The 56,760-nt window shown below is 64.3% G+C and carries 53 protein-coding genes and 1 tRNA gene (1 of these 54 only partly in view); 9 read left to right on the top strand and 45 right to left on the bottom strand.

Translation table 11 applies throughout. The features are described from left to right. On the top strand, positions 1-789 hold the 3' portion of the coding sequence (gene yjjJ / locus HW932_RS00265; protein WP_176974502.1) for a type II toxin-antitoxin system HipA family toxin YjjJ. 555 nt of this gene lie to the left of the window's left edge; the window shows 789 of its 1,344 coding nt (coding positions 556-1,344); the start codon falls outside the window, past its left edge; its stop codon occupies positions 787-789. Between the two features lie 665 nt (positions 790-1,454). Here yjjJ and HW932_RS00260 read toward each other — a convergent pair. The 21 genes from HW932_RS00260 to HW932_RS00160 form a co-directional block, all read right to left on the bottom strand. Beyond that, the gene (locus HW932_RS00260) at positions 1,455-1,715 is read right to left on the bottom strand and encodes a hypothetical protein (protein ID WP_176974501.1); all 261 of its coding nucleotides are present in this window, start codon (positions 1,713-1,715) and stop codon (positions 1,455-1,457) included. A gap of 66 nt (positions 1,716-1,781) precedes the next feature. Continuing rightward, the gene (locus HW932_RS00255; protein ID WP_176974500.1) at positions 1,782-1,982 is read right to left on the bottom strand and encodes a hypothetical protein; all 201 of its coding nucleotides are present in this window, start codon (positions 1,980-1,982) and stop codon (positions 1,782-1,784) included. Continuing rightward, a complete protein-coding gene (locus HW932_RS00250; protein ID WP_176974499.1) occupies positions 1,983-2,546 on the bottom strand; it encodes a recombinase family protein in 564 nt (187 codons plus the stop codon). Between the two features lie 206 nt (positions 2,547-2,752). Continuing rightward, positions 2,753-3,388, bottom strand: a complete 636-nt coding sequence (locus tag HW932_RS00245; RefSeq protein WP_176974498.1) for a hypothetical protein — start codon at positions 3,386-3,388, stop codon at positions 2,753-2,755. Continuing rightward, on the bottom strand, positions 3,388-3,585 hold the full coding sequence (locus HW932_RS00240) for a hypothetical protein (RefSeq protein WP_176974497.1): 198 nt from the start codon (positions 3,583-3,585) through the stop codon (positions 3,388-3,390). Before HW932_RS00240 ends, HW932_RS00245 begins: the two co-directional genes overlap by 1 nt. 2 nt (positions 3,586-3,587) lie before the next feature. Next, on the bottom strand, positions 3,588-4,088 hold the full coding sequence (locus HW932_RS00235; RefSeq protein ID WP_176974496.1) for a DUF5681 domain-containing protein: 501 nt from the start codon (positions 4,086-4,088) through the stop codon (positions 3,588-3,590). A gap of 606 nt (positions 4,089-4,694) precedes the next feature. Then, positions 4,695-5,093, bottom strand: coding sequence for a single-stranded DNA-binding protein (locus HW932_RS00230; protein ID WP_176974495.1), 399 nt, complete (start codon positions 5,091-5,093; stop codon positions 4,695-4,697). After that, complete coding sequence (locus HW932_RS00225) at positions 5,090-5,899, bottom strand: hypothetical protein (RefSeq protein ID WP_176974494.1); 810 nt, start codon at positions 5,897-5,899, stop codon at positions 5,090-5,092. The genes HW932_RS00230 and HW932_RS00225 overlap by 4 nt, the downstream gene beginning before the upstream one ends. A 106-nt stretch (positions 5,900-6,005) precedes the next feature. Next, entirely contained in the window at positions 6,006-9,203 is a 3,198-nt protein-coding gene (locus tag HW932_RS00220; protein WP_176974493.1) for a DUF3987 domain-containing protein, read from the bottom strand. Further along, positions 9,203-9,424, bottom strand: a complete 222-nt coding sequence (locus HW932_RS00215; protein WP_176974492.1) for a hypothetical protein — start codon at positions 9,422-9,424, stop codon at positions 9,203-9,205. Before HW932_RS00215 ends, HW932_RS00220 begins: the two co-directional genes overlap by 1 nt. Further along, the gene (locus HW932_RS00210; RefSeq protein WP_176974491.1) at positions 9,421-9,723 is read right to left on the bottom strand and encodes a Rossmann-fold NAD(P)-binding domain-containing protein; all 303 of its coding nucleotides are present in this window, start codon (positions 9,721-9,723) and stop codon (positions 9,421-9,423) included. Before HW932_RS00210 ends, HW932_RS00215 begins: the two co-directional genes overlap by 4 nt. After that, on the bottom strand, positions 9,720-9,914 hold the full coding sequence (locus HW932_RS00205) for a hypothetical protein (RefSeq protein ID WP_222932171.1): 195 nt from the start codon (positions 9,912-9,914) through the stop codon (positions 9,720-9,722). The genes HW932_RS00210 and HW932_RS00205 overlap by 4 nt, the downstream gene beginning before the upstream one ends. Beyond that, positions 9,911-10,492, bottom strand: a complete 582-nt coding sequence (locus HW932_RS00200; protein ID WP_176974490.1) for a DUF3077 domain-containing protein — start codon at positions 10,490-10,492, stop codon at positions 9,911-9,913. The genes HW932_RS00205 and HW932_RS00200 overlap by 4 nt, the downstream gene beginning before the upstream one ends. Then, a complete protein-coding gene (locus HW932_RS00195) occupies positions 10,489-10,770 on the bottom strand; it encodes a hypothetical protein (RefSeq protein WP_176974489.1) in 282 nt (93 codons plus the stop codon). Before HW932_RS00195 ends, HW932_RS00200 begins: the two co-directional genes overlap by 4 nt. A gap of 321 nt (positions 10,771-11,091) precedes the next feature. Beyond that, entirely contained in the window at positions 11,092-11,355 is a 264-nt protein-coding gene (locus HW932_RS00190; RefSeq protein WP_176974488.1) for a hypothetical protein, read from the bottom strand. 81 nt (positions 11,356-11,436) lie between these two features. Next, positions 11,437-12,033 (bottom strand): hypothetical protein, encoded by a 597-nt coding sequence (locus tag HW932_RS00185; RefSeq protein ID WP_176974487.1) that lies wholly within the window; start codon positions 12,031-12,033, stop codon positions 11,437-11,439. Next, on the bottom strand, positions 12,030-13,115 hold the full coding sequence (locus HW932_RS00180; RefSeq protein ID WP_176974486.1) for a tyrosine-type recombinase/integrase: 1,086 nt from the start codon (positions 13,113-13,115) through the stop codon (positions 12,030-12,032). Before HW932_RS00180 ends, HW932_RS00185 begins: the two co-directional genes overlap by 4 nt. Positions 13,116-13,251: 136 nt before the next feature. Then, positions 13,252-13,339 (bottom strand) — tRNA-Ser (locus HW932_RS00175). 355 nt (positions 13,340-13,694) lie between these two features. Next, complete coding sequence (mtaB, locus tag HW932_RS00170; protein WP_176974485.1) at positions 13,695-15,104, bottom strand: tRNA (N(6)-L-threonylcarbamoyladenosine(37)-C(2))-methylthiotransferase MtaB; 1,410 nt, start codon at positions 15,102-15,104, stop codon at positions 13,695-13,697. A gap of 11 nt (positions 15,105-15,115) precedes the next feature. After that, a complete protein-coding gene (locus HW932_RS00165) occupies positions 15,116-15,550 on the bottom strand; it encodes a YybH family protein (RefSeq protein ID WP_176974484.1) in 435 nt (144 codons plus the stop codon). Between the two features lie 8 nt (positions 15,551-15,558). Then, a complete protein-coding gene (locus HW932_RS00160; RefSeq protein WP_176974483.1) occupies positions 15,559-16,206 on the bottom strand; it encodes an Hsp20/alpha crystallin family protein in 648 nt (215 codons plus the stop codon). 125 nt (positions 16,207-16,331) lie between these two features. Between HW932_RS00160 and HW932_RS00155 the strand changes: the two genes are divergently transcribed. Further along, positions 16,332-17,795: a Mur ligase family protein gene (locus HW932_RS00155; protein ID WP_176974482.1), complete on the top strand. Its 1,464-nt coding sequence runs from the start codon at positions 16,332-16,334 to the stop codon at positions 17,793-17,795. Between the two features lie 23 nt (positions 17,796-17,818). After that, the gene (locus HW932_RS00150; protein ID WP_176974481.1) at positions 17,819-19,006 is read left to right on the top strand and encodes a dicarboxylate/amino acid:cation symporter; all 1,188 of its coding nucleotides are present in this window, start codon (positions 17,819-17,821) and stop codon (positions 19,004-19,006) included. Here the strand turns inward: HW932_RS00150 and HW932_RS00145 are convergent. Both HW932_RS00145 and HW932_RS00140 read right to left on the bottom strand, forming a co-directional pair. After that, positions 18,969-23,147 (bottom strand): EAL domain-containing protein, encoded by a 4,179-nt coding sequence (locus HW932_RS00145; RefSeq protein WP_176974480.1) that lies wholly within the window; start codon positions 23,145-23,147, stop codon positions 18,969-18,971. The genes HW932_RS00150 and HW932_RS00145 overlap by 38 nt on opposite strands. Positions 23,148-23,150: 3 nt before the next feature. Beyond that, on the bottom strand, positions 23,151-25,475 hold the full coding sequence (locus HW932_RS00140) for an ATP-binding protein (RefSeq protein ID WP_176974479.1): 2,325 nt from the start codon (positions 25,473-25,475) through the stop codon (positions 23,151-23,153). A 111-nt stretch (positions 25,476-25,586) separates the two neighbouring features. Here HW932_RS00140 and HW932_RS00135 point away from each other — a divergent pair, with 111 nt between their 5' ends. The 3 genes from HW932_RS00135 to HW932_RS00125 all read left to right on the top strand — a co-directional run bounded on the left by HW932_RS00135 (position 25,587) and on the right by HW932_RS00125 (position 28,863). Next, on the top strand, positions 25,587-27,368 hold the full coding sequence (locus HW932_RS00135) for a hypothetical protein (RefSeq protein WP_176974478.1): 1,782 nt from the start codon (positions 25,587-25,589) through the stop codon (positions 27,366-27,368). Positions 27,369-27,378: 10 nt separating this feature from the next. After that, entirely contained in the window at positions 27,379-28,212 is an 834-nt protein-coding gene (locus tag HW932_RS00130) for a DUF2272 domain-containing protein (RefSeq protein WP_176974477.1), read from the top strand. A gap of 84 nt (positions 28,213-28,296) precedes the next feature. Next, on the top strand, positions 28,297-28,863 hold the full coding sequence (locus HW932_RS00125; protein ID WP_176974476.1) for a hypothetical protein: 567 nt from the start codon (positions 28,297-28,299) through the stop codon (positions 28,861-28,863). On the opposite strand, the gene HW932_RS00120 is transcribed toward HW932_RS00125, so the two are convergent. Next, positions 28,860-30,134: a hypothetical protein gene (locus HW932_RS00120; RefSeq protein WP_176974475.1), complete on the bottom strand. Its 1,275-nt coding sequence runs from the start codon at positions 30,132-30,134 to the stop codon at positions 28,860-28,862. The two genes, HW932_RS00125 and HW932_RS00120, sit on opposite strands and share 4 nt — an antisense overlap. Before the next feature lie 401 nt (positions 30,135-30,535). On the opposite strand from HW932_RS00120, the gene gltB reads away from it, so the two are divergent. Further along, positions 30,536-35,191, top strand: a complete 4,656-nt coding sequence (gene gltB / locus HW932_RS00115) for a glutamate synthase large subunit (protein ID WP_176974474.1) — start codon at positions 30,536-30,538, stop codon at positions 35,189-35,191. Then, positions 35,184-36,650: a glutamate synthase subunit beta gene (locus tag HW932_RS00110; RefSeq protein WP_176974473.1), complete on the top strand. Its 1,467-nt coding sequence runs from the start codon at positions 35,184-35,186 to the stop codon at positions 36,648-36,650. Before gltB ends, HW932_RS00110 begins: the two co-directional genes overlap by 8 nt. A gap of 73 nt (positions 36,651-36,723) precedes the next feature. On the opposite strand, the gene gspD is transcribed toward HW932_RS00110, so the two are convergent. The 12 genes from gspD to HW932_RS00050 all read right to left on the bottom strand — a co-directional run bounded on the left by gspD (position 36,724) and on the right by HW932_RS00050 (position 47,192). Further along, positions 36,724-38,928 carry a type II secretion system secretin GspD gene (gene gspD / locus HW932_RS00105; RefSeq protein ID WP_176974472.1) on the bottom strand — a complete coding sequence of 735 codons (2,205 nt, stop codon included), beginning with the start codon at positions 38,926-38,928 and terminating at the stop codon, positions 36,724-36,726. 46 nt (positions 38,929-38,974) lie between these two features. Then, positions 38,975-39,562, bottom strand: coding sequence for a hypothetical protein (locus HW932_RS00100; protein ID WP_246296585.1), 588 nt, complete (start codon positions 39,560-39,562; stop codon positions 38,975-38,977). Continuing rightward, positions 39,562-40,173: a type II secretion system protein GspM gene (gspM, locus tag HW932_RS00095; protein WP_176974470.1), complete on the bottom strand. Its 612-nt coding sequence runs from the start codon at positions 40,171-40,173 to the stop codon at positions 39,562-39,564. The genes HW932_RS00100 and gspM overlap by 1 nt, the downstream gene beginning before the upstream one ends. Beyond that, on the bottom strand, positions 40,170-41,270 hold the full coding sequence (locus HW932_RS00090) for a PilN domain-containing protein (RefSeq protein WP_176974469.1): 1,101 nt from the start codon (positions 41,268-41,270) through the stop codon (positions 40,170-40,172). Before HW932_RS00090 ends, gspM begins: the two co-directional genes overlap by 4 nt. Before the next feature lie 246 nt (positions 41,271-41,516). Beyond that, positions 41,517-42,452 carry a type II secretion system minor pseudopilin gene (locus HW932_RS00085; protein ID WP_246296584.1) on the bottom strand — a complete coding sequence of 312 codons (936 nt, stop codon included), beginning with the start codon at positions 42,450-42,452 and terminating at the stop codon, positions 41,517-41,519. After that, positions 42,452-43,147 carry a prepilin-type N-terminal cleavage/methylation domain-containing protein gene (locus tag HW932_RS00080; protein ID WP_176974468.1) on the bottom strand — a complete coding sequence of 232 codons (696 nt, stop codon included), beginning with the start codon at positions 43,145-43,147 and terminating at the stop codon, positions 42,452-42,454. Before HW932_RS00080 ends, HW932_RS00085 begins: the two co-directional genes overlap by 1 nt. Next, a complete protein-coding gene (locus HW932_RS00075; RefSeq protein ID WP_176974467.1) occupies positions 43,144-43,557 on the bottom strand; it encodes a type IV pilus modification PilV family protein in 414 nt (137 codons plus the stop codon). The genes HW932_RS00080 and HW932_RS00075 overlap by 4 nt, the downstream gene beginning before the upstream one ends. After that, positions 43,557-44,006, bottom strand: coding sequence for a GspH/FimT family pseudopilin (locus HW932_RS00070; protein WP_176974466.1), 450 nt, complete (start codon positions 44,004-44,006; stop codon positions 43,557-43,559). Before HW932_RS00070 ends, HW932_RS00075 begins: the two co-directional genes overlap by 1 nt. Positions 44,007-44,020: 14 nt before the next feature. Beyond that, positions 44,021-44,449, bottom strand: a complete 429-nt coding sequence (gspG, locus tag HW932_RS00065; protein WP_176974465.1) for a type II secretion system major pseudopilin GspG — start codon at positions 44,447-44,449, stop codon at positions 44,021-44,023. Between the two features lie 78 nt (positions 44,450-44,527). Continuing rightward, the gene (locus tag HW932_RS00060; protein ID WP_176974464.1) at positions 44,528-45,736 is read right to left on the bottom strand and encodes a type II secretion system F family protein; all 1,209 of its coding nucleotides are present in this window, start codon (positions 45,734-45,736) and stop codon (positions 44,528-44,530) included. A gap of 60 nt (positions 45,737-45,796) precedes the next feature. Further along, entirely contained in the window at positions 45,797-46,735 is a 939-nt protein-coding gene (locus tag HW932_RS00055) for an Rpn family recombination-promoting nuclease/putative transposase (protein WP_176974463.1), read from the bottom strand. Between the two features lie 16 nt (positions 46,736-46,751). Continuing rightward, the gene (locus tag HW932_RS00050; protein ID WP_176974462.1) at positions 46,752-47,192 is read right to left on the bottom strand and encodes a helix-turn-helix domain-containing protein; all 441 of its coding nucleotides are present in this window, start codon (positions 47,190-47,192) and stop codon (positions 46,752-46,754) included. A gap of 425 nt (positions 47,193-47,617) precedes the next feature. On the opposite strand from HW932_RS00050, the gene HW932_RS00045 reads away from it, so the two are divergent. Next, a complete protein-coding gene (locus HW932_RS00045) occupies positions 47,618-48,631 on the top strand; it encodes a glycosyltransferase family 2 protein (protein WP_176974461.1) in 1,014 nt (337 codons plus the stop codon). Here the strand turns inward: HW932_RS00045 and HW932_RS00040 are convergent. From HW932_RS00040 to HW932_RS21610, 9 genes are all read right to left on the bottom strand, one after another. Further along, entirely contained in the window at positions 48,551-48,889 is a 339-nt protein-coding gene (locus HW932_RS00040; RefSeq protein WP_176974460.1) for a GtrA family protein, read from the bottom strand. The genes HW932_RS00045 and HW932_RS00040 overlap by 81 nt on opposite strands. A 34-nt stretch (positions 48,890-48,923) precedes the next feature. After that, entirely contained in the window at positions 48,924-51,530 is a 2,607-nt protein-coding gene (locus tag HW932_RS00035; protein WP_176974459.1) for a 6-pyruvoyl-tetrahydropterin synthase-related protein, read from the bottom strand. Beyond that, entirely contained in the window at positions 51,523-52,251 is a 729-nt protein-coding gene (locus HW932_RS00030) for a hypothetical protein (protein WP_176974458.1), read from the bottom strand. Before HW932_RS00030 ends, HW932_RS00035 begins: the two co-directional genes overlap by 8 nt. A 6-nt stretch (positions 52,252-52,257) precedes the next feature. Next, positions 52,258-53,145, bottom strand: coding sequence for a prepilin-type N-terminal cleavage/methylation domain-containing protein (locus HW932_RS00025; protein ID WP_176974457.1), 888 nt, complete (start codon positions 53,143-53,145; stop codon positions 52,258-52,260). Between the two features lie 10 nt (positions 53,146-53,155). After that, positions 53,156-54,562 (bottom strand): hypothetical protein, encoded by a 1,407-nt coding sequence (locus HW932_RS00020; protein WP_176974456.1) that lies wholly within the window; start codon positions 54,560-54,562, stop codon positions 53,156-53,158. Further along, the gene (locus HW932_RS00015) at positions 54,559-55,326 is read right to left on the bottom strand and encodes a PilW family protein (protein ID WP_176974455.1); all 768 of its coding nucleotides are present in this window, start codon (positions 55,324-55,326) and stop codon (positions 54,559-54,561) included. The genes HW932_RS00020 and HW932_RS00015 overlap by 4 nt, the downstream gene beginning before the upstream one ends. Continuing rightward, complete coding sequence (locus tag HW932_RS22140) at positions 55,320-55,859, bottom strand: GspH/FimT family pseudopilin (RefSeq protein WP_425485084.1); 540 nt, start codon at positions 55,857-55,859, stop codon at positions 55,320-55,322. The genes HW932_RS00015 and HW932_RS22140 overlap by 7 nt, the downstream gene beginning before the upstream one ends. Before the next feature lie 26 nt (positions 55,860-55,885). Then, positions 55,886-56,302 (bottom strand): type IV pilin protein, encoded by a 417-nt coding sequence (locus HW932_RS00005; RefSeq protein WP_176974453.1) that lies wholly within the window; start codon positions 56,300-56,302, stop codon positions 55,886-55,888. Positions 56,303-56,441: 139 nt separating this feature from the next. Then, the coding region (locus tag HW932_RS21610; protein WP_222932170.1) for a hypothetical protein at positions 56,442-56,760 on the bottom strand (319 nt) is incomplete at its 5' end.

Here is a 56,760-nt window from a genome sequence, read left to right as displayed (position 1 = left end):
GCGGGCCATTACGTGCAACTAGCCGCAGAAGCTGCCCGCGGCGACACGCCCGGTTCGTCCGCAGGTGGTGAGCAACCGAAGTTCACTACGTTCGCCGAAACACCGGACGGGCCGCGCCATGTCATTGTGAAGTTCACGGAACCTGTCAACGGGCTAGTGAGCGAGCGATGGAGCGATCTTCTGCTTGCAGAACACCTTGCACTGGAAACGTTGCGAGAGGCTGGGGTGGCCGCTGCCAGAACGCGCGTCATCGATCACGGACAGCAGCGCTTTCTCGAAGTTGAGCGTTTCGATCGGGTTGGAGCCGCCGGACGACGAGCAATCATCTCGTTAGGCGCTTTTGACGCAGAATTCGTCGGGTCTGGAAGGGATCGCTGGCCTATTGTTGTGCGGCGCCTGTCCGCGTCCGGCGAAATCCGCCCGGAGGCTGCCGATGAAGCGGATCTCCTTTGGGCTTTCGGCGCGCTGATTGGAAACACTGACATGCACCTCTACAACCTGTCCTTTGTTTCGGATCACGGCCGCCCCTACGGCATCGCCCCAGCGTATGACATGTCACCCATGTGTTTTGCCCCCCGCAGCGGCGGCGGCATGGCCGACACGATTCAGAAAGCAACCATCCATTCGGACGTGTCGAACGAAACATGGCGCCGGGCTGGGCAACTGGCACGCGATTTCCTGGCTCGCATCCAGCGTCAGAGTGTGTTTAGTCGTCGATTCGATCCTTGCCTCCATTCGCTGACACAGCACATCGAAGCCGCAAGCGTGCAGATCGCCAAACTAGGATAGCCGCAGCCCCTCTTGCTCGCGCTGAGAGGAGCCGCGATCAGATTAGAGACTGGCTCAGGCGATATCGGACGGCAAACCAGCTTCACCAGCTGGTCGAGTTCTCCGCCAAGGATCTTGGCCCAGCGGTCGAAATCGGCCTCCACCTTGGCGGCGAAGACGTCGGCGTCCTTCTTGGTGCGGAAGTATTCGGTGATCTCCCGTCCCTTGCGACGGATGCGCACTCGCCAGGGTTTTTCGCGCCCCTTGAGCTTGTCGATCGCGGCCATGCTCGCCCCGTGTTGCGTGTTGACGTGGGCGTTAGTGTAGCGGTGTTTTTGAGTAGTGGGATCAGATTGGGATCAAACCGGGGATCTTGGCTCAGGCTTGGCGGGGCGATGCTCTTGCAAGTGCCTGATTTGGTTGGCGGAGAGGGAGGGATTCGAACCCCCGGACCCTTTCGAGTCAACGGTTTTCAAGTCCCTATTGATCGCTACACGCCACCACTGGACGCACTATAGCACGCTGTAGAATCAGTGACTTGAGCGTTTTATGTGGTGTCATGTAGCGTAGAAAAATGCCATATCGCGGCTAGAAGTGCGCTCAAATTGCGCTCAAATCAGGCATGGAAGCGCCCATAAAAAACCCGCCAATCGGCGGGTCTGAGATCATGGCCTTTTGGGTCTCGCCTAGACCAACCCGCCCATCTTCATCAGCGCGCCGATGATGAGCGTGGTCTGAAGGAATCCAGCGCCAACAACCCAGCGGATCAGTTCGGACTTGGCCTCTGCGATGTCGCGCTTAGTCTCTAGGCGCAGGGCTTCGATATCGCGCCGTAGATTGTTCTCGTGGGCCTCGACCTCGGCCTTGGTCGCGGCTTGCTGTTCGTTGAATCCCCCGGCCTTGAGCGTTTCGGCATAGGCCAGGGTGTCGAGCACGAAGGTGGTCATGGGGCATCCCTCTCGGGGTGTCGGTGTTTCGAATGTGAGTGTGGCTCATCCGTGGGCCAATAGCGATCAGGCGGCTTTCTTCTCGGCGTGCAGTCGCGCAAGCTCGCCCTCTGCGCCGCCGATCGGTCGAATCACCACGCCACCGGGGACGGCGTACAGATCCGCGCGACCTGTCTCGCTCAGGACATCCTTGATGCATCGCCCACGCGCGACGATGGTCTTGATCCCCTGATCGGGGAACAGGCGGTTGAACTCAGCAGCAGTCATTTACGCGACCTCCTTCAGGTAGGCATACATCGACGCGCGACTGACGCCAAAGGCCGCAGCCAACTGCGTCGCTGGCTCGCCCTGGGCGCGACGTGCGCGCGCTTCTTCAATCTGTTGGTCGGTCAGTGCAGCCGGACGGCCAAGATGCTTCCCAGCCCGTTTCGCGGCCTCGATTCCTTCCCTCTGGCGTTCGCGGATCATCGCGCGCTCGAACTCGGCAAAGGCACCGAGCATCTGGAGCATGAGCGTCTGCATGGGATCGTTCTCGCCCGAGAAGGTCATGCCCTCCTTGTGGAACCGAACCACCACGCCGCGCGCGACCAGATCGCCGACGAGCTTCTGAAGCTCCAGGAGGTTACGCGCCAGCCGGTCTATCGAGTGGACGTGCAGCACGTCGCCATCGCGCAGATATTGGAGGCACTCTTGCAGCGCCTTACGGTTCTCAGACTTGGCGCCCGATGCCTTGTCCTCGAACACGCGATCCAGATCCACGCCGTCGAGCTGGCGTTCGGTGTTCTGATCGACGCTCGACACCCTGACGTATCCGATTTGCTTGCCGCTCATGGTCGTTGCCCTCTCCGCTCGTTATCGTGTCTGAATAGATTATAGACGTTTCTGGATTTCCGTCTAGAAAATGTTTTCAGACCTTTTCAGACGCGCGTTTGCTGGGCTTCGCCGATGGTGCGCAGTCGTCTAGCAAGGTGTACCTTATTGGATGCATGAAACCATGCCATCGCGGCGGGCCTCGACCCGCCACTGATCGATGGTGGCTACGGTCCCATCACGGCCAGATTCGGCCCCCGCGCCGTCCGCATCAGCTCGTAAAGCTCCCTGTGCGCCCGTGCCCGATCGGCAAAGTCAGCAGGCAAGATCGATGCGTCTGCGGTCCGGGTGAACTGACTCAGCATCGCGCTCTCGGCATCCAGCTCGGCAATCTGCGCCCGCACTTCATTGTGATCCAGCAAGGGCTTGATCCGGTCGAGTTCGCGCTCGGGCACTCCTGCTGAGCGCATCTTCTCGCGGGCCTTCAAGACTGACTCACTGGCTCCGCGCTCCAAGAGCCGCTCCAGCTTCTTCCGCTCGCCGATCAGCTCAATGATACGGTGGCTCGCGTAAGCCACATGATCCTTCAGGCGTGCGGCTTCCTCCTTGCACACCCGGTTTGTCTCGGCAATCTCGTTCGAGATGTCTTGCTCCAGCCGCCTCAGGCGCTCCGTCGCAGCGCAATAGGCGTCGGGCAAGCTCTCGGCCTCGGGCGCCAGGATTTGGGCCAGGGCGGCGACGGCCTCTGGATCGTCCCGGAGTCGCGACCAAAGGTTGCTCAGGGCGCTGAATAATTTCCGGTGGTGCTCCGCGCCGCCGTGGCGCAGGTCGTCATGGAATGCCATCCGTTGTTGCAGATTCATCATGGCTTGGCTCCGGTGGTGGTGATATGGGATTCGATGGCTGAGAGGCGCTGCTCGACGCGCTCTACGTGACCCTCAAGCCGCTCAAGCATGTCGACCAGGGTGATGAGCGCGTGAAACAGGCTCTCGTGCTGGCGACTCGTCAGTTCAATCAGGCGCATCCCCACGTGCGCGACCACTTCATTCGTTGCTGTCATGTTCAACCTCTCAGTCCGGCCAGTCGTTCGGCCTCAATGCGCGCGGCCTCAGCGTCGGATGCTTGCATCGCCTTGTTGTAGAGTTCGTCGAGCTTGTCGAAGTCGATCGGCGTGATCGACGTGTCCGGTGGCCGGGCACTGCCCACCAGGGCCAACAGCTCGGATGCCGTCTCGGTGCTGAGTTCGCCAGCACTCACGGCCTGCAACAGCCGATCAGCGACGGCTTGCCGGTCTCCGGTGACATCGATGCTGACTGGCTCGCTCATGGGCCTCAAACGCGCTACGCAGCGATCCAGCAGGGCCACGGCGGCGACGGTATCGCCTTGCTTGGCCTGCTTGATGAGCGCCCGGACAAGTTCGTCGCCGTGTTGGGCGATCAGGCGCCGAAGTCGGACGCCTGGGGAAGAACCTGAGCCGGGCTTTCGGCCTTTCGGATTGCCGGACGCGCCGGGGACGAACTTCCCGTTGGCGTCGCGTTGGTGGTTGGTGGGTGGTTCGGGCATGGGATGCTCCCTGTTGCTACCTGCAAGATCAGGCTGAGAGCATCATCCAGTGTCGAGAAGGGGTGATCTGGCGCTTTTTTCCTGATTTGGGCGTGTTCCGACCCTGATCGGTATCGAGGATCAGGTGAAATCGGGCGGGGGTTTCTTCAGTCCATAAAAAAGGGCGCTACCCGAGTTTCTGGCCACCGAAAAAAGGGCGTCTCCAGGGCGATTTGAGATCGTGATGGGTCGCGTTTGAAACGGCACCCTGGGCGGCGACCACTGCCGCCCTTTCCGGTAGTGCTGGGGTGGTGAAATGCCACCTCACAGCAATGGCAGGGATCAGGGTCAGGCGGATACCTGGGGCGGTGCTACTCCGGTAGCACTGCCGTCAACCTGCCCTTCCTGGCGCGCGATCGTTGCATTGGCATCCAGCCCACTCCCCGCGCGCGGACTACCCGGTACATCCTTAATTTGATGAGGTACGAAAAACAAAAGCGGCGCTCGACTGCTCGGGCACCGCTTCTGCATCCAAACATTCGCCCGACAACGATTCGGGGGATCTGGACGACTTCAACCTAGACGGCTTCGGCGCCAGCGTCAAGGTGGGGCGGGAAAGGGCCGGATTCAGAAGTCGATCGCATCATCAAAGTCGCGTGCTGGCGCTCGCCGATCGGGCGGCGGATCTTGGCGCTTACGGGCACCAGGGCGCGCGCTCTTGGCGGTGATGACCGACTCAGCCAGCAAGGTCCATGACTCGCGTTCGGTGCCGTCCTTGCCGGTGTAGTGGCTCCGGGTCAGCTTGCCGATCGCGGCGACCATCTGCCCCTTCTCGGCTCTCAGCAGCGCCTCGCACTGGTGCCAGAAGGCCATCAGTGAGACCCACAGCGTTTCCGAGTCGCCATCCTCGGCACGCTGGCCAGTGACATCGACGGCGAGGTTGGCCAGCGCCATCGGCTTGCTGGTCTTCGTGGTCTTCTCGGTCGGATCGGCGGCCAGACGGCCATAGACGTTCGCCAGCATCATGAGTTGGTCTCCTGAAAACGGGTGCAGTGAATCTCGGCATCGGGCCACGGCCACAGCGAGCCGGGGCGCTTGGAGGCAGGCGCGGCGATGGTGCAGCGACCGAGACCACCAGAGGGATTGATGCGGTCAGGCGTCCAGTGGGCGCAGCGGGCACAGACAGCCTTGCCGGTGTCCGGCTGCGTCTCGGCGGTCGGCCAGTCGAACCGCTCGCGACCAGGGCGCTTGTCCGGGTCGTCCGGTCCAGGCAGGTAGCCCACACAGCGGTGAGGCGCGTCGATACCGGGCGGGTAGGTGTAGAACCGGCTGGTGTTCGGTATCTGCCCTCGCCGGGCCGCCCGACAGCCGCCATCGGCGTCCAAGTTCGCGCACTGGCGACAGGTGCGGCGCCCCGAGTCGGGATACTGGAAGTCAGGGTCAAAGCCATAGCTGACCAGGATCTCGCGTCGGGTCTGCGCGTCGGTCTCGCCGGTCGAGTCCATCCAGGCCACCAGCTCGCCATAGCTGGCTGTGGCCAACGGTGCCGGGGCGGCGGCGGGCGTCTCGTTCGCGGGCGTCTCGCTCGAAAAATGCGATTTTGAATGCCCGTTTGGGGAACTGACTAAACTGACTAAAGTCCCGTTTTGGGGTTTAGTCAGTTTTGTCAGTTCGGTATCCGGGCCTTGCTGTGCATTTTTCTCGACCGCGCAATCCGACGCGCAAGCGGGCGTAATCGGGACTTTAGTCAGTTTAGTCAGTTCCCTATTCGGGCTTTCAAAACTGCTTTTTTCCTTCAGCCGGTCGAGATACCGGGAGGCTAGAGCGGTCACGGCGACACCTCCACGGACAGCGGCGGCGACGGGAAAAAACTCAAAATTGCGCTTAGCCCGCAGGGTGCCGGAACTGACACATCGCGCAGTGGGGGGCGGGGTGCGGTCATGAGGCCACCTCCACAGCCGGTGAGACGGCGTAGAGCTTCGCTGGTGGGCGTCCGGTTCCCTTCCATTCGGGACTGACATCAATCAGCCAGTCGTACTCCTGAAGCAGGTCACAGGCACGGAGCACGGCATCCGAGTCGGCCAGCCCATGCCAGCCCTTGCGGTAGATGTCGCGCGCGGTGAACTTCTCGGGCAGCTCGCCCCGCCGAACCCGCGCCAGCAACAGGGACGCGGCGCCGGTCTCCGGGTGCTCGACGGCGTGATAGATGCGCCGCGCGTGCGGGGTCAGATAATCCAGCCATGCCAACGCCTTCAAGAGCGTGGTCTCGGAGACCGCGCGCGCGTCTGGATCGTCGGCAATGTGCAGGATCAGGGCCAGCTTGCCGACCAGTCCAGGGTACTTGCCGAAGTGCGCGCAGATCGGATCGCTTTCGGCGCCCTCGGCTTCGACTTGGCGCCGGTGGCGCATGAAGTCGGTGTACCACTCGACGAACAGCCCTTGAGCCTCGGGAGACAGCCGAACATAGGGCGGATCTTCGCCGAACTGATCGCGGTAGCCGATGGCCTCGGCGTCCAGGTTATCCGCACGCTCGAACAGCAGCCGGGCGCGTTCGCGGGCCGCTTGCGACGGGTGACGGTCCACATACTCGAAGCGCGCCGGGTCGGGCCAGACGGCCAATTGGAACCGCTGCAACAGACCATCGGCACGTTCGCCGGATGAGGCGCCCCGCACGTAGCGCGCCAGCGGGCCGGGCTGGATACCGCCGAAGACCGACAGCGCGAACTTGGGGATGTAGGTCGTGCCGCGCATGATGCGGTCGAACCGATACCCTTCGCGCCCCGACCAGCCCGACAGATACAGCCCGCGCGCGGTGGCGTTGCGCTCGTCTTCCAGCTCCACCAGCAGGGATGACAGCTCGTCGCGCTCCAGGAACAGCCCCACGGGGTTCTCGGCGAGCTTGACGCCAAGGGCTTCAGCGGTGGCGTTGCTGGTCCAGTAGGTGCGCTCGGGCGGCTTCTCGGGTGGCGGCGTGGTGTCGCGCGCGACGTTGGCGGCGGGGTCTTTCGCCAATTCCTTCGCGGCCTTCTTCTTGGCGATGTTCTTCCGCAGCTCGAAGTCTTCCATGTCCTGCTTGTAGCCCTGCATCGCGGCTTGGTGGCGCTCGTCGGCGGCGACCTGGAGCCACTTGAAGGGCTTCAGGGCTTGCTGAATCGCCGGGGACTTGAGCGCGGACGGCGGGCCGATGACGCAGCCCCAGACGTTGGCGTATTCGGTCCAGTCGTCTTTCTGCTTCAGCCGGATTCCGACTTGCCGACCGATCACGCTCCCGAGTGCAGACATGGCGGCTACGGCCGCGAAGTCCGGACGGAAGCGCGCGCGCTCGGCGGCATCCTCGACCCAGCCGCGCAGGTCATTGGGCAGGATCTCCAGCGGCAGATCAGGAACCGGGGGCAGCTTCGGGAGTGGTGTCGGGGCCGGGTATTCCTTGGCCTTCGCCTCGGCGCCAGCCGTTGCCCCGCTTGGGGGTTCGCCCTTTTCGCCCCGTTCGCCCGTGGTCTGGCGCGTGTGGCGTTCGCCCTCCTGCTCGTCCGGGCGGCGGGTCTTCTCGGCAGACCATGCGACGAACCGCGCACGTTCGGCGAACTGCTCAGGCGTCCAGCCGTCTGCAACGAGGTCGGCAGCATCCGCACCTTGAGGCAGATCCACGCCCAAGCTCGACAGGTCCAGCACCTCGACCGACTGCGCGCCAGCCTCCAGGATCAGCCGGGCGGCAGTCTGCGCGAAGTCGGCGCCGGGTTGGTCGGCATCCGGCCAGATCAGCACGCGCCGACCTTGGAGCGGCGACCAGTCCGACCGCTTCGGCGATTTGGCGCCGTTCATTGAGGCGATGTGAACGCAGTCCGGCCGCAGCAGGGCGGTGGCATCGCCGGCCTTCTCACCTTCGCAGAGGATGACGGGCGCTTCGGGCCGCGCGGCGAGCCGATCCAGCCCGTAGAGCGGACGCGGTTCGTCGGGCGCCTTCCAGATCCAGCCGTCCGGCGTCTGAGTGATCGGCCGAAACTCCTTCCCGGTCTCAGTCTCGAAGCGCATCACCACGCACAGGACATGCCCCTCTGCATCCAGGTAGTCCCATTGGGCCGATGGTGCCCCGAGCTTGGGGTGAGCGGTCGGGCGGGTTTTCATCGGTCTTGGTGCGGCCTTGGCGGGCTTGGGCGCGGTCTCGACCACCGGCACGGCTCCGAGCCATTCGGCCAGCGTCCGCGCGGCTTCGATTTGGCTGTCGTCGCCATCCAGATAGGCCACCAGGGCGACCAGATCCCCGCCCTTATCATCCGTGGCGAAGTCCGCCCACTTGCCGGTGCTGAGATTGACGGAGAAGGAGCCGGGCGTCTGGTCGGTGCGGGTCGGATTGACCGACACCCATTCGTGCCCTTGGCGCTTGCCCTCGGGCAGCCAGCGCCGACAGACCGCCTCGGACGCGGCCAGGGCGCGCGTGGCGGTGTCCTTGATGTCGATGCGCGGTTTGACCACGGGCGCTGGCTCTTCGCCAAGTCGATCCCGAATCGACTCGGACGCCTGGACCTCGACGAGGGGTGCATCGGCGGTTTTCCCCTCGTCGGGGGAGAAGCACGCCAACTCGACCGGCTCGTGCTGGTGCTCATATTCGGCCAGCCGTTCGAGATCGGTCTGAAGATCCGAATCAGCCTCCAGCTCGGCAGCCCGCGCGCTGATCTCGGCGCCCTGGGTGATGGCCTCGGCGAGGTCGAACGGGGCCGGGTCGGTGACGGAGTTATCCATAGACGCCTCGAACATATCCGCCGTCTCCCTGCAACGGCGCGGATCGGTGACGGTCTCACGCTCCGACTGTGGATAACTTTCACCCTCAGCGAGATCCTGGAGCGCGCGCCATTGCTCGGCGCTGAGCGTCTTCCCCCGGTATCCGGTCTTGGCGTGCGAGAAGTTTTGCTTCTTCATGCCGATGGCGTCTGCAATCGCAGCCTCAGACAGGGCGTCGCGGGCCTTGATGGTCTCGACCTGGGCACGGATGGCCTCGGGTGTGGGCGGTGCGATCGGCTCAGGCGGCTCCAGGTCGAACGCGGGCGCCTGGGCCTGGATCGAAGCACGGACCTCGGCTGGCAGCCGATCAGGATCGACAACGGGAGCCGCGGCCCCCTTGGGAATTGGGGCGTTCATCAACGGACCTCCCGGACGAACTCAAGATGGATGCGGTAGACAGCCGCCCGACCATTGTCGAACCGGACGCGGAACTCGCCAGAGCGCGTGCGGCCTGGAATGGTCCCGGTCTGGACGTGGGTCTTGCGGACGGCTTGAGCGGCAGCAGACGCCAGCCGGGTGGCGAGATCATCAGGGGCGGCGGGAACCGCCCCCGCTGTAGAGCGGGGACGTTGGCTCATGACTCGCGCCCTCCCTGCTCGATCGCGGCCTTCAGGTCGGTCTCAAGGCGCCCGTCCTCGAAGACGGTGGCCACGTGCGCATCCCAGTTGGGCGGATCGCACAGGCGCACCTCGACCGCACGGGGGAACAGGTGCGCGTGTGCTTCGTCCAGGGACTCGACACGAATCCACAGCGCTTTGAGCGTGGCGTCGATCACGGCCGAAACCGCGCGGTCGAGCCGTTCCTGTGCGGCGTCCCGCGCCGACTTGGCGGCGAGGTATTCGGCCATCAGGGCCGGATTGATCGTGGGGGCGCTCATCGTGCGGCCTCCTGCTTCTCAGCCTGCTTCAACCGGCGTTCCAAGATCGGACGAACGGCACGCTCGACGGCGGCGCGGAGTTCGTCGTCCAGCTCCAGATCGCCATAGCTCGACGCGAGCGAATGGGCCGATGACAGTTGCTTGCAGATCGCGTAGCTCCAACGGAAGCTTTCGGGCAGTTGGTCGCTCATGGCCGGGCCTCCTGCTCAGCGCCAGCGCGGTCCAGCTTGGCCAGCTCATCAGCCGCCATCTTGGCCATATCGCGCCAGACTTGGCGCATGGTCTCGGGATCTTCAGGCTTGGCTTCGGGCGCTGGTGCCGGTGCGGCTTGCTTCTCCAGACGCTCGATCGTGTTGCACGCGATCTGATCGGCCTCGCTCCAGGTGTTGGCGGTGCCGTACTTGACGACGAAATCATTGGCGTGGTTCACCACAAACCATTGGAAGGGGCCGGGCGCTGTGTGGTCGGACGGGGCGATGTAGTAGCCGAATCCGTCAGCAGGAGCGGACGGCTCCAGATCCTCAAGCGCGGCCTGGATCGATCCGAGCAGCCCGTGAGCCATGTCCAGCGAATAGACCGCGCTCAAGAGCAGGTGCGCGCCATCATCAATGCTGATCGAACAGGCGACACGACGGATAGTCCCGAGCGCCGCGTCCACGATGCAACCGGCCTCTTCAGCAGCGGTCGCCAACGGGATTCCAGCGCGGACGGCGAACAGATCGGCGTCGATGCTGGGGATGTAGGAGAAGCGGGTCTCGGGAGTTTTCATTGGTCGCCCTCCACGACATAGCGCAGGGTGCCATGCAGGTGCATCTGCGCCATGCGGACGGTCTCCAGCACGGCGTACAGCGTGCCGGTGTTGGCAAGGGCGCTGTCTTCGTCAGCTTCGATCTCGGTGACGAGGTGCTGAGCCAGCCCGACCGTGCGTGCCAAGTTGAAGGCAGCAAAGCGCAGCTCTTCGCGATGGAAGTTGGCGCGACGGCCAATGGCGGCATGGTCGATGGGGTTGGCGATTTGTTCGCCGGGGGTGTGGTCTTGCGGTTTCATGGTTTGGTTCTCGTTTCAGAGTTGAGAACCGACCATCACGGGCGGGATGGCACGCACAAGCGGACAGGTGCAGGCGCACCTTGCCACAGGTATACTTGTGCTTGCCGTCGTCCGGTTAGGTCGGACTTATCGCGGCTCCCTAACCGCCAAGAAAGGGAGCCGCGAACGGCAACACTCTAAGCTGATTTCAGATCCCTTTGCAACGCCCGAGCGACTGGTCCCCGCTCGGGCGTTGTCGTTTCTGGCCCACTTCCGGGCCTGCTTCTCGCGCCGTTGGGCGCGGATCTTTCGCGAACGTGTGGACATCGTGACGGCCCCCAATCAAGCGGCAGCCGTATGGCTATTGGTCAGCCACTCGATAAAGCGAGGGCGGACAATGAGCAGCATAGGGCGCTTACTGCTCGGGTTGATCTTCTTCTCGACCACGGCGCCGGACGCGAGCAATCCGTTCTCGCGACGATACCGCAGCCACCATTGCAGTTGCGCTTTGGTGGCTATTTTGTTGCGTTCGCACTCACGGGCGAAGTCGGGAAAGTGCGCGAAGTCCGTGAGACCCAGCGAAGAAGTGGTGGGGTTGATTGTCATGGCGCTATAGCCTCCTGTGTGTTGGAGGGTATAGCGTCACATTAAGCGCGGCAGGCAATCACGAAATGACTTCTGGTAAAGTCATTTCTTGACAAGCCAATTTTCTATGGTCCGTTCGGTAGTGTTGAACGCATACGCCAGCACTTGCTTGACCTTCGCTGGGGGATAACCCGAAAAAAAAAGGCGTGCCATCTGAGCGGCGCGTTCCTCTTTTACGTGCTGCTCTATAGGATCGCATCGGCCCTTTTTCAGTCGCATTGCTCGCAGCGATTCATTGTCGTCCCCGCTACGCGCCACACCACCGAGCGAAGCGGCCAGGAAACGCCTCAATCCATCAGGCATCTCTGCCCCATGCTCCAGACACAAGGAAGCCAGCGCATACAGCTCGCGCGCCGCAGTCGGAGAGGTATGTTTAGAGTTTCCTTGAGGGATCGTCGCCAGTTTCAGCCATTGCTCAATCAACCCGAAGTAGTCAAGCAACTGGATCAGCTCGGGGATGTGCTCGGGTTCGATGGGGATGAGTTTTGGCATGATGAGCTGATAGTTTTCCGCCCCGAATTGAGGTTTTGGAGCTTCCCGCAATGCCTTTTTGAACGCTTGAACCATACGCTTGTCTGCGTGTTTGGCGCGCTCTTGCAACTCATCGGCCAGTGGGATCAAAGCTGGATTGATTGTCACAGCTGCTTCCCCATCAACACACCAGACAGGGCGGTCTCCAGCAGGTCACGCGAATCCTCGGCGACCAGATGCACATAGCGTGCAGTCAGTCCGGGGCCGGATCGGTGCCCGAGAATGGCGGCGATTTGGAACGCAGATGCACCGGCCTTGGCCAGATAGGAGCCGCACGAATGGCGAAGATCATGGATGCGCAGGTTCTCGACCTGGGCGATCTCCTTGGCCGCGTTCCAGGCTTTGTCGATCGGCGGGCTGGTGTCGCGCTTGGCCGATGGAAAGACACGCGGATCATCCAGGCGCCGGACCTTGGCGCGCTCGATCAGCAGGGCGCGGACCTCACCGAGCAGAGGGACACGCCGGTCATCCCCGTTCTTGGTCTCGCGCAGCAGGATCGATCCGCCTTTCAGATCCACGTCGCGCCATTCCAGTCCCAGCAACTCGCCGCGACGGGCGCCCGTGGCCAGCGCCAGCCGGACGAACAGTCCGAGATCGCGCCAGACGGTCGATTGGTCGCACGCCTCCAGCAGACGCGCGCGCTCGTCATCCTCCAGGACGCGACCGAACCGGCTGTTGTTCTCCTTGCGCTGACGGATACCCGCTGCCGGATTGATCTTGATCCCATACCAGCCCGCATCGATCGCGGCCTTGTAGAGCGTCCCGATCGCCGTCTTGTAGCGGTTCAGCGTGGCCGGTGAACGCTTGCGGTCGGTCTCCGTGACCTTGCAACCTCCCTGCTTGGCCGTGCCCTCGGCCAGATGCGCCAGACCATCGCGCAGCGTGTCGTCGTTGAACTCAGACAGCAGCCGGTCGCCATACTGATCGCGCCACCACGCCATGCGGGCCGGCAAGGTCGTGTCCTTGCCCTGATAGCTGTCCATGTAGCGGTCGATCAGGTCGGCCAGAGTGTGGCGGCGCAGTTCCCCGCCAAGGATCTTGGCCCAGCGGTCGAAATCAGCCTCCACCTTGGCGGCGAAGGCGTCGGCGTCTTTCTTGGTGCGGAAGTATTCGACGAATCGCTGACCCTTGCGCCGGATGCTGACTTGCCAGGGTTTGGCGCGATTGTCGAACTTGCGAATCGATGCCATAGCGCGCCCCGTTTGGTGTGTTGCGTTGGGCGCTAGTGTAGCGTCGTTTTTTGAGTAGTGCGCTCAAATTGCGCTCAAATCGGGGATCTTGGCTCAGGCTTGGCGGGGCGATGCTCTTGCAAGTGCCTGATTCTATTGGCGGAGAGGGAGGGATTCGAACCCCCGGACCCTTTCGAGTCAACGGTTTTCAAGACCGCCGCTTTCGACCGCTCAGCCACCTCTCCGAAGGATGGAGCGCTCGACGAGCGCCCCAGCGATGCGGGACGGCAATCATAGCGCATGACTCGCGACGACCCAAGCACTTCATGCGCCGGCGCAGTCAATGCATCAGGCTGCACACCATCATCCTCGAAAGCGCTTATGCTTGAAGCAGGGATTCCAGCCAACCTACTGCACTGAGAGGTGTGTCATGGAAATCGGCTCAGTCCACATTCAACCGATGAAACCCAGCCAGCCGGCCGCGCCCACCCCGCCGCCCGGAGGCAACATCGAGAACCGGCAGCCGCCGCCAGAACCTTCGCCGCCGACGCCGCCTTCGCGACCGAGCGCGGAGAGTACGAGTCAATCCGGCATCGATGTCTACGCCTGAGCCGGCTCGATGCACTCAGGCGCCATCGGCTCGACGCCGGTCGGCTCGGCGATCAGCAGGCCGGCCGCCGCGTCGAGTCCCGTGATCCGCACCTGTATCAAACTCCCCTCCCCGATCGGCGCCGTTGAATGCACATGCGCCGGCAGATAGTTGGGCGTGTAGCCCGATCTTGGCCGTCCCTCGAACGCATCGGGCAGACGCTCATGCAGCAGCATCACCGTCTTGCCGATCTGATCGCGCAGGATCTGGAGCCGCGAGCGGTGCGCCAGCGACTCCAGTTCACCGACACGTCTCCGGCGCGTGCGCGCGTCCACCGGATTCGCAAAGCCGGCCGCCGGCGTACCCGGACGCGGCGAATAGCCGAAGACATGGATGTGCCCGAAACGCAGCGACTCGGCCAGTTCGAATGTCTGACGCCAGTCGTCGTCGTCCTCGCCGGGGAAGCCGACGATGATATCGGTGGTGAGATTGAGATCCGGGATCGCCGCCCGCGCCCCCTCGACCAAGCGGATGTATTCATCGCGCTTGCAGCGGCGCGCCATGCGTCTGAGCACCCGATCCGAACCGCTCTGGAGCGGCAGATGCAGATGCGGCATCAGCCGCCGGTCGGCGAACAGCGACCAGAAGCGCTCGGGCAGATCCCAGGGTTCCAGCGAGCCGAGACGCAGACGCGGAATCGCCGTCTCGTTCAACAGGCGCTCGATCAGGTGCGTCAGATCCGTCCCGAGATCGGCGCCATAGCCGCCGAGATGCACGCCGGTCAGCACGACTTCCCGGATACCTGCATCCTGAAAGCGCTCGACCTCGCGCACGATCTCCGGCAGCGGACGGCTGCGCTCCGGGCCGCGCGCCTGGGTGGTGACGCAGAAGGTGCACTGATAGCGGCATCCGTCCTGGATCTTGACGAAGGCCCGCTGACGTCCGCGCGCAAAGAGCGGTGCGGCCAGATCCATTGCGTGAGTTGCTGCGGGACTCGGCGGGGCCGCCTCGCGGCCGAGCGCGGCGAGCACGATCTCGACCAGCCGATCCTTGTCGCGGTTGACGACGATGAGTCCCTCGGACAGTTCCGCTGACGACGCGGGCGGCGTGGATGCCGGGAGCAGCGAGGACAGAGGAAACGTCTGAGCCGCACCGGCACGGGCGGCGTCCCCGTCGAGCGAGACCAGACAGCCGCTGACGATCAGGCGCGCCCCCGGATGACGCCGCTGGGCACGCCGCAGGATCTGGCGCGACTTGCGCACCGCCTCGCCCGTGACGGCACAGGTATTGACCACGATCAGCTCGGCCGGAGCCGTCTCGTCCTCGACGATCGTGAATCCGCGCGCCTGGAAGTCACGCGCCCAGGATTCCAGCTCGGCCTCGTTGAGCCGGCAGCCGAGTGTCTGGAGCCGGACGCGCATCGCCGGTCCGATCAGGCCAGCGCCGCCCGCCCCGCCGAGGGCACGCTGGGCGCCGGCGGCGGAGTCGGCGAGCTTTGATGCACCAGCAGCCGCCAGCCATCCGCCGCACGCCGAAAGACATGGGTGGCATAGAGCGGCGGGGGCAGCGGCACACCGGGCTGGAACTGATCGGCCTGGATCTGCGGCCGTTCCTCGACCAGATGCACCGCCAGATCGCCCTCCTCGATCCAGAGCAGATGCCTGACCTGGAGATCGAAGCCCCGCCCCTGTTCGAAGAGGATGCGCCACAGGCGCCCGACCTGCTCGCCGACGGCCAGAGGCGTCATCGGCAGCAGGCAGAAGATCGCGTCCGAGTCGGCCCAGACCGAGGCCATGGCCTCGGCATCGCCGGCTTCGAGCGCGTCATAGTAGGCGTCCTCGACGTCCTGAGGGGTCTCGAAGCGCATGCCCGAACTCACCAGCGCCCGCCGCGCCAGGCATCGGCGACTCTGGGCACGCGGATCAGGATGCGACCGTCCTCGACCTCGCGCGTCATGCCGGCCAGATTGGCATCCGGCGGCAGCCCCACGCGCCGACCGCTGGTGTCGCGCGAGATGCTGTAACGGCTCTGATAGCCGTCACCACCCGGCAGGGTGTCGTTCTGGCTGAAGCGGACCGTGGCACTGTGCGTGATGACCAGACCGCGACCGGCCGGGCGGATCTCGACCTGATCCGGCTGGATGTTCTGGAGTTGGATCTCGATCAGATAAGCGTCATCGGTGGCGCGGCGCGTGAGGCTCAGACGCGGCCAGGCCGGACGCTCGCGGGGCGCCATCCGCTCAGCGGCGCCCTGAGGCGGCCAGGGCGCCGATTCGAATCCAGCCGGTGGCGCCGGCATCTCAGGGGCGGCATAGGGAGCCGCCGGCCAGTTGGCGCCGCCCTCCGCAGGCGTCGACCAGGGCGCGGGCGGAACGGGCGGTCCGTAGGCTCCCGGATAACCGGCATAGGGCGCGGGTTCAGCGACGCCCGGCGCATAGGGGCCATAGGGCGTCCAGGCTTGAGCCAGGACCAGGGTCGGCAGGAACGCGGACAGGGCCACGGCGGTGACGGTGATTCGACGCATGATGGACTCCCGGATTCGAGTTCACGAAGGCTTGAAGATGGACGGACAGACCGCGCTGCCAGTATAAGGCGACTTGCACCAAAATTCGCCACCCCCAGCGACGACCCGAACAGCGGCCCCCGAACATGCTCACCGACGCCCTCACCCATCTGCTCGCCACCACCGACTTCGCCTGGAGCCGCCCCGCGCCCGAGGCGCCGCGCCCGACCAACATCCAGTGGCGCGCCGATGCCTGTGACGACGGTTCCATCCTCTTCTTCCAGCGCTTCGACGATGGCCTGACGGACAGCGAGATCCACCGGCGCTACTTCGCCGGACGACGCTTCGCGACCCTCGTCACCAACCGTCCGCTGGACTGTTTCGACCGGATGCCCGGCGTCGCGCTCCATGTCACCCGCCCGGACGACTGGACCGAGGTCGTGCGCCGGTTCTGTGATGTCGTCTATCCGCTCGCGCCCGGTGCGCTGCGCTTCATCGGTGTCACGGGCACCAACGGCAAGACGACGACCGTGAAGTATCTGGAATCCATCCTCGCCGCGCATGGCCGACGGGTGCTGTCGATCGGCACGCTCGGCGTCTTCCTCGATGGCGTGCGCCAGATCGAGACCGGCTTCACCTCACCGCCGCTGATCGAGCTGCGCCGGCTGCTGCACGCCCATCAGGATCAGGCCGACGTGGTGGTGATGGAGGCCAGCAGCCATGCGCTCGACCAGGGGCGCGTCGCGGGTATCCCATTCCAGGACGCCGGCTGGACCAACTTCACCCTGGACCATCTCGACTATCACCGCGACGAGGCCAGCTATTTCGCCGCCAAGGCGCGTCTGCTCGATCTGATCCAGCCCGGCGGACGGCTCTACTGCACCAGCCGCGCCGTGGCCGATCGACTCGCCGCACGCGGCCCGACGCCGGTTCCGGTCGAGGTGCTGGAGCCGGCCCGGCTCCCGCCCGAGGCGATCGCGGCCAAGCCCTTCCTCGCCCTCGCGCACAATCGCGCCAACTATGCGCTGGCGGTCGCTCTGGCCGAGCGCGTGCTCGGTGCCCTGCCGGATGACGCAACACGCCAACACTGGCGCCATCTCCAGCCAGTCGACGGACGCTTCGACTGCCGCGTCCACGGCAACCGCGCCATCGTCATCGACTTCGCCCACACCCCGGACGCGCTCGACACCATCCTCGGCGCCATCCGCGACGGCTTCCCCGACGCGCGCGTGGTCACGCTCTTCGGCTGCGGCGGCGATCGCGACCGCTTCAAGCGTCCGCTGATGGGCGCGGCCGTCGCCCGCCACTCGGACGCGATCATCGTCACCTCAGACAACCCGCGCCATGAGCCGCCCGAGCGCATCATCGACGACATCCTGACCGGATTCCCCGAAGGCCAGGACTACAGCGTCGTCGTCGACCGCGCCGAGGCCATCGCCCGGCTCTTCGACCAGCTCGCCGCCCGTCCGGATTATGAACCCTGGGTCGCGCTCATCGCCGGCAAGGGCCATGAGCGCTATATCGATCGCGACGGGCACAAGACGCCCTACAGCGATCAGGAACAGGTCGAGCGGAATCTCCAGCGGCTCGGCTGGACATCGGCCTCCTGACCGAAGCGAGGCACACGCGATCCATGCGCCGGCTCTACTCCATCCCCAGCGGTCTGATCCTCGGTATCCTGCTGGCGCTCCTGCTCCCCCAGGGCGCGCCCACTGTCGCCTGGATCGGGCAGATCTTCCTGTCGCTGCTCAAGCTCCTGATCCTGCCGCTGATCCTGGTCTCCATCTATGCCTCGCTTGCCGGCGGGCGGGATCTGCGTCATATCGGCGGGCGCGCCCTGCTCTATTACCTGATCACTTCCTGCATCGCCGCCATGCTCGGCACCGGAATCGGGCTGACCTTCTCGCAGAACGTCCCGATCGGTCTGCTCGACCTGGAGCCGGTGGCGCCGGACGGTGCGGCCTTCAGTCTGGAGCGCCTGATCGCCAACCTGATCCCGACCAACCTCTTCGCCTCACTGGCCGAGGGCAACATCCTGCACATCGTCGTCGTGGCGGTGCTAGCGGCGCTGGCCTCGCGCCGGTTGCAGACCGACCAGCGCGACACCCTGCTCGGCGGCGCACGGGCGCTCGACGCGCTCCTGATGCAGCTGCTCGCCGGCATTCTGACCCTGGCCCCGATCGGCATCGCCGCCCTGGTCTATACCAGTCTCGCCGTCATGGACTGGGCCGAGATCCTGCGCCTGCACGCCTTCGTCTGGGCGGTGGCGCTGGCAGCCGGACTCCATGCGCTGGTCGTCCTGCCCCTGCTCTATCACCTGCTCACCGGGCGCGCACCCTGGCGTCTGGCGCTCGCCTGCCGCGAACCGCTGCTGACGGCGCTCTCGACCGCCTCCAGCTCGGCGACCTATCCGGTCTCCAAGCGGGCGCTGGAACGCTTCGGCGTGCCTGAACGCATCACCAGCCTGACCCTGCCGCTGGGCGCCACGCTCAACATGGACGGCTCGGCGCTCTATCAGTCGATCCTGCTGATCTTCATGTCGCAGCTGGCGGGCGTGGATCTCACGCTGTGGCAGGCACTGTTCATCGTGCTGCTGACCATGGCCTCCTCCGCCGGAACCGCCGGGATCCCCGGCGGCGGCATCGCCATGATGGCCTTCATGCTGGATCTGCTGGGACTGCCCCAGACCTATCTGGCGCTCTATCTGGTCGTCGACCGTTTCTTCGACTATCCGATCACAACCATCAACGTCTGGAGCGATCTGGTGGTCGCGGCCGGCCTGTCTAAGGACTCTCCCGGCCAAGCGTCCGGCTCATCGTGACAGGAGTGAATCCATCCGGCACGAACTCGTCCGCCGGAATGGGGTGATTGAATAGGAACCCCTGCATCGCGTCGCATCCCTCACGCGCCAGGAAGGCGAATTGCTCCTCGGTCTCCACCCCTTCGGCGACCAGCCGCAGACCGAGTCCGTGTCCCAGACCGATGATGGTGCGGATCAGGAGTTCGGTGTTGGGTTCGCGTCCGATCTCGCGAATGAAGGCCCGGTCGATCTTGAGCGTGTCGATCGGCAGATGCTTGAGCACGGCGAGCGAGGAATAGCCGGTCCCGAAGTCGTCGATGGCCACCCGCATCCCCTGTTCGCGCAAACGCGCCAGGGTGTCGAGCAGACGTGAGTCGCGCGCCAAAAGCAGACTCTCGGTGACATCCAGCTCGATGGTTCCGGGCGGACAGGCGCGCGCGAGCCGGAACAGCCGATCGATCAGACCGCGATCGCTGAACTGGGTATCCGAGAGGTTGATCGAGAGCGGCAGGACAGGCCCCTGGTTCGACCAGTGGGCGAGCTGACGCCCGACCTCTGAGATCACCCAGGCGCCGATGGGCAGGATCAGCCCCGACTCGTTGGCGATCGCGAGGAAGCGCTCGGGGTCCAGCAACCCCTGCTCGCGGTCCTCCCAGCGCAACAGCGCCTCCAGCGCGATGGGCGCGCGCGTGCGGCTGTCGAGGATGGGTTGATAATGGAGCCTGAACTCATCCCGTTCGAGCGCGCGGCGCAGGCGCGCCTCGGTCTCCAGCCGCTGCCGGGCTCGCTGGCCCATGGACGCGGTGAAGAAACGATAGGTGTCGCGCCCCTTGAGCTTGGCGGCATAGAGCGCGGTGTCGGCGTGCTTGAGCAGGGTCTCGGGCGTGTCCCCATCGTCGGGACTCAGGGCGATGCCGATGGACGCCGTGCAGACGAGCGAATGGCCGGCGAGCCGGAAGGGCTGACGGAATTTGTTCAGGATGGCGTCGGCGACCCGCATGGCGACGCGCTCGGCATCGCGCCCCTTGAGGATCAGGGTCAGCTCATCGCCGCCGAGCCGGGCGATGGTACTGGCGAAGCCGATGCCCTGGGGCTTGAGCGCGGCGCCGACCTCGTCGACGGCGTCCTGCAGGCGCTGCGCGGCCACACGCAGCAACTCGTCGCCGATGCCGTGCCCGAGCGAGTCGTTGACGCGCTTGAAGCGATCCAGATCCAGGCACAGCAGCGCCAGCCGATCGTCGCGCCGGCGCGCGCGGGTCAGGGCGCGCGCCAGATCCAGATTGAAACGGTGGCGATTGGCCAGTCCGGTGAGGTTGTCCTGATAGGCCAGTTGCTGGATGACGCGCTGGCGACGCTGACGCTCGGTCATGTCGCGCAGCAGCAGGATGATCTGATCGGCGTCGATGGCGATGAGACGCGCCTCGAAGACGCGCGCCTCGCCACGCTCGTCGGTCACTTCGATCTCCAGTTCGCGCACGCCATGCTCGACCAGGGTCGCGGCGAGTTCACGCCGAATGAGGGCGCAGGCCGACTCGGGCAGCACGTCGGAGAGGGTCGAGGCGCCCGACTCGGGTCGCGCACGCACCGCCCCCGGCAGCCAGCCCGATTTGAACTGCAACACCCGGCCCTGACTGTCGAGCCGCAGCAGCGCGTCTGGGATGGCCGCGATCAGGGCGCTCTGGCTGGCCTCGCTGCGGTGCAGGGCGGCCAGGGTGTCACGCCCGCGCAGCAGATAGCGGATGCGGTGCAGCAGCAGGGGCCAGTCGAGCGGCTTGACCTGGAAGTCGGTGGCGCCGGACTCGTAGGCGTGCTCGATGGCCGCCAGATCCTCGCCCTCGATCACGGCCAGGATGGGGGCCAGTTCCAGGCCGGCACAGTGACGCAGCCGCCGGCAGATCCCGTGACCATCCAGCCCAGGCGCCATGAGATCGAGCAGGATCAGGTCCGGGCGCCGGCGCGCGACCGACTCCAGGGCGCCGCGTTCGTCATGGGCGACGACGAACCGCAGTCCACGCTGCTCCAGCATCTCGCGCACCCTGGATTCGAGTTCCGGATCCGTGTCGACCATCAGGATCAAGGGGGACTCGGACGACTCGATCCGCTCCTGGTCCGGCGGGCCGCTCGTCCCGCGCTGGAGCGAGGCGTCGAGTGGTTCGGCTGTCGGGGCCGACGGCGTCGAATCGGCGTCGTCGAGTGCGGCAAGGGCCTCGCGGCTCTGGGTCAGGACCGCCTCGAGCGTCGTAATGGCCTCGTCGCGCATCTGTGGCGTCAGCGCCGACTCGGGCAGGTGTTCCAGGCGCTCGCACAGTCTGGCCAGACGCGCCAGACCGAGCGTCGCGGCACTCGCCCCCAGGGCGCGCGCGGCCTCGGCCAGAGAGACGGATCGCCCCGTCTCCAGGTCCGAGCGGATCGCGGCACTCAGTCCGGGTTCGGCCTCGAGGAAACCGCCGATCAAGCGCGCCGCCAAGGCCCGGCCCGCCTCGGCATCGAGCGCGCGCACGGTCGCAAGCGGCCCAGGCTCCAGGATCGGCCAGTCCATGAAGGCGTCGAGCCCGGTCGATGAGTGGTGCATCGGCCCCGGCACGACCTCGGACCCGGACGCACTCGCGACTCCCGCCGAACGCCGGGGCGACCAGCGTTCGAGCATCGCCTGCAAGGCACGCCGCGACAGCGGCTTGGTCAGATAGTCGTCCATGCCGGCGGCGCGACAGCGTTCCTGGTCGCCTTCCATGGCATGGGCGGTCAGGGCGATGATGGGCAGCCGGCTGCGGGTCTCGCCCTCCTGGAGCCGGATGCGCCGTGCCGCTTCGTAGCCATCCATGAGCGGCATCTTGCAATCCATGAGCACCAGATCGAAGGACTCGCGGCTCAACGCCTCGATCGCGGCCTGACCATCGAACACGATGCGCGCCTCACAGCCGAGCGATCTGAGCATGGCCGCGACCGTGTCCTGGTTGATGGCGTTGTCGTCGGCGACCAGCACCCGGAGTCCGAGTCCCTCGGGATCGGACGCCGTGGATGGCGCGTCTTCGGGTCTCCAGGATTCGACGGGGTCTGACTCGGCCCCGTTGCCGGTCAGGGCGGCGACCAGGGAGGCGCGGGTGACAGGCTTGGTCAGTCGGGCCGAGACCGCGAGCCGGGCGGCCTGCTCGTCGCGCCAGCCCGGTCTGCTCGGCGCCAGCAACAGGCGTCGTAGCGTCGCCAGCGCCGGTTCGGCCTGGACCGAGCGCTCCGAGAGCAGCGGCTCCAGCCCCTTGATCCGCGCATCCACGAGCAGCACCGCGAAGGGCGCCAGCACCTCGGCGGCCGCGCGTGCGGTCGTGCGTGCCGTCTCGGCCTCGCTACAGCGCGTCACGCTCAATCCCAGTTCGTTCAACCGTGCGTCCAGCACCTCGGCGACCGGCCCCTCGGGGGCGACCAGGAGCGCCCGGTGTCCGGCCAGGGACGCCTCGGGCCGCTGGGCCGGACGCTCGGGAGAGACTGCCGTCAGCGGCAATTCGATCCAGGCGAGCCTCCCATCCAGCGCCGGCGGCTCGCACAGCAGTCGCCCGCCCATGCGCTCGACCCAGGCACGCGCGACGGTCAGGCCCAGACCCGAACCGGCGGCGCCCCCGGTCCAGGCGCCCTCGGAGCCGACCGGACGCTGGAATCCGGCCGTCTGGCTGGCGTGGACCTCGACGCGCAACACAGACCCGGCCGACCAGAGCGCGCGCATCACCAGCTCACCCGCGGCCGTCAGATCGATCAGATCCTCGATCAGATAGCGCAGGAGCCGCTTGAAGCGCCCCGGATCACCGCGCACGCGCCAGGGCAGATCCGGCGCGAGATCGCCGGCGAGTTCCAGCCCCGCGTCCTCGGCGTGCTCGGCGGCGGCCGCGAGCACCTCATCGATCGCCTCCAGGAGCGGAAACTCGAGATCCGCCAACCGGATCTGGTCGGTCTCGATGCGGGTGAGATCCAGCACGTCGCGGATCACATCCTGCAGGCGTCGGCCGGCGCGGGTCAGGGTCTCGACATAGCCGCGCTGCTCGGCGTCGAGTCGTGTCCCCATGAGCAGTTCGCTCATGCCGAGGACGCCATTCAACTGTGTATGGAGCGCATGACTCAGATCCGCCAGGGACGAGGAACCAGGGCCAGGCGTTTGGGATGCGGGAGTGTTCAAGTTTCAGATCCTTTGTGTCTTCCAGCGACTCAAGATCGCCGCCAGAGCATCGAGCCTGAGTGGTTTGGAGAGATGATCGTCCATGCCGGCAGCGATGACCCGCTCGCGATCGCCGGCCATGGCCTGGGCGGTCACGGCGATGATCGGCACGCGGCGCCCGAGCGACGATTCCAGTGCGCGCACACGCCGGGTGGCCTCATAGCCGTCCATGACGGGCATCTGACAGTCCATCAGGACGAGATCACAGTGACGGTGCGCGAAGCTCTCCACGAGACCCGAGCCATTGGAATGGAGTTCCACCTCACAGCCGAGCACCCGCAGCATGCCCTCGATCACATGCTGATTGACCGGGTCGTCCTCGGCCACCAGGACGCGCAACCCGAGGGGTGACCGGCGAACCGCCCCCCCATCCTGTCCGATCGCGCGGCGAGCTTTGATGATAGCACCCAGTCGAGCGCGCAGATCAGCCCCCGTCGACGAAATGCGAGCCAAGGGCAGCCAGTCCCAGCCCCTGTCCGCCGAATCGGCGCGTGCGTCCGCCGTCAGTCGCAGTGTGACCGGCGTGCGCTCGATCAGCTCGCGCAGCAGGCGCCCGGCCGGGCTCGTCGGGTCCGGCAACTGGCTCTGTTCCAGGATCAGCACCTCGAAGGCCCGTCCACGCGCCGCGCACGTGAGCGCGGATTCGAGCGCCCCGGCCAGATGCTCCCGGCGTTCGCACGGCATCCCGAGCGCGCCGAGCAGAGGCTCCACACGGGCGGTGAGTGCCGGATCACGCACCAGCAGCAGTGTCTGGAGACCGGCGAAACGTCCATCGTCGTCATCCGGTCGCGGCGTGCTCGCCTCGAGCGCCAGCTCGACCCGGAATACCGAGCCGCGCCCCGGCTCACTCTCGACGCCGATGGTTCCGCCCATCAACTCGACGAGCTGACGACAGATGGACAGACCGAGTCCGGCGCCGCCATAGCGGCGCGTGGTCGAGACCTCGGCCTGCGTGAAGCGCTCGAACAGCCGCGCGCACTGCTCGGGCGTGAGTCCGATGCCGGTGTCGCGCACCGCGATCGCCAGACGCACCCCGGACTCGGTGCACTCCAGACAGTCCAGGGTCACGGACACCCGCCCCCGTTCGGTGAACTTGAGGGCGTTGGAGACCAGATTGGTCAGGATCTGACGCAATCGGCCCGGATCGCCGCGCAACCGTGGCGGCAGCTCGGGATCCAGATCGAGCACGAATTCCAGCCCCTTGCGCTGGGCCGCCTCGGACAGCGGCTCCAGAGCCAGCTCGAAGGTCTCGCGCGGATCGAAGTCGAGTCGCTCCAGCTCGAGCCGTCCGGCCTCGATGCGCGAGAGATCCAGGATGTCGCCGATGAGGCGCATCAAGGCCGCCGCCGAGTCCTGGATGACGCGCGTGCAGTCGCGTTGAGCGGCGTTCAGCGCGCTCTCGCCGAGCAGCTCGGCCATGCCGATGATGCCGTTCATCGGCGTGCGGATCTCGTGGCTCATGTTGGCCAGGAAGTGCGACTTGGCCTGATTGGCCCGCTCGGCCGCGTCGCGGGCCTCGCGCAGGTCGGCGTCGCGCTGCTCGATGCGCTCCAGCATGGCATCGAAGGCGCGTGTCAGCTTGGCCAGCTCGTCGGAGCCGCTCGCCCCCAGACGGACCCGATAGTCCTCGTCGCGGGTGATGCGCTCCATGGCCGAGGCCACCTCGGCGATCGGCTGCGAGATCAGGCGGTGCAGCCGGGAGGCCAGCAGGAAGGCCAGCCCCAGTCCGCCCATGAACACCGCCAGGGCCAGCCAGACCTGGAGCCAGATCCGTCGTGTCAGATCCGCCGTATCGTATTGCAGATCCATGTGGCCCAGCGGCTTGCCGTTGACCCGCACGTCCAGTCGCACGTCCAGATAGCCCGGCTGGAAGCGCGTCCTCGGTTCGCTGCCGGGCGGACGGCGTTCGCCGTCCGTCTCAAGCGCGCGTCGTTCGTCCGTCTCGATGCGCTCCAGGAGCGCCCGATGGCGCGGGTCCGAACTCCGATAACGCGCGAAGAGCACACCGGCGCGATCCTGGATCCGGATACCGACGACGCCCCCTTCGCTGCCCAGCGCGGCCAGGATTTCTTCAGCCCCTGGTCCATCCTGGAAGGCCAGGGCCGCCGAGGTGCTGATGCTCGCCACCCGCGTCAGGGCCGTGACCCGCTCGACCAGCGCCCCGCGCCGCTCGCGGATGTCGGCGATCACGACCAGCAGCGCCAGGACCAGTAGCACCAGGGTGCTCACCAGCATCACCACGGCGATGACCTTGCCGCGCATGGACAGATGGCCGAAGCGGTGCCTCAAGGGTAGGATCCTCCGATGTATGTGTATATCGGACGCGGCGAAAACCAAGCGCCCTCTCCGGGGCGAATTCTATAGAATGATGCCGGACACGGCTCAGACGAGGTGATCGGGATGCGACCGCACGGCTTCGGGACACTCATCGGCTTGATCCTGCTCGGCCTCCTGGCGTGCGTCCCGGCGCTCGCCGAGTCAGACCTTGCCCGGACATCCGGGACGCGACTCTGGACCGCACCGCTCGACCCCCGGCCCGGTCAGCCGCTGGAGGTCTTCGCGGTGGCGGCCGATGGGTCGCTGGACGAACTGAGGGTGACGGATCCGGCGGGTCGCACACAGCGGCTGCGCGCGCTCGCGGCGGGCGGACCGCCCTGGAGTCTCTACGGCACCGTCTTTCGTCCCGAGCGCGGCCTCTACCGTATCGAGGCGAGCCGCTACGGCCAGATCGTCGCGCGCACTGAGGTCGACGTCGGCGGCGGCAGCAGCGATCGCGGCAGCGATCGCGGCAGCGGTCAGTGGGATCCGGCCGCCGAGGCGCTCTATTCGGCCTGGATCGAGCACCTGTTCAACGCCCCGCCCGATCAGACGCTGAGCTTCGAGTCGCTCACGCCCGTACTGAGCGACCCGGCACAGAACTTCCTGTTCAACTATCTCGGCGCCAACGAAGACAACCAACTGCGCGCCGAACCGGACTGCGCCGACCTGCCCTATTATCTGCGCACCTATTTCGCCTGGAAGCTCGGACTGCCGATCGCCTATCGCGCCTGCAACCGAGGTAGCCGCACCAGTCCGCCGCGCTGTGAGGCGCCCATCGTCGACACCCGCTTCGTCGGCGCCCGCGCCCCGATCAGCGCCTTCCGCGAGGCCACGCGCCGGCTGGTCGATACCGTGCATTCGGGCAGCGCACGCACCGCACTGAACGCCGAGGCCACGGACGTCTATCCGGTCGAACTCAGCCGCGAGGCGCTCCGGCCCGGCACCCTCTATGCCGATCCCTATGGTCATGTCCTGATCCTGGTCAAGTGGCTGCCGGGCGACGGACGGACCGCCGGGCGGCTGCTCGCGGTCGATGCCCAGCCGGACAACTCGGTGGCGCGCAAACGCTATTGGGAGGGCAACTTTCTCTTCGCCCAGACGGCGAGCGCCGGTCCCGGCTTCAAGGCGTTCCGTCCGCTGACGCCCAGCGGCTCGGGCTGGCGGCCGCTGTCCAACGCCGAACTCGACGGGCGTTCCGGGCATCCGGCCTTTTCGCTGGAACAGGCCGGCCTCGACCCCGATGCCTTCCATGCGCGCGTCGACGCGATCATCAATCCGCGCGGACTCGATCCCGTCGCCGCCTACGACTCGGTGCTGGAGGCGCTGATGGAGCAGCTGGAGACCCGTGTCAGCTCGGTCGACACCGGCGAGCGTTACATGCGCGAGCATCCGGGCACGGTCGTGCCCATGCCGAGCGGCCCGGCGATCTTCGAGACCATCGGCCCCTGGGAGGACTACGCGACCCCCTCGCGCGACATGCGGCTGCTGATCGCGCTGAAGGTGGTCGCGGGACTGCCGGAGCGCATCCGCCGCCACCCCGAACTCTATGCGCTCTCCGGCGAGAGCGCGCTCAGTGCGGCCGATCGGGTCGAACGTCTGCACGAGCAGCGCCTCGACACGCGCGCCATCGACTATACGCGCAGCGACGGCAGCCCCTGGCGCCTGAGCCTGCGCGAACTCTATGCCCGACGCGCCAACCTGGAGGTCGGCTACAATCCGAACGATTGTGTCGAGATCCGCTGGGGCGCGACCCCGGGCAGCGCCGAGGCCGCGACCTGCCGCCGTCGGGCGCCCTCGGATCAGCAGACGCGGATGGAGCAGTATCGCGACTGGTTCCGCGAGACCACACGACCACCGCGCTGAGAGGATCCCAATGCGCCCTTCACAGACCGAGCCCCGGCCCCAGCGCCGACCGACCAACACAGTCCCCGCCACACGCGCGGCTCATCGCGCACTGTTCCTGAGCCTGAGCCTGAGCCTGATGCTCGCCTCCTGCGCGACGCCGCCCGAATCGCTCGGCCCGGACGGGCGCACGGGCACCTGGATCGGGCAACCCATCGGCGCACCGCCGGCGCCGAATCCGGCACTCAAGCGCGCCATCATCGCCCGCGCCGAGCAGGAATGGGCCTACTTCGGCCGGCAGGAGGTCGTCTTCAAGGGCACGGTGGAGAGCATCCCGCTCGTCGGCGACTGGGAAGACGACGGACCTCGTCAGAGCAGCAGAGTCAACACCTACTGGCGCGCGGTCGGCGAGTCCAGGCTGACCGGGATGGATTGCCGGCAACCCTGGTCGGCGGCCTTCATCGGCTGGATCATGCGCCACGCGGGCGTCCCGGAGCATCAGTTCCGGCCCTCGATCGCCCATTGGAGCTATCTGGCCGATCTGATCGCATCCGCGGATCGGCCCGGACGCTATTTCGTGCCGCGTCGCCTCCAGGACTACAGCCCCGAGCCCGGCGACCTGATCTGCGCCTATCGCGCGCCATCGCGCGTGGCCATGATCGACGGCTATGTCCGTGCCGGCGCCCTCACCGGGGTCAGGGCGCATTGCGATCTCGTGACCGGCAAGCAGGGCCGGACCCTGGAGGTCATCGGCGGCAACGTGCGCAACTCGGTCTCCAAGGTCCGGCTCGAACTCGACGGACGGGGGCGCCTGCAACCCTTTCCACGGCGTCCCTGGTTCCTGATCATGCAGAATCGGCTGTGATCCATGTCTCGACTGTCCAACCCTGTCCCACCCAGCACCAGGCGCGCACGATCGCCCTGGATCCGGTCCATCGGGAGAACATCCATGTTTCGATTCGCCGCCATCGCCACCCTGGCCGCGTCCGCCCTGATCGGCGGCTGCCTGCCGCCGCCGCCCGGCTATTTCGGCTCCTTCGCCACGCCGGTCACGCCCGATGAATACGGACGGCGTCTGTGCCGCCATCTGGAGCTGGAGGACTACTCGGCCTGTCTGAGCGAGGTGCTCGACTACTTCGAGGAATCCAGGCCCAACGACCTGCCCTACGGCCGCAACTCCAACGCCGGGCCGATCGCTCTGGTCCTGGATCGACGGGTCTATCTTGGTCGCTACGACGGCTCGCCCCTGGTGACGAGTTTTCGCGTCACCCACGGCAACCAGTCCTGCCAAGGCGGCTATGACGCCTTCGCCGGCTCGACCGACGCCATCCTCGATGTCCAGTGCTCCGATGGACGCCGTGGTCGCGCCGATCTGACCTCGGCCCTCGACGGACGCAACGGCATCGGAGTGCTCAAACTGGAGGACGGCGCCCAGGCCGAGATCGTCTTCGGCTATACGGCGCTGGGTCAGGCCGAGCCCTACCCCTATGTGCACTGGACTCCGCCGGCGGACTAACCCGAGACGCCGCCCCGCAGCTGCTGGGTGAGTTTCTGGATCTCGCGCTGCATCTCCAGGCTCTCGAAGGGCCGCAGCGCGGGCGCCTGGCGGTTCATCAGCCCTTCCAGCAGCAACTGGCTGGAACGCACCAGCCCGACCAGCTCGCCGGAGACGCGCACCGTCTCATAGGTGTTCCAGGCGGCGGCGATGTCCTGCTCCAGCTCCGCCCGCGCCTGACGCACCTGCGCGGCCTGATCGACCAGATACTGGCGATAGAAGCCGGCGGCCTGGAGCGTGAGCTGCTGGGCCTGGAGATTGCCTTCCAGCAGCGCGCGCCGGTCGGGCGACTCGCGCAGGAGGCGCTCGGTGTCGGCGGCGAGCGTCTGGGTCTGGCCGACGATGTCGTCGATCTGAGGCAGATAGCGCTCGTCGATCGCCTCCTCGATCTGGACGTGCATGCGGTCGAGCGACTTGAGCAGCACCACATAGAGTCCGTAGTAGCGTCGTGCGCTCTGCAAGTCCTCGCCGCTCTGCTCCAGCAGCTGCTCCAGTTGCAGGGTGATGGCTTTCACGTTGTCGAACAGGATGCCGAGATCGACCAGATTGTCGCCGACCACGGTCGAGAGCAGCAGGTCGAGCTGCTCGTCCTCCAGCTTCAGTCCGATGGCGCGCAGCGACTGGGCGAACTCGCGCTTGAGGGCGTCGATCTCCTGGGTGGCGCGCCGGATGTCGGACTCGCGCGCGGTGATGAGGGCGTCATAGTCGGCGACCGTCTTCTTGAAGGTCGACTCGGTCGGGGCCGTGACCCGTTTCTGACGATGGTCGGCGATCTCGGCGCGCCAGCGGACGATCTGCTCCTGTTGGGTCTGGATGCGATCACGGTATTGGAGCGCCGGCGAGACCGAGAGGATCGCGACCGCCTCGTCGAGTAGGGCGTCGATCTCGACCCGGTTGGCCTTCTGGTCGAGACCGAACCAAGCGCTCTCCGGCAGCGTCTGGTGACGCTGCTCCAGGAGTAGCGCCTGATCGAGCGTCGGCATGGCCTGCTGCCAGATGCGATTGAAGTCCGGCTCCTGGTCTTCGATCAGACCGCGCGCGTCGCGCATCGCCTGCCCGGCCAGATCGCGCGATTGCTCCCACCAACCGGCCGCGCGTTCGCGCGTCTGGGACCAGAGATCGGCGCTCGCGCCGGTGTCAGTGGAATCCGGCGTCTGCGCGCCGGCTGCTGGAATCGAGATCAGAAGACCGAGCGCCAGCGCACCGAGGAGTCGTGTCGAGTCGTGTGACATGGCCAGGCCTCTCGCCGCGAGGTGGATGGATGTGCCCTATCTTCGCATGGAACGCCGATGCTCGCGTACTGCTCTCAAAGCCTCGACGAAGGAGTCACCCACGGGCGCGACTGGGACGATCTCGTCCGACAGAGACCCGGCCAGGTGCGATGAATGCTGGCATGGCCGGTGCAACGCGGTTATGATTCGCGGTTCTCGATTTCAATCCGTTCAGGTACTCAAGGGTCTGCGCGACCCGAGCGCCCGCCATCCGGCGCCCTCACGGCCTGTTCGCTGAAGTCTGATCACCCTGGATCGAGCGGCTTCGGTCATCCCGAAACCCCAGCGGCCAAGACAGACCCCGCGTTCGAACCGCTTCCAGATCGGCATCCTTTCATCCCAGGTATCAAACGAGGTCAGCGATGAGCCTTCGTGCCCTACCACCCGCACAGGGTCTCTATGACCCAACCCTGGAGCGCGACGCCTGCGGCGTCGGCTTCGTCTGTCATATCAAAAATCACAAGAGCCACGCGATCGTCCGGCAGGGCTTGGAGATCCTGGAGCGTCTTCACCATCGCGGCGCGGTGGGCGCCGACCCCAAGGCCGGCGACGGCGCGGGCATTCTGGTGCAGATCCCGGACGCCTTCTTCCGCGCCGTGCTCGACTTCGAGCTGCCGGCGGTCGGTGACTATGGCGTGGGCATGGTGTTCCTGCCGCGCGACGCCGAAGCACGCGCACGCATGATCGAGACCGTCGAGCGGCGTCTGACCGAGGGCGGTCAGCGGGTGCTCGGCTGGCGCGACGTGCCGGTCGACAACAGCGATCTGGGGCCGAGCGTACTGCCCTCCGAGCCGATGGTGCGTCAGGTGTTCGTGGCACGCGGCGAGAACTGTCCGGATCAGGACAGCTTCGAGCGCCGGCTGTTCATCATCCGCAAGCGCATGGACAACGAGATCCGCGCTGCCGGTTTCGACAAGACCGCCTATTACGTGGTCTCGATGTCCTCGCGCACGCTCAATTACAAGGGAATGCTGCTGGCCGATCAGGTCGGCAAGTATTACCTGGACCTGAGCGACGAGCGCTTCGTCTCGGCGCTGGCGCTGGTGCATCAGCGCTTCTCGACCAACACCTTCCCGACCTGGGATCTGGCCCAGCCGTTCCGCATGATCTGCCACAACGGCGAGATCAATACCCTGCGCGGTAATGTGAACTGGATGGCGGCGCGCCGGCATACGATGCGCTCGGAGATCCTGGGCGAGGATCTGGATTCGATCTGGCCGCTGATCCCGGAGGGGCAGTCGGATTCGGCCTGTTTCGACAATGCGCTGGAACTGCTGGTGATGGGCGGCTATTCGCTGGCCCACGCCATGATGATCCTGATCCCGGAAGCCTGGGCGGGCAACAAGCAGATGGACGCCCAGCGGCGCGCCTTCTACGAATACCACGCGGCGCTGATGGAGCCCTGGGACGGACCGGCGGCGGTGGCCTTCACCGACGGGCGTCAGATCGGCGCCACGCTCGACCGCAATGGGTTGCGCCCGGCGCGCTATCTGGTCACGAACGACGACATGGTGATCATGGCCTCCGAGATGGGCGTGCTCGACATCGCCGAGGAGCGCATCGTCAAGAAGTGGCGCCTGCAGCCGGGCAAGATGTTCCTGATCGATCTGGAGCAGGGGCGCATCATCGATGACGCCGAGCTGAAGGCCGATCTGGCCGCCGCCAAGCCCTATCGCGAGTGGCTGGCCAAGACCCAGATCCATCTCGATGAGCTGCCGACCAATGTCGCGCCCATGGCGCCGGATGCCGACACCCTGCTCGATGCCCAGCAGGCGTTCGGCTACACGCAGGAAGACATCAAGTTCCTGCTCACGCCGATGATGCTCACCGGCCAGGAGGCCGTCGGCTCGATGGGCGCGGACAATCCGCCCTCGGTGCTCTCCAGCCGCGCCAAGCATCTGTCGACCTATTTCAAGCAGAACTTCGCGCAGGTCACCAATCCGCCGATCGATCCGATCCGCGAGGAACTGGTGATGTCGCTGGTGTCGCTGATCGGACCGCGTCCGAATCTGCTCGGCATCAATGAGGCCGGCAAGCACTGGCGGCTGGAGGTCAGTCAGCCGATCCTGACCAATCAGGATCTGGAGCGGGTGCGCCATATCGAGGACAACTCGGGCGGGGCCTTCCGCACCAAGAACCTGCATATGGTCTATGCCGCCGGCGAGGGCGCGGCGGGCATGGAAAGGGCGCTGGAGCGGCTGTGTCTGGAAGCCGAGGCGGCGGTGCTGGCCGGCTACAACATCCTGATCCTGTCGGACCGCAACACCAATCGCGACAACATCGCCATTCCGGCGCTGCTGGCGACCTCGGCCGTGCATCATCATCTGATCCGGCGCGGGCTGCGGACCAGCTCCGGTCTGGTGGTCGAGACGGGCGCGGCGCTCGAAGTGCATCACTTCGCCACGCTCGCCGGCTATGGCGCCGAGGCGATCAATCCCTATCTGGCCTTCGATACCATTCAGTCGCTGCTGCCGTCACTGGCCGAGAAGCTGACCTTCGAGGAGGCGCAGTACCGCTATATCAAGGCGGTCGGCAAGGGTCTGCTCAAGGTCATGTCCAAGATGGGCATCTCGACCTTCCAGTCCTATTGCGGAGCGCAGATCTTCGATGCGGTGGGTCTGAGCAATGCGTTCCTGGAGCGCTATTTCACAGGCACCCACAGCCGGATCGAGGGCGTGGGTCTGCCCGAAGTGGCGGCCGAGGCGGTGCGCTGGCACGGTCAGGCCTATGGCAACGAGCAGATCTACAGCCGGCATCTGGACGTGGGCGGAGACTATGCCTATCGGGTGCGCGGCGAGGATCACATCTGGACGCCGGAGACCATCTCCAAGCTCCAGCACGCCACGCGCGCCAACGATGCCAAGACCTTCGCCGAGTTCTCGCGTCTGGTCGACGAACAGAACGAACATCTGCTGACCCTGCGCGGGCTGATGGAGTTCAAGTTCGCCGAGACGCCGATTCCGCTGGAGGAGGTCGAGCCGGCGAGCGAGATCGTCAAACGCTTCGCCACCGGCGCCATGTCGTTCGGCTCGATCAGCTATGAGGCACATTCGACCCTGGCCAAGGCGATGAACGCCATCGGCGGCAAGTCGAACACCGGCGAGGGCGGCGAAGAGCCTGAGCGCTTCAATCCGCTGCCGGACGGGTCGATGAACCCGGAGCGTTCGGCGATCAAGCAGGTGGCCTCGGGTCGCTTCGGCGTCACCACCGAGTATCTGGTCAATGCCGATGACATCCAGATCAAGATCGCGCAGGGGGCCAAGCCCGGCGAGGGTGGTCAGCTGCCGGGTCACAAGGTCAATGCGCAGATCGCGCGCGTGCGTCATTCGACGCCGGGCGTGGGTCTGATCTCGCCGCCGCCGCATCACGACATCTATTCGATCGAGGATCTGGCCCAGCTCATCCATGACCTGAAGAACGTCAATCCCAAGGCGCGCATCTCGGTCAAGCTGGTGTCCGAAGTCGGCGTCGGGACGGTGGCGGCGGGCGTGTCCAAGGCCCATGCCGATCATGTGACCATCTCGGGCTACGATGGCGGCACGGGCGCGAGTCCGCTGACCTCGATCAAGCATGCCGGTTCGCCCTGGGAGATCGGGCTGGCTGAGACTCAGCAGACACTGGTGCTCAACCGCTTGCGCGGGCGGATTACGGTTCAGGTTGATGGGGGCTTGCGCACCGGACGCGACGTGGTGATCGGGGCGCTGCTGGGGGCCGATGAGTTCGGCTTCGCCACCGCGCCGCTGATCGTCGAGGGCTGTCTGATGATGCGCAAGTGTCATCTGAACACCTGCCCGGTCGGCGTGGCCACGCAGGATCCGGAACTGCGCAAGAAGTTCACCGGCAAGCCCGAGCATGTCATCAACTATTTCTTCTTCGTCGCCGAGGAAGTGCGTCAGTTGATGGCCAAGCTCGGTTTCCGGACGATCGAGGAGATGATCGGGCAGTCGGATCGGCTGGAGATGCGGCGCGCCATCGAGCACTGGAAGGCGCATGGGCTGGATTACAGCCGGCTGCTGGCCCGACCGCAGGTATCGGCCGAGGTCGCGATCCGTCACGCCGAACTCCAGGATCATGGTCTCGACAAAGCACTCGATCACACGCTGATCCGTCAGGCGGCGCCGGCGCTGGAGCGCGGCGAGCCGGTGCGCATCGAAACCCCGATCCGCAACTTCAACCGCACCTTCGGCGCCCTGCTCTCGGGCCGGGTGGCGGAGCGCTATGGTCATGCCGGCCTGCCGGACGACACCATCCAAATCAAGGCCAAGGGCACGGCGGGTCAGTCGCTCGGCGCCTGGCTGGCGCGGGGCGTGACCCTGGAGCTGGAAGGCGAAGGCAACGACTATGTCGGCAAGGGCCTGTCGGGCGGTCGCATCGTCATCTATCCGCCGGCCGAGTCCGCGATCGGACGCGCCGAGGACAACATCATCGTCGGCAATACCGTGCTCTATGGGGCGATCACGGGCGAGTGCTTCTTCCGCGGCGTGGCGGGCGAGCGCTTCTGTGTGCGCAACTCGGGCGCGACGGCGGTAGTCGAGGGCGTTGGCGATCACGGCTGCGAGTACATGACCGGCGGCATCACCGTGGTGCTGGGTCCGACCGGGCGCAACTTCGCGGCCGGCATGTCGGGCGGCGTGGCCTATGTGCTGGATGAGGCGGGAGACTTCGCCGATCGCTGCAATCTGGCGATGGTCGAGCTGGAGCCGATCGCCGAGGAAGATGCGGCGCTGGAGGCCAACGGCCATCAGGGCGGCGATCTGGAGATGCATGGCCGGGTCGACATCACGCGCGACATGACGCGCCATGACGCGCGGCGGCTGAAGCTCCTGATCGAGCGTCATCTGGAATACACGGATTCGGCGGTGGCGCAGCGTATCCTGGACGACTGGGCGAACATGCTGCCGAAGTTCGTCAAGGTGATGCCGGTCGATTATCGCCGTGCGCTCCAGGAAATGCAGGCCAATCAGAGCCGTCCGCCGCGAACCAACAAGCCTTTGAAGGGGATCGTCGAACATGGGTAAGCCGACCGGTTTCATGGAATACACCCGTCGCGACCGCCGCTATGCGCCGGCGGGGGATCGGGTGGTGCACTATGACGAGTTCGTCATTCCGCTGACGGCGCCTGAACTCAGTCAGCAGGGGGCGCGCTGCATGGATTGCGGCATTCCCTTCTGTCATCAGGGCTGTCCGGTCAACAACATCATTCCGGATTGGAACGATCTGGTGTATCGGGGCGACTGGCAGGCGGCGATCGAGGTGCTGCATTCGACCAACAACTTCCCCGAGTTCACCGGGCGCATCTGTCCGGCGCCCTGTGAGGCGTCCTGTACGCTCAACATCGACGACAGTCCGGTCACGATCAAGACCATCGAATGCGCCATCGTCGACCGCGCCTGGGACGAGGGCTGGATCAAGCCGCAGGTGCCCGAGCGTCGCACGGGCAAGCGGGTGGCGGTCGTCGGCTCGGGTCCGGCGGGTCTGGCCTGTGCTCAGCAGTTGGCGCGCGCCGGACATCAGGTGGCCATCTACGAGAAGGCCGACCGCATCGGCGGTCTGCTGCGCTATGGCATCCCGGACTTCAAGCTCAACAAGAAGCTGATCGACCGGCGCATGGCGCAGATGCGCACCGAGGGCGTGGAGTTCCATACCAACGCCCATGTCGGGGTCGATGTGCCTGTGAGTGCGCTGCGCGCCGAGTATGACGCGCTGGTGCTGGCGGGCGGGGCAGAACAGCCGCGCGATCTGCCGGTGCCGGGGCGCGAGCTTGAGGGCATCCATTTCGCGATGGATTTCCTGCGGCGCAACAGTCAGCGCGTCCAAGGCTCCTATGTGCCGGACGATGAGTTCATCAGCGCCCAGGGCAAGCATGTGCTGGTCATCGGCGGCGGCGATACCGGGTCGGACTGTATCGGAACCTCGAACCGGCACGGCGCGGCGTCGGTGACTCAGGTCGAGATCCTCGACCGTCCGCCGGAGAAGGAGAACAAAGCGCTGACCTGGCCTAACTGGCCGAACCGGATGCGCACCTCCAGCTCGCAGGAGGAAGGCTGCACCCGGATGTGGAACTTCGCGACCAAAGGCTTCGTCGGCGACGATCAGGGCCGGGTCAAGGCGGTCAAGTACTGTCTGGTGCGCTGGGAGAAGGACGCCGAGGGCCGCTGGCGGATGGAAGAGGCGCCGGGCAGCGAGGGCGAGCTGAAGGCCGATCTGGTGCTGCTGGCAATGGGCTTCGTGCATCCGGTGCGCGAAGGGATGCTGGAGCAACTGGAGCAGGAGGCGGGGCTGAAGCTCGACGGGCGCGGCAACGTCCAGGGCACGACCGAGGGACCGGAGGCTTACAAGACGACGGTCGACGGGGTGTTCTCAGCCGGCGACATGCGTCGCGGCCAGTCGCTGGTGGTCTGGGCCATTCGCGAGGGGCGTCAGTGTGCGCGCGCCGTCGATGAATGGCTGATGGGACGCTCGGATCTGCCGCGCTGAAGCGGCGACGCCATCCCCTGAAAGCGAAAAAGGCGACCCATGGGTCGCCTTTTTCGTAGACCTCCCGGATACCTCAGAAGGCGACCTTCAACCCGCGCACCTTGCGACGGAAATCCTCAGTCACGGACTCGATGTCCTGATCACTGGCGATCACTTTGGGGGTGAGGACGATGACCAGTTCGGTGCGGGTCGAGGACTTCGAGGTCTGGCCGAAGAGTCCGCCCACGATCGGCAGGCTGTAGAGACCTGGAACGCCCTGCTTGCCGTCCGAGCGCGCGTCCTCGATCAGGCCGCCCAGCACCACGGCCTGATTGGAGCGCACCGCCACTGAGCTGGTGATGGTGCGCTTCTTGAACGACGGCGAATTCAGCGCCGAGGCGTTCTGATCCAGCACAGTGCTGACCTCCTGCTCGATCTCCATCTGCACCAGCCCGCCCGGGGTCACACGCGGCTTGACCGTGAGGATGACACCCGTGTCCTTGTAGGAGATGGTCGTATAGGTCCGATCCGTGGCCGAGAGGCCCTGCTGCTCCGAGGTGGCGATCGGAACCTCCTGACCGACCTGGATCTTGGCCGTCTGGTTGTCTCTGACCATGACCGAGGGCGAGGACAGGACGTTGAGCAGGTTGTCGCCCGCGAGCGCGCTCAAGGTGGCCTTGATGGTGTCCGGATTGGAGACCAGCGCCCAGTTGAAGCCGGGGAACATGGTCGTGATACTGGATGAATCCGAAACGTCGAGCGTTCCGTCCAGGGAGGCGAAACTCTTGCCCTCGGACGCCGGACCGAAGAGCTCCCACTGCACGCCATACTTGAGGTTGCCGGCGAGCGTGATCTCGACGATGGTCGCCTCGACCAGCACCTGGAGCGGCAGGATGTCGAGTTGCTTGAGCGCGTCGAGGATCTTCTTGTAGTCGCGCGGGCTGGCACGCACCAGCAGCGAGTTGTTGACCGCATCGGCGACGATGTTGACGCTCGACGACATCTCGAGTTCGTGCGACGAGGCGCCCTGCTGGGTCGATGACGATTGCGTCATGCTGGTGCTCTTTGAGTCCGAGTCGCTGCTGCTCCTGGTCGTTCCACCGATGCTCGACGAGCGGCCGAGTCCGGGCGCGACATTGCCCACCGAGGATTTCTTGGTATTGCGGGAGCTGCCGCCGAAGAGCTGCGACAGGATATCGGCCAGGCTCTCGGCATCGCTGTGCTTGACCCGATAGACATAGAGCCGCTCGGAGCTGTCGTTGCTGGCCTCGGCCATGTCGAGCCGCTCGATCCAGTTGCGCGCCTGCTTGAGATAGCTCTCCTGGGGCGAGACGACCAGGAGCGCGTTGGCGCTCTCGATCGGGATGAAGCGGAAGATGCCCTTGAGCGGATTGCCGCCCTCGTCGGCGAGCAGGCTCTCCAGCTGTGCGACCACGTCCTTGGTCTTGGCGTATTCGAGCACGAAGAAACCGACCGAGAGTCCCGACATCCAGTCGACGTCGAAGACGCGGATGGTGTCGAGCAGGTTGCTCATCTCGGGGCTGGTGCCGGCGATCACCAGCAGGTTGCGCAGATTGTCGACGCGGATGACGCTGCCCTCGGGCGCCAGGGGTGTGAGGATGCTGTTCATCTCCTCGGCGCCGATGTAGCGCAGCGGCACCACCTGCACGCTGTAGCCGCTGGGCAGAGCACGATTGGATTCACCGAGCTGCGGGGTCACGCGCCCCTGGACGGCATTGGCCAGCGGCACGACTTCGTAGCTGCCGTCCTTGTAGACCAGCGCCGCATTGTTCATCCGCAGCAGGGTTTCGAGCGTGGGCAGCAGATCCTCGCGGCGTAGCGGTCGGCCGGTCTGGAGCGAGGTCGCGCCCTGGACGGCCGGGTGCAGCACATAGTTGACCTTGAGCAGGTCGCCCAGGACGACCTTGACCACCTCGCGGATGTCGGTGCCGTCGAAGTTCAGCGTGACGTCGCCGGGGGCCGTATCGGTCTCGGGCGGTTTGACCTTGCGCACGAAGGAGCCGCTTCCGCGCTGCATGATCTCGCTGCTCTTGGGACGCGCCTCGCCGTCACCGATGGCGATGGTCTCGGCGCCGGCGCCGCCGCGCTGCTTGAAGGCCTCGCGCTTCTGGGCCTGATCGGCGCTGATGACATGGCCATCGGCATCACCGACCTTGACCGTGGGATCCCAGTACGCACGCTCGCATCCGTACAGCCCGATGACGAGGCCGGTCGACAGGGCGACTCGCCGCCAGCGTCCGAGCCGATGAGTGCGCTTGGAGGTGTGATTGGGGTACATGATGCCTCGGTGACGACGCGGGTCGAGCGGCCTCGACCCGGTGTGATCATTGCTGGGGTGGTTCGGCGCGCACCGGTGCGCGGGGCGGTGGCCGGGGAAGGGCCTTCCGGGCGGGCGGTGATGGCGCGGACGCGGGCGCTGCCTTGGAGTAATCGCGCAATATTAACGCATCCTGCTGACCCTGTCGCTCGAGCAGGACGCGATCCTCCTGGATGTCCAGGACCGCCCAGCCCTGCAGATCGTCTCCGATGCGCAGACGGCGCAGCTTGGGTTGCGCCGGATCCCGCACCCAGGCCGAGACGATGTCGGGCGTGATGAGTACGGCGTTCAGATCGAAGACGCTCAGCTCGGCGCTCTCCTGCGGAACCTCCGGACCCGATTGTTCGTCGACCGGCGGTTCCGGTCGGCGATCCGGTCGGAACAGCGGGCGCTCGGTGATGGAGACATAGTGATCCCTGGCCTCCTGGGTTTCGAGCCGGGTGATCAGATCCGGCTGGCCGGGAGACGCGACGGGCTGCGCGCCGCCCGTCTCGCCCGACGCTTCGCTCGATGGCGCATCCGGCGGCCAGTCGACCCACTGGAACGTCAGGATGCCGAGCAGGACGAACGCGACCAGGATCGGGGTCTGTTTCATCATCGCGCCCCCCCGAGGACGAATCCATAGATGTCCAGTCTCACCGTGAGTTCGCCGCCCTGATTGGCGACTAGGCGACGACGCGCCATAGCCGGGTTGGCGAGCTCCATCGGACGAGCCGAGGAACGCACCGAGAGACGTTCGACGAACAGGAAGGGTCGCGCCTGCTCGAGACGATAGAGCATCTCCGTGAGTGTCTCGGTCGAACCCTGGATCTGGGTGCGCACGCGGATGCGCGACGGCGTCTCCTGACCTTCCGGCGGCAGGATCTGGGTGCTGATCAGACGCCCGGCGGCGGCGGTGACGATCTCCTGGATCTGGGTCTGGAGCTGGGCGCCGGCGAGCGCCTGGGTCGGGGCCTTGAAATAGAAGGCGTCGAAGGCATCGTTGGTGCGCGCCTGCTCCAGTTCGGCCTGGAGTGCCGGCAGGGTGCCGACCAGACGCTGATAGCGCTGCAGCTGGTCGCGGTTGCCGGCGATGGTGTCGTCGAGTGCCGAGATCCGCCCCAGCCAGGGAATCGCGATGGCGGCCACGAGCAGGATCGGCGCCAGGACTGCCGCACCGAGCAGGCCCAGACACAGCGGTCGATCGGTCGCGGGCTTGAGGGTCATTCGGCGCCTCCGCGCACATAGCGGAAGTTGATGTTGAAGCGCTCCTTGCCGGTGCGGGCGATCTGAGTCACGGGCGAGCCGAAGGAGACGCCATCGATGCCGGGCGCCTGTTCCAGGATCGCGATCAGGGCCGTGGCCTGACCCGACTCGCCGCGCAGGTCGACCTGATCGGCGCTGAACTCGAGGTTCTGCACCCAGGTATCCTCGGGGAGACGGTCGGTCAGTTCACGCAGCATCTCCAGGATCCGGGGTTGTTCGAGCTTGCGCTGGAGCACGGCCGTGCTGCCCTGGCGGACACGTTCGAGCTCCTGGCGTATCTCGTCGACGGCGATGGCCTGACTGCGCAGACGTGCGACCTCTGCATCCAACTGGCGCGCGAGATGGTGCTTCTGCCACAGAGGCGTCACCAGGATCGCGATCGCGAGCAGGATCGAGACCATGACCGAGATCGAGCCGAGCGTCAGACGCAGACGCCGCCGCTTGGGGCGCTGCTCGACCGGGAGCAGGTTCGCACCCTTCCAGGCGCCGTCCCAGGTGATGCGGTCGATCGGCGCGCCGAGCGCCTCCAGGCGCGTGATCCAGCCATCGACCAGATCGCGTCGGCACAGGGCCAGCTCCAGTCGCAGACGATCGGCCGTCTTGGAACCGCCCTGGGCCACGAAATCGAAGAGCACGTCCTTGGACTCGAAGGGCGAGAGCCGGTCCAGCTCGTAACGGATGACCTGCGGCAGGTTGGCGCGGACCTGCGATGGGAAGGAGACGGTGCGCGTGAGCACGACCTCGCGCGGCAGACAGAGCTCGACGCCATGCGGGCGCTCCTGCTCCGGGACTCCAGTGACGCCCTGTAGCGCCGAGGCATGCGCGAGATCCAACTCGCCCAGCGGCTGGGTATCCAGACCGGCGACCAGACTGAGATGCGCACGCGATCCGTTGGGACGGATGACGAGACGGCGATTGTGGCGAGCCAGGAGCCGATGTGCGAAGGCAGGCAGACAGGCCAGCAGACGCTCGTCGAGTCCATCTGAAAGCCCCGGTGCGCCGATCCCGGAGACTGGCCATCCCCTGAAGAATTGGCTCAAGCGTTCGGTGAGAGTCATGGTAGGCAATTCTGAGTCCAGCCGGCAGGCCCAGGAGTGAGGGCCTCTGCCCAGGTCGACGCATTATCGGGCGATCCGGGTCCGGAAATTATGAAAATGAAGTGTAAAACCCAGTCCCGTCCCGGCGCCAGTCGAACTAGGCGGAGTCATGGCCGGCCAGCCGCTCGTAGAGGGACTCCGGCGTCGAAAAGCAGAATTCATAGAGCGAGAAGGCGATGATGTCGACATCCTTGAGAGCGAGTGGCTTCACTCCGCTTCATTGTCGTGCGGCGACTCGTTGTCGCTTCGGGTCTCGGCCACGAGACCTTGCCGACGCCAGAGTACCTGATAGGGCGGCTGCCGGCCCGGCGCGAGCTGAAAGAGCGCCTCCATCCGTCGCCCCGTACCGCTCGATGGCGACTCGCTGATCTGGAGTCGGTAGACCGGACCGCCGCGATCGACCACGGTCGTCGTGGTCGCCCCAGGTACTGCCTCGGCCTGATCGCGCTCCGCGATCTCCTCGCGCGCCTCGTCCAGTGTGACGCCCTTGAGCGTGGCCAGCACCGCCGGTGAGGCGAAACGCTCGACCGGCTGCGCCGAGCCGCCCTCGACCGAGACCTCGGGTGCGAGCCGGCGATAGATCTCGGGTGTCATGCCGAGCACCTGCCGCAGCTCCTCGACCGCCTCATAGGGTGCGTCCTTGGCGCCGAGCGCGCGCCCGGCCTTTTCGTAGTCGCTGTCCTCGGCGCCATTGAGCAGGGCCAGATCGTCGTCGTCGCGCCAATCGACGATCGCCGCCGCCAAGGCATCGGCGGCCTCGGGCTCCAGTCCGAGCACCTCCAGCAAGGTGCGCAGGGTCTCGGGCTGGATCTGGTTGAGATCATAGCGCGAGGACTCGTTGAAGACGCGCAGACTCAGCTCGGAGCCGGCGAAGAACCAGAGACGCGGCTGGCCGTCGGGCAGCCAGGCCGTTCCCTGCTCTTCGTCGACCTGGGCCTCGGCGGTCATGTAATGCAGCGCGGTATAGGCGATGGCGGCCTCGGCGAGCGCCCGGAAGCGCGCCGACTCGACCTGGTTGTCGGTCAGGGCGATCTCGGTGCGGCGCGAGACCGTCAGGCTCACGGCCATGACCGTCAGGAGCGTCAGCACCCACATCACGAGCATGAGCGCGATGCCGCGCTGGCGTCTGATTCGTACCATCATCAGGGCTGATCGGGTAGGGCCACGACGATGTCGGGCCAGGATTGCTCGGTCGTCTCCAGGCGGATGCGCACCAGATTCGGTTGTCGCGTCTGGCCCAGCCACTCCTCATGCCAGTCCGGTTCGCTGTCGCCGTCGACCAGACCATGATAGGCCAGCTCGAAGCGGCTCACATCCTTCAACAACAGGACTCGACCGAAGGCGCCATCGGCGGTGTCCAGATCGGGACGAAGATCCTCCAGGGAGCCGGCTCCCGTGTCCTGCTCGCTCATGGGCTCCCAGAGCGGTACCTCGTCGCCGCCCTCCAGGATCTCGGGGTGCAGCAGCCAGCGCGTCAGAATCAGGTTTCGCGCCTCGCCCGAGCCCTCGAGTTGCAGACGCAGGATATAGAGTCCGGACAGTCCGACGTGATCCGACAGGGGCGCGACCCATTCGAGACGCTCGGACTCACCGGCGAAGACCTGCACGATCTGGCCATCATAGGGGGCCGTGGTCGGTCGGGTCTGACTCAGTGTGCGCCGCAGGAAACCATCGGCGAGCCGCAGACCGGACAGGCGCTCGCCGACCGTCTCGACCGCCTCCCAAGAGCGTCCGCCAAGCCGCAGTCCCGAGAACAGCAGCAGCGAGATCAGACCGATGATCGCCAGGGCGATCACCAGTTCGATCAGGGTGAAGCCGCGTATTGCGCGCCGGTTCATTGGAGGTTGTTCGCCAAGGGTTCGGCCAGCTTCAGGGCCGAGAGCATCAGACGTCGCGGCCGTCCGGCATCGAACCAGAGCACGGTGACGTTGACACGATAGGCCCTGACCGAGAGCGTGGTCGTCGGAAACTCGTCCGCGAGATCGATCTCGACCATCGTCAGCTCCCAGGAGAAACCGCTCTCGGTGCCGCCCGAGACCGCCCCTTCTTCGAGGGCGACCTCGTGCCCGACCAGGGTGAGCAGGGACTCGGCCAGGGTCGCGGCCTGACTGTACTGGGCTGAGGCGATGGTGGCCGTGGTGGCGCGCGAGAAGATACCGAGCAGCACCCCGAGCGAGACGGCCAGGATCGCGAAGGCGACCAGCACCTCCAGGAGCGAGAATCCGTATTGGGATCGACGACGGCGCATCACTCGGACCAGGAATCCAGTTCGATGCGTCCGGTCAGCCAGATCACACCGATCTGATAACCATGCCCGTCATGCGAGAGCACGAGACGCCCGCCGGTCGAACTGCCGTCGGGGAAGAAGCGGATGGTGCCGCGCTGCTCGTCGATCAGTTCGCTGCTCGCGGCGTCGAGCCGGAGCGAGAGCCGCTCGGGCAGGGAGAGTGCGCGATAGCCGGCGAGCGTCAGCCGGTGCTGTTCGAGATCGACCAGCACGGTCGTCTCCTCGCCGCGCCGGATGGCCGATTCGCGCGCCAGACGCAGTGTGGCGGCGGTGCGGCGCGCGGCGGATTTCATCTCCAGCCCCGGAAAGGCGGCCGAAAAGAGCGTGGGCACCGCCGTCATGACGACGGCGGCGATGGCCATGACCACCAGTAGCTCGACCAGGGTGAAGCCGCGCGTGCGCCGCCTCATCCGCTGGGTCCGGATTATTCCCAACTCTTGACGTCGGCGTTCTCGCCCTCGCCGCCCTCGCGGTTGTCGGCACCGAGCGACCAGATGTCGTAGCTGCCATGTTCACCGGGGAACCGGTACTGGAAGTCGAACCCCCAGGGATCCTGGGGCACTTCCTTCTTCTTCAGATAGGGACCGTTCCAGCCCGGCATGTTGCCCGGATTCTCGACCAGGGCCTTGAGTCCCTCGTTCTCGGTCGGATAGCGTCCCAGCTCCAGGCGATAGAGATCGAGCGTCGAGGACAGATCCTCGATCTGGAGCTTGGCCGTCTTGCTCTTGGAGCTGCCCAGGAATTTCATCACCTGTGGACCGACCAGACCGGCAAGCAGACCCAGGATGGCCAGCACGACCAGGAGTTCGACCAGGGTGAAGCCGCCGTGGCGGCGCGACGTCTTGAAACGCATATGAAACTGACCTCTTGATAGTGGATCCTTGGAATCGATGGCGCATTCTAAACCCGGCTCGACGGACATGACACGGGTTCAGAAGACGAGTTCATTGGCGCCGAGGATGGCCATGAGGATCGACAGGATGATGCCGGCCACGATGATGCCGAGTCCGACGATCAGGATCGGTTCCAGCAGGGTCAGCATCCGCTGCACGCTCACCCGCGTCTCGCGATCGTAGAGACTGGCGACCTTGGCCAGCATGGCGTCGAGACTGCCGGACTCCTCGCCGACACGGATCATCTGAAGCGCCAGATCGGGCAAGGCCTGGAGTCGGGCGAGCGGACCGGCGAGGCCGCGCCCATGCTTGAGCTCCTCGCCCGCCTCCTCGATCAGGCCGAAGATCTTTTGATTGGAGACCACTTCCTTGGCCAGGTTCAGGGCGCTGAGCAGTGGCAGGCCGTTCTTGAGCAGGGTCGAGAGTGTGTGACAGAGCCGAGCGGTCTCCATTTTCCAGATCAGATCGCCGAACAACGGCAGGGTCAGTACTCGGCGGTCGAATCTGGCCTTGGTCTCGGGATTCTGGAGTCGGCGCTCGATGACGACGGCCACCAGCGCGATCACGCACAGCATCGCCCACCAATAGTTGCGGAACAGATCTCCGGCCGCGACCACGATCTGAGTCGGCAGCGGCAGCGCCTCGCCCATGTCCTCGAACAGCACCGTGAACTGAGGTACCACGAACACCAGGAGCAGGATGACCGAGAGCGCGGAGACGAACAGCAGGATCGAGGGATAGACCAGGGCCGAGGTCACGGTCTGGCGCAGTTCGGCGACACGTTCCAGATAGTCGGCCAGCCGGTCGAGCACCTGCTCCATCGCCCCGCTCGCCTCGCCCGCCCGCACCATGTTGATGTAGAGACGCGGAAACTGACGGTCCTGGGATTCGAGCGCGCTGGAGAAGGTGGCGCCGCCGCGTACCCGCTCCTGGAGATCCGAGAGCACCCGCACCAGATGCTCCTCGGATGTCAGGTCGACGAGGATTTGCAGTGAACGATCGAGGGTCAGGCCGGCTTCGAGCAGGGTCGCCAGCTCGCGTGTCAGGATGCCGATCTCTTTCTGGCTCAGACGTCGGCGGCGGCGCTGACCCAGCTTGGCCGTCAGGCTCTTGGTGGTGCGCGCCTCGATCGGGATCAGGCCCGTGCTCTGGAGATGGCGGATGACCGCCGACTCGTCGGCGGCCTCCATCTCGCCCTCGACCGGCTCGCCGTCGAGCTTGACGGCCTTGTAGAAGAATTTGGGCATGGTTGTCCATTACGGGGCTTGATCAGCGCAACAATTACCAGCAAAGCTGTCAGTGGGCGATCAGTTGGTGTGATTTTGACCGTTCAGCTGCGCTTTGAGGCGTGCGAGCTCGGCTAGGGCGGCTTCTTTGGCGGCTCGCTCCTGTTCCTCTCTCGCCTGCGCCTGTTCTTTCTCGGCCTGTGCCTGTTCCTCTCTCGCCTGTGCCTGTTCCTTCTCGGCGCGTACCTGTTCCAGGGCGGCACGTTGCTGTTCCAGGGCGGCGCGTTGCTGTTCGGTTTCAGTTTGCAGCTCTTCCAGGTGGCGCTGGATGCCGCGTTGTTCGCGCAGGTAGTTCTGGCGCGCTTGATAGGCGTGATAGGCGCGGTCTTTGTCGGAGAAGGCTTGTAGGGTGCTCATGGCTTGCCTCATTTCGTTGGTGTGCATCCAGGCGGGGAGCGCTTCGGGGTCGAGGTGTTCGCCTTCGGCGAAGAATTTCAGCCAGCGTTGTTGCTCGGTATAGACGATGTTGGTGTGGAATTTGTTCAGTTCCAGCAGCCAGATGCCGCCGTGGTCGAGCAATGGGCGTCCGAGTGTGTCGCGCAGGCGGAAGTCGTGGGCGTATTCGGGGCGCTTGGGTAGGAGGTCTTCGCCCAGGAGCCAGATGGCGTAGGTGGGTTTGAGGGTGCTGTAGTCTTGGCCGCTCTGGAGTTGGCTGCTGTAGAGGTCGGCCCAGGTGTAGAGGATGCGGGCGAGCAGGTCGCGGTTGGTCAGGAGCTGGATTTCGATCTGGTGCAGGCTTCCGTGCTGGTCGCGCGCTTTGACGTCGACGATGCTGAGTTTGTCGTCGAGGAATTCTCTGTCGTTGTAGGGGTTGAGGATTTCGACCTCGGTGATGGGGGCCGGAAGTGCCGCGCCGAGGTTGGCGTTGAGGAAGTGGATCAGGAGCGCACGGTTGGCCTCCGAGCCGAGCAGGGCTTTGAAGACGCAGTCGATCTTGGGGTCGATGGGATGGTGGCTCATGGTTTGTAGAGTCTAGTCAGGAGGCGGGGGACTGACAATGCGTGTGGGCGCGCGGTGTGCAATCAGCTCGAATCGCGGGCGGCGGTGTTACGGCTTCGGGGGTTGGGGTGGTTGGGGGCGTCGGGGGGTTGAGGGCGGCGGCGCTGGTGGGCGCGGTCGGTGCGGTGACGGGCAGCAGGGCGCGGTAACGGTTGGTGTGTTGGGCGTCGCCGGGTTCGACCTGGAGCAGTCCGAGTCCGACCAGGTCTTTGATGGCGCGTTTGACGGAGGTGTAGGAGGTGCTGGAGTCGCGGGCGAGTGTGCGCAGTGACGGCCAAGCGCAGGCGGTGGCGGTGTTGATGTAGAGCGAGAGGCGGGTAGCGATGCGGCTGGCGGTGTGGCTGAGTGTGGATTCGGCCAGGACGAGGCGTTGCCAGGCGAGGATTTCGACCGGTGAGGCGGCGAATTGGATGTACATTCGGCAATCTCCAAGGATTCTGGTTCGGAGACCACCGACTGGTGAGCTGGATCGCGTGTGGGCGCGGTGAGACGTTATCGTCCCTGGGGACTCTGGTAGAATACCGACGGCCACTGGTGCGCTCGACTCTCTTGCAGTCGGGGCTTTGTGCGGTCAGGTGTTGGTAGCACCTCCGCGACGGTGGCCATCCTAACCGCATCTCTTCGCCGCTGTCGAGTCCTGCCGCGCACACGAACCTGCGCTGTGGCCGACGGCGCGCCGCTTCGATCGATCGCTCCCAGATTCAGCGTCCGACCCGGCTCACCGAGGGGGGGGCGGGGAGCTGTTGTATTTCGTAGAGTATTTTGCTCATTTGGGGGCCGAATTGGCCCCACCTCCGGGTCAGGTTGGACCCACCCTGGGTTCAGATTGGACACACCTTGATCATGTCACAATTGACCTTAGTGATTCCGGTCTTCAACGAAGGCGCTCCACTGACGGACAATGTTCGGGCGATCCGGGAGGCCGTTGCGCGAATCCCTGAACACCGATTTCAGTTCTTGCTGGTCGATGACGGGTCCACCGACGATAGTTTCATCCATTTGTCCGCCATTCGCGATACCTATGCCGATGTCTCGGTGTTGCGACTGACGCGCAATTTCGGCAAGGAAGCCGCTATTCAGGCCGGCTTGGAGCATGTGGATGAGGCTAGTGACGCGGTCATCGTCATGGATGCCGATATGCAGCATCCTCCAGCGCTGATTCCAGGCATGGTGGCGCTGTGGAATAGCGGTATCGATGTCGTCGAAGCCGAAAAGATCCGGCGTCAGTCCGAATCGGCCATCTCGCGCTGGATGGCCGAAGTTTTCTATCGGATATTTTTTCTGCTGACGGGCATGGACATTCGCAATCAGTCGGATTTCAAACTATTGGATCGTCGAGTGTTGGATTTCTATCGCAATCTGCACGAGCGCGAGCGTTTTTTTCGTGGCATGATCCATTGGGGTGGATTTCCGCTGGCGCGTTTGACGTTCGAGGTTTCGCCGCGTCGTCATGGAAACAGCCGCTGGTCTCGCTTCAAATTATGGCGTTACTCCATATCCGCCATCACCTCGTTTTCGTCCGCACCGCTGCATTTCATCACGATTCTGGGTGCGTTGACCTTTGTGGTCAGTATCATTTTTTCGGCCAAGGCACTGTATGACAAGTTTTCGGGCGTGGCGCTCGGCGGTTTCACGACCGTTATCCTGCTTCAGCTCTTCATCGGCAGTACATTGATGATCAGCCTAGGGTTGTTGGGTATCTATGTCGCACGCATCCATGACGAGGTCAAGCGGCGTCCCAGTTATATCGTGGATTGGCGCGTTAACTCGCAGAAGTCAGCGAGCGATGAAAACAAACGAGCGCAACAGGATGAAGTTGATGATCGGCATCAGCAAGATTTGGAGCAAAAAGGCTGAGAGGTAGTGCCAACCCAAAACGACCCCCAGTACGCTGATCGCGTATGACAGAGCACTGCCCAGACCGGAAATCATCAGAAATCGCGGATAGCGCGCATAGTCGATAGTCATTTGGAATGTGAACAGACTATGAGCGACAAATCCAAACAGATTCGCTCCCAAAAAAGCCGCAACATTAGCGGGCGGCGGCGTCCAGTCGAACCATTCGACCAGCAAAATCAGCAGTCCGCCATGGATCAGGGTGTTGAGGATACCCACGGAGGAAAAACGCCATAATCGTCGCATTGCAGTTTCATTTCTCCTGCGACACCAACGGCGCCACGGCCCGCAACCTGGCCTCCCAGCGCTCGACCGCCGCCGTGTCGCCGCGTTCACGGGCGTCGCGCAGCAGGGCTTGGAGTGCATCAGCCGGCCAGTGACCGGCAGGTGCAAGCGCGATCTCCGTGAACAGCGCGCGGGCCTGGTTGCGATCACCGGCGCGTTCCAGGGCGATTGCGCGCCAGTACAGCGCCTCCTGTCGGCGGCCATGCCCCAGGCGCTCGTTCGCCGCTTGGGCGAACAGCTCGGCGGCTCGTGCTGAATCACCGGTATTGAATGCCTGCCACGCCAGTCGATAGGTCGCCTCGGGCGAGGTTCGTCCGGCCAGTATCGCCGCTGCCAGTCCTATGAGCAGCAGCAGGACGCGCACGGGTGCGATGCGTAACAAGGGTTCGGGTCGCTTGTGTATGTCTTGGGCCGATACCTCTTGCGTACCGCCGGATCCGGTGATGTAACCGCCGCGCCACCATAGCACCGCCAGCACCAGGAGTGCGGCGAGCGTGGCCAGGGTACCTGCCTGACCGATCGGTGTATCGCCGAAGACCAGTTCCACTTGTTCATCGGCTGGGATGACCAGCAGGAATCCAGGGGCCGCCAGGTGGAGTGAGCCCGGCGTTTGCAATCGCCAGCGCGGATGAAAGGCCAGGCGGATCAACACCGGTTGGCCGGGCGTCGAGGTCGTGAAACGGATGCGCTCGCGCTCCAGCCGGATGGCGCGAATGACCGTCGGTTGCTGTTCGCTAGGCGAGGCGACGCGGTCGTCAGCGTCATACACCGGCCAGAACGCGGGCGGGGCGTCGGCCAGGGCGGCAAACCAGTCGAAGGCATGACGTTGCCAGTCGGTGCGCGGCAGTACGCGCAGCGGTAAGGTCAAGGGCTCGATCAGGGGTGTCGAGAAGTCGCGTAGCCGCCATAGCTCGAACGGTTCGACCACTGCTACGCGCTCGAAGGCCGGATCGGCTGCCAGGAGTTGCCGCGTCTCGGGCGAGCGCACCAGCAGGGTATCGGCGTACAGCATCCGCAGATGGACCGCCGCGCGGCCGGGGGCCGGACGCGCCGAGGGAAAGCGCGCCAGCGGTGAGGAGGGCGCGCGCGAGATTTCGGCCTGGGTCAGATAGATGACGGGGGCGAGCAGTGCCGATTCCATGTACAGCCCCTCCAGCACCGGGCGTCCGCCCAGCTCCAGCGGTAGGGCTTCCAGGGCGCGGGTGGAGCCGAGCGCGTTGTTCTCGGGGTCGTGCTCGAAGATCAGGCGCGGGTCGAACAGGTCGCCGCGCATTTGGGGGAACAGGGCGCTCAGGAGGCGCCACAGCGGTTTGTGTTCAGCGCCTTCGAAGTTCCATTGCGCCCACTGCGGTGTTTGCTGGATGGTGCCGGCGACCTCGCCGATCATCAGCGCCGTCAAGGCGAGCGCCCAGAGTTGGGCGCGTCGGCGTTGGGGGGCGGTCGGCGGTGCGTCGGGGGTTGCGGCGGTCGGTGCGCGCTGTAACAGGGCGCCCATCGACCAGCCGGCCGCCACGGCCAGGAACAGTAGCGCTAGCGGCAGGCAGCGCAGGTCGGCCAGACCGAGGCGGCCGGCCAGCCACCAGCCGGCCAGCGCCCAGAGTGCGGCGCCGATCAGCAGGGCCAGGGATAGGGATTCGTCGGACGTGAGCGGGGTCAGGCGTCGACGGAGTATCAGCCACAGCCCGCCGGCGGCGAGCGCGCTGCCTAGCCACCAGCGCAGTGTCGGGGCCACGGGGTCGAGCCAGTGATCGAGCCAGGTCAGGGAGTCGTTGGGCGTGGTGTAGGCGTGCATCTCCAGCAGCGGCCAGAGCCAGGCGCCGAGGGCGCAGAAGGCCAGGGTGTGGCCGGCGGCGAGCCAAACGGTCAGGCGCCGGGGGGGGCGGACGATCAGGAGCAGTGTCAGGGATCCGAAGCCGACGGCCAGCAGGGCATAGCCATGCGCCAGACCGGTCAGGGCTTCGAGTACGACGGCCAGGGTCAGGGCGCGTCCGGTGGGTTGTCCGTCGGCCAGGGTTCGGGCCAGGCGTGCCCAGGCGCCGAGGGCCGGCACGGCGAGCAGGAATCCGTAGGAATAGGCGAATTCGCCGGCGAGCAGGGCCAGCAGGTTGCCGCCCCAGATGGCGTTTTGTTCGTGTGTGAGGACGATCCAGGCGCCGGTTGCGCCGAGTAGAGCCGAGGGGAACGGCAGTTGGAGCATCCGTCGCCCGGTCGAGTAGACCGCGCCGGGGAGTAGCAGCGCGGGCAGTACGGCGCCGAGTTTGAAGGCGATGGCTTCGCCGGTGATGGGGTGGAGGGCGGCCATGGTCAGGAAGGGCAGAGGGAAGTAGTAGCCGAACAGCGGAAAGCCGCCGAAGACTTCGGGCATCCAGGTGGTGAGCCGTCCGTGCGGTAGGGCGTCGTGGATCAGGGCGTGGGCGTAGAGTCGATGGGAGACGAGGTCGCCGCCGGTGGCTGTGGTGGGTGTCAGGAGCCATTCGGGGGCGAGCAGTGAGGCGGTGAGGGTGGCGAAGAACAGCCAGATCAGGGTTTCGGCGAGCCATGTGGGTTGGCGTGTCCGGATCAGTCTTTCAAGCATTGCGCGATGTTCCTTGGAGCAGGGCGGAGGCAAGGGCGCTCAGGCCGAGCAGCAGGCCCAGCACGGACCAGAGGGCGGGTTGACGGACCCAGAACGGCAGCGGTTGGGTGGCGGGGGCGTCGGCGAGGGTCAAGGCTTGTGAGACGGCCTGGCCGTTGGTGTCCTGTCCGATGACCTGGATCACGCCCGACAGGGGGCGGGCGTCGAGAGTGGTCGGGGTGTGGTCGAGGGTTGTCCGGCGTAGCGGCGGCAGGTGGGCGCAGTCGGTCAGGCGGTCGGAGGGGGGCAGGTCGCGCGCGTCGCGCCACAGGAGTTGGCGTGTGGGCCAGTCGGGGGCGATGAAGGGGGCGATGTCTTGGAGTCGGACGTCGCTGGGGATGGCGAGTGGGGCGAGGGCGGTGTGGCCGAGGGTGGCGAAGACGAGGCCGGGGATGCCGCTTTCGTCGCGGAAGGCGACGGAGATCACGAGTGGGGTGTGTTGTGTATAAGGCTGGGGTGCGGTCCAGGTGGCGTTGGGGGCGAGGATCGCCGGTCCGGTGAGGCGCTCGAAGGCGCTCCCGGCCCCGATCTCGACGCAGAGGGCGTAGACCGGTTTGGTGGCCAGGGAGCGCAGTTGAATCGATCCTGGTGCCGTGCTGACTTCGAATTGGTGGCCCTGGGCCGGCAGGCTTGCGGTCAATAGCAGACCGCATAGCCACGGATAGGAGGATTGCCGGCGCACGGTCAGTTAGAAGTCGACGGTTCGATTTTCGCAGTTGGCGGTAGTCGTATTTTGGGTCGTGCCACCACTGACTTGCTGTATGGTGATGGTCGATCCAGATGCGGCGTTAACAGTACATGAGTAAGTTTTCTTGCCTGTACCTGTGCATGTTCCACTCGGAGTCACAACAGTGATCACGGCATTTTCATTTTGACGACTTCCGGAAACTGTCGTTGTGCACAGTGTCGTGGTCGTGGTGCTCGTAGTTGTGGTCGGCGCCGTGGTCGTCGTCGTCGTGCCATCACTGACAGTAGTTGGGGGTACCGATGTAGTAGTGATACTCGGCGTACTGGTAGTTGATGAACTAGTAGTGGAAGTGCTGGTAGTCGTTGAGCTAGTGGAGCTACTTGTAGCCAACAAACTAGTAGCAACAGCACTCGTCGTAGCACCAGTGCTGGTACTTGCCGTAATCATCGCAGGAACATCCGAAATCTTCGTTTGCAAAACAACTTCGCGACGATCATCATCTGCGGTTGAGCCTTCCTTATTTGACCACCAAACAGTTACAACAACTGTCTTATACGCTGGACTTGTATTAGCGGTCACAGTCCAAGAACGGTTATAAATCGCGTTTCCGCGTGTGATCGCTGAATCGCTCCCATTCGCTATTCCCGTATAACTCACAGCGCATCCACTTGGACAGTGAGATCGAAAATACTCGATTTTTTCCTGCGCCAAGTTCATCGCTTGCACGCGCTGCTGGCTTGAGGATGATCCGGCGGTGACAAAGACCTGAAGTTTTGTCACACCCAGCAGACCAACGCCCACGATCACAAAGGCAATCATAGCCTCGACCAAGGAGAATCCCTTGAAGTTCGGCAGCAGGCGATTATGGAGATGGCGCAGGGTTTTCATGGTTGGTACCTCAGAAATCCTTCCAGCTTCCGCTTATGCGCTGAACAGCGTTAGCATCGTAAACAGGAGGCGGTGAAGGGGGAAAGGCGTTGCCGGTGTTGCCGTTGTAACGAATTGCACCATTTCCAACAAATTTGTTTATTCCAGACTCAAAAGCAACAGTGCCATGTATAGTTGCACTGCCCCAACCTTCAGATTTTTCGTCATCACACTGAGTGTCCATGTAGACGGTACCATATATTGTAATGTTACCATTTATTTTTGGACAACCACCGCCTGGGCCATTATTGCAAGCATCTGCTGAAAAAATGATAATTACGGATTCGGCGCTTGACCCGAATGTTTGATTACCATTCCAATTTATTGTACTGCTACTATCAACCCAATATACTTTTCTCTTTGGGTTTGTAGTATTATCTAAGCCAGCCGCCTCTTGAGCATCAGATAAAGCTTCCATCTGTTGTTTAGAAGTTGTGCCGAAAATTTCTTTCCAAACCATATCGCCTGAACAGGTAGTAGAAGCCGCTAGTGATGGAGTATCAACATTTCCGTTATGAATATTAGGCTTGTTGTTTGAAAAGTCTTCACAATGCGCTTTATCAGCTGCATCGACACCTGTAGGACTAACTAAGTCTTGGAGACGCAAAATATCTATAGCTTTATCACACTGACAGGCACCACAGCTACCTGTGCTTGAACAAGAGCCAGAGCCAGAACAAGTTCCAGCTAAACAGGAGCCTGAGCAAGTACATGAGCCGGTGCAAGTGCCGATGCTACAGACACAAGTATCAGATGGGTAAATATCATTAGAACCGCCATTATTATCAACACAGCCATTTGTTACAAGCGGTGCATGCGCCCCGGTTTTTGTGTCGTCTGGAGTTACACCTGAAACTGGAAGATAAATCTTCTGCACAACAGTCGCTCTAGCGTTATTATCCGTATTAGTGGACGTTGATTGAATAATGGCGAAATTAGGTGATGCGATCATATCGCGACCCAGCCTGACATCCACTGTATAGCCAGTGACAGCTACCCCGGTCTGTGAGCTCATATTAAAGCACTGGGGTAAATGCGTAGAATCCCTGGTAGTCGAAAATCCAGAAGCAGCGCCAGGGCAATGAGCAGTGATAGTCGAGGTTGGATTTGTCGCGGGAACAGTAACCCAGTCTGCATGTAAAGTAGTAACCGTCTTGCTTTTAAACCACGCAATTGCATGCTCCACCCCCGATTGCGCCACTTCATGAGCCTGGGTTGCCCAATACTGATTATTGCTATCCATCTGCTCAAACTGTACGGATCGCGAGCCGTAAATTGTCGCAAGACTTGCCAGCAACACTAATGTCACGGAACCGAACAGCGCGGCAACCCCTGCTTGACGGCGTTTACCGTTCCAAAAACGAGTTAAGTTTTTCATGGGCATATCGGCGGTGTCGTCTGTGTAGACGGGCAAGATGATGCGCAGTAAGACGGCTTGGAGTTTAAAGGAATAGTGCTGCGAACTTGCACGGATTCGCTCAAGGCCATGGTTACGGACGGATCTGATCGCATCTGCCCTTCCAGACAGATATTGACATTGCGGTCATAGAAAGCCGTGCCGCTGGAAGGCGTACAGAGAACGCAGATATTCAGACTGGTAATCTCGATCGTGCGCGGATCAGTCAAGGCAGTCCAAGACCAAGGTGTTGATGTAGGAGTCGACGCGGTGGTGCCCGTGCAGTCCCAACCGTTAGGCATGGCAACCACATCGATGCCCGTGGTGGGATCTGTTACCAGACCGAAGCCAAAACACTCATCGGCAGTTTGGGTGCCATTATTATTCCGATCATAGCCAAACAAAATGGCGTTATACACACTAGTCAAGGATGCGTGAGCAAATGACGAAGGCAGCGCAAAATCGTTGGCATCGCAGAAAGCATCTGTACAAGGAACCGCCGTCCGCAGTGATTCAGCATTTGCAATATACTGCGCTCGGCGAATTTCGCGCGTCATCAGACTCATCGTTGCCTTCAGTTCCTGATTCAACAAGCGACTTTGTAATATCTCGCGATTACTCGAAACTGAATTGACGAAAAAGGCGATGCCACCCGCGAGCACGAGCAACCCAACAACCATGCCGATCATTAACTCAATCAAGCTTACACCGGATTCACGGCGTATCTGCAATGAAATGGTTAACATGTAGGTATACCTATCAGGTTATTAGAGCCTGACGGCGAGCAGTATCTTACTCGGCCAATTAAATTTACTAAAACGCGGGCCTGTTTTCCTTGACCAGACTGAAAATTAACTTGGGCTTCGCCCGACAATGTCGTCCCAGATGTAGATCCACCATGTTCTACATTGCCGAAACGCGGCTCGAAAAATAACGTATTGCTAGTGAGTGTCGTACTTGCGATCTGAGTCGCTGGAAAACTCGCAACGCCAACTGTTTTTAGATCAGTTACGGTTGTGCTATCGCTGGAATTAGTGCAACTCCCTATGCGTGAAATCGTATAAGACCATGTGCTGCCCGTCGTGAATGTGACCCTCACTCGACGGTTACATTTAACCGATTCGGATCGCGCGAATTGTAGATCCGCGTAAAGCCCCTGAATCGCGCCTTCCAGACGATAACGATCCATGAAGCCTGTATATGATGGGATGGCGATGGTTGCCAGAATCGCTAGTACGCTTAGCGATACCATAAGCTCAATGAGCGTCACACCACCCATGTAACTCGTGATGGAAGTCTTGACTTTCATTTTTTCCAACAACTGCTTGGATTTGTTGTAATGGTAGCGCCGCCATTACTGACTACAATCGTCATTGGGTCACAGTTCGTATCATTTGCCTGCACACCAGTCGGGTCGGCTGTTGCAGTATAACCGGTTCCGGTAGCGCTAGAAATCGAAAGATTGTAATGACCCTCGGCAGAAGTCGTCCCACTAAATCCAAGATTCGCAAGTGTGCTGGAATAAGTCGTATTGTTCGCCCGCCACTTCTCCTGCTCAAGCACGATTCGCTGTAACGCACCCTGACCATCTGCACGGCGACTACTTTGAACATAAGACGTATAACTTGGGTAAGCAATCGCCGCTAAAATTCCGATGATTGCGACAGTGATCATGAGTTCGATCAACGTAAATCCGAGCTGGCGGCGAGTATCGAAAACCATGAGCGATTCCTTGAAAACTGTGAGAAGAGAGTTGGATGGGCCGAGATGCGCGTCAACAGTGCCCGGATGCAATCATGCTGCGACGTGGACAAACGCCACCTCCTCGTTGTGGGCCTGACCCCGTAACTTTAGAATGTTTTTACTCTTGATGCTGTGACGGACCTAGCTTTTTTGCCATCAACATGCCCGCACCGCTATGACTGTAGCCGACCGCCGCACCACACAACAAGGCCCACAGACGCAACGGCAACACGGCTTCCGGCTCACCGCACGTCCCAGCGCCAAAATCCTCGATCCTGGCCTCAGCACGCCACCAACGAGCGCGCACAACACGACATAACAGACAGATACACCGTTTCGCCGCCTGCCCAATCAATCCACTGTCGAAAAAGCGGCATAAGCTGAGCAAGCCGCTCAGGGTCCACTTTACTGCGCAAAGCCGACCGGCTCGGACAACG

Source organism: Allochromatium humboldtianum (assembly GCF_013385175.1).
Taxonomy (GTDB): Bacteria; Pseudomonadota; Gammaproteobacteria; order Chromatiales; family Chromatiaceae; genus Thermochromatium; species Thermochromatium humboldtianum.
This window is presented reverse-complemented; position numbering and strand designations above follow the sequence as displayed.

What these genes read in the sequence shown, in the direction of transcription:
- gspD (WP_176974472.1), bottom strand. Translation starts at nt 38,928, where the DNA reads ATGTACCCCAATCACACCTCCAAGCGCACTCATCGGCTCGGACGCTGG.
- HW932_RS00070 (WP_176974466.1), bottom strand. Translation starts at nt 44,006, where the DNA reads ATGAGGCGGCGCACGCGCGGCTTCACCCTGGTCGAGCTACTGGTGGTC.
- HW932_RS00245 (WP_176974498.1), bottom strand. Translation starts at nt 3,388, where the DNA reads ATGAATCTGCAACAACGGATGGCATTCCATGACGACCTGCGCCACGGC.
- HW932_RS00120 (WP_176974475.1), bottom strand. Translation starts at nt 30,134, where the DNA reads ATGTCACACGACTCGACACGACTCCTCGGTGCGCTGGCGCTCGGTCTT.
- HW932_RS00195 (WP_176974489.1), bottom strand. Translation starts at nt 10,770, where the DNA reads ATGAAACCGCAAGACCACACCCCCGGCGAACAAATCGCCAACCCCATC.
- HW932_RS00020 (WP_176974456.1), bottom strand. Translation starts at nt 54,562, where the DNA reads ATGAAAAACTTAACTCGTTTTTGGAACGGTAAACGCCGTCAAGCAGGG.
- HW932_RS00230 (WP_176974495.1), bottom strand. Translation starts at nt 5,093, where the DNA reads ATGATGCTGGCGAACGTCTATGGCCGTCTGGCCGCCGATCCGACCGAG.
- HW932_RS00240 (WP_176974497.1), bottom strand. Translation starts at nt 3,585, where the DNA reads ATGACAGCAACGAATGAAGTGGTCGCGCACGTGGGGATGCGCCTGATT.
- HW932_RS00210 (WP_176974491.1), bottom strand. Translation starts at nt 9,723, where the DNA reads ATGAGCGCCCCCACGATCAATCCGGCCCTGATGGCCGAATACCTCGCC.
- HW932_RS00250 (WP_176974499.1), bottom strand. Translation starts at nt 2,546, where the DNA reads ATGAGCGGCAAGCAAATCGGATACGTCAGGGTGTCGAGCGTCGATCAG.
- HW932_RS00155 (WP_176974482.1), top strand. Translation starts at nt 16,332, where the DNA reads ATGCTCACCGACGCCCTCACCCATCTGCTCGCCACCACCGACTTCGCC.
- HW932_RS00180 (WP_176974486.1), bottom strand. Translation starts at nt 13,115, where the DNA reads ATGGCATCGATTCGCAAGTTCGACAATCGCGCCAAACCCTGGCAAGTC.
- HW932_RS00200 (WP_176974490.1), bottom strand. Translation starts at nt 10,492, where the DNA reads ATGAAAACTCCCGAGACCCGCTTCTCCTACATCCCCAGCATCGACGCC.
- HW932_RS00015 (WP_176974455.1), bottom strand. Translation starts at nt 55,326, where the DNA reads ATGTTAACCATTTCATTGCAGATACGCCGTGAATCCGGTGTAAGCTTG.
- HW932_RS00045 (WP_176974461.1), top strand. Translation starts at nt 47,618, where the DNA reads ATGTCACAATTGACCTTAGTGATTCCGGTCTTCAACGAAGGCGCTCCA.
- HW932_RS00130 (WP_176974477.1), top strand. Translation starts at nt 27,379, where the DNA reads ATGCGCCCTTCACAGACCGAGCCCCGGCCCCAGCGCCGACCGACCAAC.
- HW932_RS22140 (WP_425485084.1), bottom strand. Translation starts at nt 55,859, where the DNA reads ATGGGTGGTGTGACGCTCATTGAGCTTATGGTATCGCTAAGCGTACTA.
- gspG (WP_176974465.1), bottom strand. Translation starts at nt 44,449, where the DNA reads ATGCGTTTCAAGACGTCGCGCCGCCACGGCGGCTTCACCCTGGTCGAA.
- HW932_RS00080 (WP_176974468.1), bottom strand. Translation starts at nt 43,147, where the DNA reads ATGAACCGGCGCGCAATACGCGGCTTCACCCTGATCGAACTGGTGATC.
- HW932_RS00085 (WP_246296584.1), bottom strand. Translation starts at nt 42,452, where the DNA reads ATGATGGTACGAATCAGACGCCAGCGCGGCATCGCGCTCATGCTCGTG.
- gltB (WP_176974474.1), top strand. Translation starts at nt 30,536, where the DNA reads ATGAGCCTTCGTGCCCTACCACCCGCACAGGGTCTCTATGACCCAACC.
- mtaB (WP_176974485.1), bottom strand. Translation starts at nt 15,104, where the DNA reads ATGCGCGTCCGGCTCCAGACACTCGGCTGCCGGCTCAACGAGGCCGAG.
- HW932_RS00125 (WP_176974476.1), top strand. Translation starts at nt 28,297, where the DNA reads ATGTTTCGATTCGCCGCCATCGCCACCCTGGCCGCGTCCGCCCTGATC.
- HW932_RS00110 (WP_176974473.1), top strand. Translation starts at nt 35,184, where the DNA reads ATGGGTAAGCCGACCGGTTTCATGGAATACACCCGTCGCGACCGCCGC.
- HW932_RS00025 (WP_176974457.1), bottom strand. Translation starts at nt 53,145, where the DNA reads ATGAAAACCCTGCGCCATCTCCATAATCGCCTGCTGCCGAACTTCAAG.
- HW932_RS00090 (WP_176974469.1), bottom strand. Translation starts at nt 41,270, where the DNA reads ATGACTCTCACCGAACGCTTGAGCCAATTCTTCAGGGGATGGCCAGTC.
- HW932_RS00215 (WP_176974492.1), bottom strand. Translation starts at nt 9,424, where the DNA reads ATGAGCCAACGTCCCCGCTCTACAGCGGGGGCGGTTCCCGCCGCCCCT.
- HW932_RS00165 (WP_176974484.1), bottom strand. Translation starts at nt 15,550, where the DNA reads ATGCGCTTCGAGACCCCTCAGGACGTCGAGGACGCCTACTATGACGCG.
- HW932_RS00205 (WP_222932171.1), bottom strand. Translation starts at nt 9,914, where the DNA reads ATGAGCGACCAACTGCCCGAAAGCTTCCGTTGGAGCTACGCGATCTGC.
- HW932_RS00190 (WP_176974488.1), bottom strand. Translation starts at nt 11,355, where the DNA reads ATGACAATCAACCCCACCACTTCTTCGCTGGGTCTCACGGACTTCGCG.
- HW932_RS00100 (WP_246296585.1), bottom strand. Translation starts at nt 39,562, where the DNA reads ATGAAACAGACCCCGATCCTGGTCGCGTTCGTCCTGCTCGGCATCCTG.
- HW932_RS00260 (WP_176974501.1), bottom strand. Translation starts at nt 1,715, where the DNA reads ATGACCACCTTCGTGCTCGACACCCTGGCCTATGCCGAAACGCTCAAG.
- gspM (WP_176974470.1), bottom strand. Translation starts at nt 40,173, where the DNA reads ATGACCCTCAAGCCCGCGACCGATCGACCGCTGTGTCTGGGCCTGCTC.
- HW932_RS00060 (WP_176974464.1), bottom strand. Translation starts at nt 45,736, where the DNA reads ATGCCCAAATTCTTCTACAAGGCCGTCAAGCTCGACGGCGAGCCGGTC.
- HW932_RS00220 (WP_176974493.1), bottom strand. Translation starts at nt 9,203, where the DNA reads ATGAACGCCCCAATTCCCAAGGGGGCCGCGGCTCCCGTTGTCGATCCT.
- HW932_RS00150 (WP_176974481.1), top strand. Translation starts at nt 17,819, where the DNA reads ATGCGCCGGCTCTACTCCATCCCCAGCGGTCTGATCCTCGGTATCCTG.
- HW932_RS00035 (WP_176974459.1), bottom strand. Translation starts at nt 51,530, where the DNA reads ATGCTTGAAAGACTGATCCGGACACGCCAACCCACATGGCTCGCCGAA.
- HW932_RS00255 (WP_176974500.1), bottom strand. Translation starts at nt 1,982, where the DNA reads ATGACTGCTGCTGAGTTCAACCGCCTGTTCCCCGATCAGGGGATCAAG.
- HW932_RS00005 (WP_176974453.1), bottom strand. Translation starts at nt 56,302, where the DNA reads ATGGTTTTCGATACTCGCCGCCAGCTCGGATTTACGTTGATCGAACTC.
- HW932_RS00075 (WP_176974467.1), bottom strand. Translation starts at nt 43,557, where the DNA reads ATGCGCCGTCGTCGATCCCAATACGGATTCTCGCTCCTGGAGGTGCTG.
- HW932_RS00235 (WP_176974496.1), bottom strand. Translation starts at nt 4,088, where the DNA reads ATGCCCGAACCACCCACCAACCACCAACGCGACGCCAACGGGAAGTTC.
- HW932_RS00055 (WP_176974463.1), bottom strand. Translation starts at nt 46,735, where the DNA reads ATGAGCCACCATCCCATCGACCCCAAGATCGACTGCGTCTTCAAAGCC.
- HW932_RS00160 (WP_176974483.1), bottom strand. Translation starts at nt 16,206, where the DNA reads ATGCGTCGAATCACCGTCACCGCCGTGGCCCTGTCCGCGTTCCTGCCG.
- HW932_RS00135 (WP_176974478.1), top strand. Translation starts at nt 25,587, where the DNA reads ATGCGACCGCACGGCTTCGGGACACTCATCGGCTTGATCCTGCTCGGC.
- HW932_RS00050 (WP_176974462.1), bottom strand. Translation starts at nt 47,192, where the DNA reads ATGTACATCCAATTCGCCGCCTCACCGGTCGAAATCCTCGCCTGGCAA.